The sequence below is a fragment of the Kingella sp. SNUBH-2017 genome, from assembly GCF_028680565.1.
GTDB lineage: Bacteria > Pseudomonadota > Gammaproteobacteria > Burkholderiales > Neisseriaceae > Kingella_D > Kingella_D pumchi.
Genome location: NZ_JAPHVK010000013.1, coordinates 1 through 56449, shown reverse-complemented (window position 1 = coordinate 56449; position 56449 = coordinate 1). Strand labels below are relative to the sequence as shown.

54 protein-coding genes and 2 tRNA genes (1 of these 56 cut by a window edge) are annotated in these 56449 nt (G+C 58.3%); 29 read left to right on the top strand and 27 right to left on the bottom strand.

Annotated elements, in window-relative coordinates:
* From OP500_RS09905 to gmk, 4 genes are all read right to left on the bottom strand, one after another.
* On the bottom strand, positions 1-732 hold the 5' portion of the coding sequence (locus OP500_RS09905; protein WP_238744770.1) for an aromatic amino acid transporter. It extends 519 nt beyond the left edge of the window; the window shows 732 of its 1251 coding nt (coding positions 1-732); its start codon is at positions 730-732; its stop codon lies beyond the left edge, outside the window.
* A 109-nt stretch (positions 733-841) separates the two neighbouring features.
* Positions 842-3004 carry a RelA/SpoT family protein gene (locus OP500_RS09900; protein WP_238744772.1) on the bottom strand — a complete coding sequence of 721 codons (2163 nt, stop codon included), beginning with the start codon at positions 3002-3004 and terminating at the stop codon, positions 842-844.
* Between the two features lie 9 nt (positions 3005-3013).
* Positions 3014-3220, bottom strand: a complete 207-nt coding sequence (rpoZ, locus tag OP500_RS09895) for a DNA-directed RNA polymerase subunit omega (RefSeq protein ID WP_238744773.1) — start codon at positions 3218-3220, stop codon at positions 3014-3016.
* An 83-nt stretch (positions 3221-3303) separates the two neighbouring features.
* Positions 3304-3921, bottom strand: coding sequence for a guanylate kinase (gene gmk / locus OP500_RS09890; protein ID WP_238744775.1), 618 nt, complete (start codon positions 3919-3921; stop codon positions 3304-3306).
* Between the two features lie 194 nt (positions 3922-4115).
* Between gmk and OP500_RS09885 the strand changes: the two genes are divergently transcribed.
* Positions 4116-5747, top strand: a complete 1632-nt coding sequence (locus OP500_RS09885) for a CTP synthase (protein WP_238744777.1) — start codon at positions 4116-4118, stop codon at positions 5745-5747.
* Between the two features lie 468 nt (positions 5748-6215).
* Positions 6216-6962, top strand: a complete 747-nt coding sequence (locus tag OP500_RS09880; RefSeq protein ID WP_238744779.1) for an SIMPL domain-containing protein — start codon at positions 6216-6218, stop codon at positions 6960-6962.
* A gap of 95 nt (positions 6963-7057) precedes the next feature.
* Here the strand turns inward: OP500_RS09880 and coaBC are convergent, their stop codons facing one another.
* From coaBC to OP500_RS09820, 12 genes are all read right to left on the bottom strand, one after another.
* Complete coding sequence (coaBC, locus tag OP500_RS09875) at positions 7058-8356, bottom strand: bifunctional phosphopantothenoylcysteine decarboxylase/phosphopantothenate--cysteine ligase CoaBC (RefSeq protein ID WP_274070835.1); 1299 nt, start codon at positions 8354-8356, stop codon at positions 7058-7060.
* A 66-nt stretch (positions 8357-8422) separates the two neighbouring features.
* Positions 8423-9427, bottom strand: a complete 1005-nt coding sequence (locus OP500_RS09870; RefSeq protein WP_274070834.1) for a 2Fe-2S iron-sulfur cluster-binding protein — start codon at positions 9425-9427, stop codon at positions 8423-8425.
* 136 nt (positions 9428-9563) lie between these two features.
* Positions 9564-10286 (bottom strand): class I SAM-dependent methyltransferase, encoded by a 723-nt coding sequence (locus OP500_RS09865; protein WP_238744977.1) that lies wholly within the window; start codon positions 10284-10286, stop codon positions 9564-9566.
* A gap of 243 nt (positions 10287-10529) precedes the next feature.
* The gene (locus tag OP500_RS09860; RefSeq protein WP_274070833.1) at positions 10530-12029 is read right to left on the bottom strand and encodes a YifB family Mg chelatase-like AAA ATPase; all 1500 of its coding nucleotides are present in this window, start codon (positions 12027-12029) and stop codon (positions 10530-10532) included.
* Between the two features lie 108 nt (positions 12030-12137).
* A complete protein-coding gene (locus OP500_RS09855; RefSeq protein ID WP_274070832.1) occupies positions 12138-12626 on the bottom strand; it encodes a type IV pilin protein in 489 nt (162 codons plus the stop codon).
* The gene (locus OP500_RS09850; protein WP_274070831.1) at positions 12619-13218 is read right to left on the bottom strand and encodes a pilus assembly PilX family protein; all 600 of its coding nucleotides are present in this window, start codon (positions 13216-13218) and stop codon (positions 12619-12621) included. The genes OP500_RS09855 and OP500_RS09850 overlap by 8 nt, the downstream gene beginning before the upstream one ends.
* A 17-nt stretch (positions 13219-13235) precedes the next feature.
* Positions 13236-14330, bottom strand: a complete 1095-nt coding sequence (locus OP500_RS09845) for a PilW family protein (protein ID WP_274070830.1) — start codon at positions 14328-14330, stop codon at positions 13236-13238.
* Between the two features lie 41 nt (positions 14331-14371).
* Positions 14372-14968 (bottom strand): type IV pilus modification protein PilV, encoded by a 597-nt coding sequence (pilV, locus tag OP500_RS09840; protein ID WP_274070829.1) that lies wholly within the window; start codon positions 14966-14968, stop codon positions 14372-14374.
* Between the two features lie 70 nt (positions 14969-15038).
* Entirely contained in the window at positions 15039-15710 is a 672-nt protein-coding gene (locus OP500_RS09835) for a GspH/FimT family pseudopilin (protein ID WP_238744795.1), read from the bottom strand.
* Positions 15711-15756: 46 nt separating this feature from the next.
* Positions 15757-17166: a replicative DNA helicase gene (gene dnaB / locus OP500_RS09830; protein ID WP_274070850.1), complete on the bottom strand. Its 1410-nt coding sequence runs from the start codon at positions 17164-17166 to the stop codon at positions 15757-15759.
* A 137-nt stretch (positions 17167-17303) separates the two neighbouring features.
* Positions 17304-17834: an inorganic diphosphatase gene (locus tag OP500_RS09825; protein ID WP_274070828.1), complete on the bottom strand. Its 531-nt coding sequence runs from the start codon at positions 17832-17834 to the stop codon at positions 17304-17306.
* A gap of 294 nt (positions 17835-18128) precedes the next feature.
* The gene (locus OP500_RS09820; RefSeq protein WP_274070827.1) at positions 18129-20300 is read right to left on the bottom strand and encodes a heavy metal translocating P-type ATPase; all 2172 of its coding nucleotides are present in this window, start codon (positions 20298-20300) and stop codon (positions 18129-18131) included.
* An 86-nt stretch (positions 20301-20386) separates the two neighbouring features.
* Here OP500_RS09820 and OP500_RS09815 point away from each other — a divergent pair, with 86 nt between their 5' ends.
* Positions 20387-20812: a Cu(I)-responsive transcriptional regulator gene (locus OP500_RS09815; RefSeq protein WP_274070826.1), complete on the top strand. Its 426-nt coding sequence runs from the start codon at positions 20387-20389 to the stop codon at positions 20810-20812.
* Between the two features lie 251 nt (positions 20813-21063).
* Positions 21064-22800, top strand: coding sequence for an apolipoprotein N-acyltransferase (gene lnt, locus OP500_RS09810; protein ID WP_274070849.1), 1737 nt, complete (start codon positions 21064-21066; stop codon positions 22798-22800).
* Between the two features lie 210 nt (positions 22801-23010).
* On the opposite strand, the gene OP500_RS09805 is transcribed toward lnt, so the two are convergent.
* Positions 23011-23439 carry an EamA family transporter gene (locus OP500_RS09805; protein WP_238744805.1) on the bottom strand — a complete coding sequence of 143 codons (429 nt, stop codon included), beginning with the start codon at positions 23437-23439 and terminating at the stop codon, positions 23011-23013.
* Between the two features lie 334 nt (positions 23440-23773).
* Between OP500_RS09805 and ilvC the strand changes: the two genes are divergently transcribed.
* From ilvC to OP500_RS09740, 13 genes are all read left to right on the top strand, one after another.
* A complete protein-coding gene (gene ilvC, locus OP500_RS09800; protein ID WP_238744807.1) occupies positions 23774-24787 on the top strand; it encodes a ketol-acid reductoisomerase in 1014 nt (337 codons plus the stop codon).
* Positions 24788-24931: 144 nt separating this feature from the next.
* Positions 24932-25360, top strand: a complete 429-nt coding sequence (locus tag OP500_RS09795; RefSeq protein WP_274070825.1) for a SirB2 family protein — start codon at positions 24932-24934, stop codon at positions 25358-25360.
* A gap of 66 nt (positions 25361-25426) precedes the next feature.
* Entirely contained in the window at positions 25427-25747 is a 321-nt protein-coding gene (locus OP500_RS09790) for a cupin (RefSeq protein WP_274070848.1), read from the top strand.
* A 135-nt stretch (positions 25748-25882) separates the two neighbouring features.
* Positions 25883-26296: a nuclear transport factor 2 family protein gene (locus OP500_RS09785; protein ID WP_274070824.1), complete on the top strand. Its 414-nt coding sequence runs from the start codon at positions 25883-25885 to the stop codon at positions 26294-26296.
* 145 nt (positions 26297-26441) lie between these two features.
* Positions 26442-26885, top strand: a complete 444-nt coding sequence (locus OP500_RS09780) for a methyltransferase family protein (protein WP_274070823.1) — start codon at positions 26442-26444, stop codon at positions 26883-26885.
* Positions 26886-26993: 108 nt separating this feature from the next.
* Positions 26994-28511, top strand: a complete 1518-nt coding sequence (locus OP500_RS09775) for a polyamine aminopropyltransferase (protein WP_274070847.1) — start codon at positions 26994-26996, stop codon at positions 28509-28511.
* 91 nt (positions 28512-28602) lie between these two features.
* Positions 28603-28986: an aspartate 1-decarboxylase gene (panD, locus tag OP500_RS09770; protein WP_274070822.1), complete on the top strand. Its 384-nt coding sequence runs from the start codon at positions 28603-28605 to the stop codon at positions 28984-28986.
* An 88-nt stretch (positions 28987-29074) separates the two neighbouring features.
* The gene (locus tag OP500_RS09765) at positions 29075-29599 is read left to right on the top strand and encodes a hypothetical protein (RefSeq protein ID WP_274070821.1); all 525 of its coding nucleotides are present in this window, start codon (positions 29075-29077) and stop codon (positions 29597-29599) included.
* A 72-nt stretch (positions 29600-29671) separates the two neighbouring features.
* Positions 29672-30397, top strand: a complete 726-nt coding sequence (locus OP500_RS09760; RefSeq protein WP_274070820.1) for an SDR family oxidoreductase — start codon at positions 29672-29674, stop codon at positions 30395-30397.
* Between the two features lie 10 nt (positions 30398-30407).
* Positions 30408-30650: a hypothetical protein gene (locus tag OP500_RS09755; RefSeq protein ID WP_274070819.1), complete on the top strand. Its 243-nt coding sequence runs from the start codon at positions 30408-30410 to the stop codon at positions 30648-30650.
* Entirely contained in the window at positions 30647-30856 is a 210-nt protein-coding gene (locus OP500_RS09750) for a DUF6636 domain-containing protein (RefSeq protein WP_274070818.1), read from the top strand. Before OP500_RS09755 ends, OP500_RS09750 begins: the two co-directional genes overlap by 4 nt.
* Positions 30857-30953: 97 nt before the next feature.
* Positions 30954-32429, top strand: coding sequence for an anthranilate synthase component I (gene trpE, locus OP500_RS09745; RefSeq protein ID WP_238744823.1), 1476 nt, complete (start codon positions 30954-30956; stop codon positions 32427-32429).
* A gap of 11 nt (positions 32430-32440) precedes the next feature.
* Positions 32441-33058, top strand: a complete 618-nt coding sequence (locus OP500_RS09740; protein ID WP_238744825.1) for a pseudouridine synthase — start codon at positions 32441-32443, stop codon at positions 33056-33058.
* Between the two features lie 259 nt (positions 33059-33317).
* Here the strand turns inward: OP500_RS09740 and odhB are convergent, their stop codons facing one another.
* From odhB to OP500_RS09720, 4 genes are all read right to left on the bottom strand, one after another.
* On the bottom strand, positions 33318-34493 hold the full coding sequence (gene odhB, locus OP500_RS09735; protein ID WP_238744827.1) for a 2-oxoglutarate dehydrogenase complex dihydrolipoyllysine-residue succinyltransferase: 1176 nt from the start codon (positions 34491-34493) through the stop codon (positions 33318-33320).
* A gap of 93 nt (positions 34494-34586) precedes the next feature.
* Positions 34587-37418, bottom strand: coding sequence for a 2-oxoglutarate dehydrogenase E1 component (locus OP500_RS09730; RefSeq protein WP_238744985.1), 2832 nt, complete (start codon positions 37416-37418; stop codon positions 34587-34589).
* Between the two features lie 228 nt (positions 37419-37646).
* Positions 37647-38603 carry a phosphatidate cytidylyltransferase gene (locus tag OP500_RS09725; protein WP_238744828.1) on the bottom strand — a complete coding sequence of 319 codons (957 nt, stop codon included), beginning with the start codon at positions 38601-38603 and terminating at the stop codon, positions 37647-37649.
* A complete protein-coding gene (locus OP500_RS09720) occupies positions 38600-39304 on the bottom strand; it encodes a lysophospholipid acyltransferase family protein (protein ID WP_274070817.1) in 705 nt (234 codons plus the stop codon). Before OP500_RS09720 ends, OP500_RS09725 begins: the two co-directional genes overlap by 4 nt.
* A gap of 168 nt (positions 39305-39472) precedes the next feature.
* On the opposite strand from OP500_RS09720, the gene OP500_RS09715 reads away from it, so the two are divergent.
* The 7 genes from OP500_RS09715 (at position 39473) to OP500_RS09685 (ending at position 47346) form a co-directional block, all read left to right on the top strand.
* A complete protein-coding gene (locus OP500_RS09715; protein ID WP_238744830.1) occupies positions 39473-39874 on the top strand; it encodes an RNA-binding S4 domain-containing protein in 402 nt (133 codons plus the stop codon).
* Positions 39875-40038: 164 nt separating this feature from the next.
* Entirely contained in the window at positions 40039-40800 is a 762-nt protein-coding gene (locus tag OP500_RS09710) for a sulfite exporter TauE/SafE family protein (protein WP_238744832.1), read from the top strand.
* A 224-nt stretch (positions 40801-41024) separates the two neighbouring features.
* Positions 41025-44990: a phosphoribosylformylglycinamidine synthase gene (gene purL, locus OP500_RS09705; protein ID WP_238744834.1), complete on the top strand. Its 3966-nt coding sequence runs from the start codon at positions 41025-41027 to the stop codon at positions 44988-44990.
* Positions 44991-45080: 90 nt separating this feature from the next.
* Positions 45081-45449: a sel1 repeat family protein gene (locus OP500_RS09700; protein ID WP_238744835.1), complete on the top strand. Its 369-nt coding sequence runs from the start codon at positions 45081-45083 to the stop codon at positions 45447-45449.
* Between the two features lie 108 nt (positions 45450-45557).
* On the top strand, positions 45558-45911 hold the full coding sequence (locus OP500_RS09695) for a hypothetical protein (protein ID WP_274070816.1): 354 nt from the start codon (positions 45558-45560) through the stop codon (positions 45909-45911).
* Positions 45912-46003: 92 nt separating this feature from the next.
* Complete coding sequence (locus OP500_RS09690; RefSeq protein ID WP_274070815.1) at positions 46004-46657, top strand: IS1595 family transposase; 654 nt, start codon at positions 46004-46006, stop codon at positions 46655-46657.
* A gap of 182 nt (positions 46658-46839) precedes the next feature.
* Entirely contained in the window at positions 46840-47346 is a 507-nt protein-coding gene (locus tag OP500_RS09685; protein WP_238744838.1) for a hypothetical protein, read from the top strand.
* Between the two features lie 116 nt (positions 47347-47462).
* Here the strand turns inward: OP500_RS09685 and OP500_RS09680 are convergent, their stop codons facing one another.
* Positions 47463-48401, bottom strand: coding sequence for a D-2-hydroxyacid dehydrogenase (locus tag OP500_RS09680; RefSeq protein WP_238744987.1), 939 nt, complete (start codon positions 48399-48401; stop codon positions 47463-47465).
* A gap of 205 nt (positions 48402-48606) precedes the next feature.
* Positions 48607-51054, bottom strand: coding sequence for a ribonuclease R (rnr, locus tag OP500_RS09675; RefSeq protein WP_274070814.1), 2448 nt, complete (start codon positions 51052-51054; stop codon positions 48607-48609).
* Between the two features lie 79 nt (positions 51055-51133).
* Here rnr and OP500_RS09670 point away from each other — a divergent pair.
* Both OP500_RS09670 and OP500_RS09665 read left to right on the top strand, forming a co-directional pair.
* Positions 51134-51220: transfer RNA gene (locus tag OP500_RS09670), tRNA-Leu, on the top strand.
* Between the two features lie 46 nt (positions 51221-51266).
* Positions 51267-51353: transfer RNA gene (locus OP500_RS09665), tRNA-Leu, on the top strand.
* Positions 51354-51524: 171 nt separating this feature from the next.
* Here the strand turns inward: OP500_RS09665 and OP500_RS09660 are convergent.
* From OP500_RS09660 to OP500_RS09650, 3 genes are all read right to left on the bottom strand, one after another.
* On the bottom strand, positions 51525-52211 hold the full coding sequence (locus tag OP500_RS09660) for a hypothetical protein (RefSeq protein WP_274070813.1): 687 nt from the start codon (positions 52209-52211) through the stop codon (positions 51525-51527).
* Between the two features lie 129 nt (positions 52212-52340).
* Positions 52341-52733: a hypothetical protein gene (locus OP500_RS09655; protein WP_274070812.1), complete on the bottom strand. Its 393-nt coding sequence runs from the start codon at positions 52731-52733 to the stop codon at positions 52341-52343.
* A 91-nt stretch (positions 52734-52824) separates the two neighbouring features.
* Entirely contained in the window at positions 52825-53244 is a 420-nt protein-coding gene (locus tag OP500_RS09650) for a hypothetical protein (protein ID WP_274070811.1), read from the bottom strand.
* Positions 53245-53434: 190 nt separating this feature from the next.
* Here OP500_RS09650 and cmk point away from each other — a divergent pair, with 190 nt between their 5' ends.
* The 3 genes from cmk (at position 53435) to OP500_RS09635 (ending at position 56197) form a co-directional block, all read left to right on the top strand.
* A complete protein-coding gene (cmk, locus tag OP500_RS09645) occupies positions 53435-54085 on the top strand; it encodes a (d)CMP kinase (RefSeq protein ID WP_238744843.1) in 651 nt (216 codons plus the stop codon).
* Between the two features lie 126 nt (positions 54086-54211).
* Positions 54212-55882, top strand: coding sequence for a 30S ribosomal protein S1 (gene rpsA, locus OP500_RS09640; protein WP_274070810.1), 1671 nt, complete (start codon positions 54212-54214; stop codon positions 55880-55882).
* 9 nt (positions 55883-55891) lie between these two features.
* On the top strand, positions 55892-56197 hold the full coding sequence (locus OP500_RS09635; RefSeq protein ID WP_238744846.1) for an integration host factor subunit beta: 306 nt from the start codon (positions 55892-55894) through the stop codon (positions 56195-56197).
* A 64-nt stretch (positions 56198-56261) separates the two neighbouring features.
* Here OP500_RS09635 and OP500_RS09630 read toward each other — a convergent pair.
* A partial coding sequence (locus OP500_RS09630; RefSeq protein ID WP_274070809.1) for a hypothetical protein occupies positions 56262-56449 on the bottom strand: 188 nt, incomplete at its 5' end.

Sequence of the window (56449 nt, the reverse complement as noted above, 5' to 3'; positions counted from 1 at the left end):
CTGCCACAGCGCATAAACCACCAGCGCGATCAGGGTGCCGCCCCACAATGCGCGCGACACTTTGCGCGCGTCGCCGCGAAAATATTTCAGCAGGCTGGAAACGTTACCGTGAAAGCCGAAAGAAGCCAGGCACACCGGCAGCGCGGCGCCGACGAATATCCAGTAGGAAGTATCGGCGGGAGCCGCCGAATCGAGCAGCACCGGCAGTTTTGCCGAACCGATCAGGCCGCCGGTTGCCCAGATAAACGACAGCACCAGGCCGCCGATCAGAATCGAAGTGAAGCGATCCACCAGCCGCGCCGACCACCACACGCAGCCGGCAAATACCAGCGCAAACAGCAGCTGCCCCATCCACAGCGGCGCGCCGTCGGGCGAAGGTGCCGGCAGCAGGCCGCCGAGCGCGCCGGCGGTCAGGCCGCCGCCGGCGGTGATGTAGGCATAGGTCAGCAGATACAGCACAAAGGCCACCGACAGGCCGTTAACGATATTCCACGGCCGACCGAGCAGGTCTTTGACCATGGTGTCGAAATTGGCGCCGTGCGGGTAGTGGGTGTTGGCTTCGAGAATCATCAGCCCGGACGTGAGCATGGAAAACCAGGTATAGAGCAGCACCAAAAGCGAGCCGGCAAACCAGATGCCGGAAGTGGCGGTGGGGTTGGCCAGCATGCCGGCGCCGATAACGGTGCCGGCGATAATCATGGCGCCGCCGAACAGCGAGGGTTGTTTGTTCATAAGGTCTTTCGTCGGACGAAAAGGAAAAAGGGTTTTCAGGCTGCTTTCGCGCTTTCAGGCTGCCTGCAGGAAACAAGCAGCCTGAAAGTAAAACCGAAAGGCGGCGGGGCTATTCGCGCACGACTTTGCGTACCTGCGGAATCTGGTGCAGGTTTTCGGTAATCTGCTGCAGGTGTTTCAAATCGCGCACATTGAGCTGGAAGCGGAATTCGGCAAAACCTTCGCTGCCGGGCTGGGCGCTGGTGAGGGTATCGACCGAGGCGATGTTGCCGCCGCTGTCGGAAATGGCGGAAGTGATGGCGGCCAGCAGGGCGTGGGTATCGACGGAAGAGACGGTTACCACGGTATCGTACAGGCGGTGGCCGACGGCGATGTCCGCCCAATCGGCATCCAGCTGGTGCTCGGGATCGGTTTTCAAAAGCAGCGGGCAGGTGTCGCGGTGGACGAACATGCCCTGGTCTTTGACGATTACGGCGCGCACGTTGTCGCCCGGAATCGGCATGCAGCATTTGCCCAGATGGGCGCGGCTGGTTTCGTTGCCGAAGATTTTGACGGTGCCGAGTTTGACTTCGCCGCCCAGATGGCGGCCGGCCAGCGCCGCCACTTCCATCGCCACCGATACCGGCTGGGTGCGGCCGAGACCGATGTCGTACAGGATGTCGTCGAATCGGATTTGGCGCGCCTGCAGATCTTCAAGGTATTTTTCCATCAGCTCGTCCGATTCGGCGATGCGGCGCGGCAGCAGGCTGGAAAGGGCGCTGGCCAGCAGGCGCTCGCCCAGGGCGACGGCATCTTCGCGGCTGGTGTTTTTGATGTAGCTGCGGATGGCGCTGCGGGCGCGGCTGGATGCGGCGAACGACAGCCACGCCGGGCTGGGCTTGCCGTGATCGGAAGTGATGATTTCGACGGTGTCGCCGGTTTTAAGCACGGTGCGCAGCGGCACCGGGGTTTTATTGACGCGGGCGCCGACGCAGCGGTTGCCGATGTCGGTATGCACGGCGTAGGCAAAATCAATCGGAGTGGCGCCGCGCGGCAGGGTGAAAATCTTGCCTTTGGGCGTGAAGATATAGACTTCGTTGGGAAACAGATCGACTTTGACGTGCTCAAGAAACTCAATGGCGTTGTCGCTGCGGGTTTGTAGATCGAGAATGCTCTGCAGCCATTGGTTGGTGCGCAGCGAGGCTTCGTCTTCCTTGCCTTCGCCGGCTTTGTAGGCCCAATGGCTGGCCACGCCCGATTCGGCGATGCGGTGCATTTCGCGGGTACGGATCTGCACTTCTATCGGCAGGCCGTAAGGGCCGGTGAGCGTGGTGTGCAGGCTTTTGTAGCCGTTGCTTTTGGGGATGGCGATGTAGTCTTTGATTTTGCCCGGCCGCGGTTTGTACAGGCTGTGCAGCGCGCCCAGCGCGGTATAGCAGGCGGAGACGCTGTTGACGATTACGCGAAAGCCGTAGATATCCAGCACTTCTTCAAAGCGCAGGTGTTTGGACACCATTTTCTGGTGGATGTTGTAGAGGTTTTTCTCGCGCCCCTGAATCTGCGCTTCGATATTGGCGCCGGTCAGCAGCAGGCTGAATTCGCGCAGCACGCGTTCGATGACGTCGTGCCCGCTTTTTTTGAATTCGGCCATCGCCCTTTGCAGCACGCGGTAGCGCGAAGGGTGCATGGCCTGGAAAGACAGGTCCTGCAGCTCGCGGTAAACATGATTCAGCCCCAGCCGGTTGGCGATGGGGGCGTACACTTCCAGCGTTTCGGTGGCGATGCGGTGGCGGCTTTGCGCGTTTTTGGCGCCGAGGGTGCGCATATTGTGCAGGCGGTCGGCGAGTTTGACGATAATCACCCGCACGTCGCGGGTCATCGCCAGAATCAGTTTGCGGAAACTCTCGGCCTGGTGTTCGGCCTGGCTGTCGTATTCGAGTTTGTCGAGTTTGGATAAGCCGTCCACCATCTCGGCAACGGTATCGCCGAAGCCTTCGGCAATCTGCGCCTTGCCGGTCGGCGTGTCTTCCAGCACGTCGTGCATCAGGCCGGCGCACAGGGTTTGCAGATCCATGCGCCAGCCGGCCAGCTCGGCGGTTACGCTGATGGGGTGGGTGATATAGGGCTCGCCGCTCTGCCGCTTTTGCGAACCGTGGGCGCGAAAGGCGAAAGCGCAGGCTTTTTCCAGCACCTGCAGGTCTTCCGCACTCAGGTAGTCGGCTTTGCGAAACAGCATCTCGCGCACGGGGGCGGTGATGCTGTCGTAATCGGCAAGGGGCGGCGGAACGCTCATAAAGCCCCCTCAGCGGCCGCGGTTGAGAATTTCTTCGCCCACTTGGCCGGCGGCGATTTCGCGTAGCGCGGTTACGGTGGCTTTGTTGTTGCGGACATCGTCAACCAGCGGGTCGGTACCGTTTTCCAGTTGGCGGGCGCGGCGGGCGGCGATCAGGGTCAGGTCGAAATGGTTGGGGATTTTGGTGATGCAGTCTTCTACGGTAATGCGTGCCATATGCGCTCTTTCGGGTGTCGGTAAGTGATAAAAACGTTTTCAGGCTGCCCTCAGGCAGCCTGAAACAAGGGAACGGCCAAATTTTAAGTATTTTGCAATATTTTTTCAATTGCTTTACGTTGCCGCCGCAGACTGCAGCGCTGGGCGCGGACAATCGCCAGCAGCTCGGCTTCGGCCTGATCGAGATCGTGGTTAATGACCGCGTAATCGAAAGACAGCGCTTCCTGAATTTCCTCGGCGGCCAAACCCAGCCGGCGCTCGATGACTTCGGCGCTGTCGGTGCCGCGCCCGCGCAGGCGCTCGGCCAGCACCGCCAGCGACGGCGGCAGGATAAAAATGCCCACCGCTTCGGGCAGCGCCCGGCGCACTTGGGCGGCGCCCTGCACGTCGATTTCCAAAATCACGTCGTAGCCGGCCTCGCTCATCTGCCGCACCGATTCGATGCCGGTGCCGTAGAAATTGCCGAACACTTCGGCGTGTTCGAGAAAAGCGCCCTGCCCGATCAGTTCGACAAACTCTTCGCGGCTGACGAAATAATAGTGGCAGCCGTGCTCTTCGCCCTCGCGCGGGGCGCGGGTGGTGTGCGACACCGATACGCGGATTTGCGGCTGCGCGGCGGTCAGGCGCGATACCAGCGTGGTTTTACCGGTGCCCGATGCGGCGGAAACAATAAAAATATTGCCGGGTTCGACTGCGTTCATACTTGGCTCCGATTGCGGATAAGGGGAAGGCGCCGATTATGCCACAGCCGGCAGGGCAATGCTTTCAGGCTGCCTGAAAAGCGCCGGTTCAAAGCAGCCTGAAAGCCGTTTGGCCGCCGTTTCAGGCTGCCTGCCGCTCTTGCTTTTCAAACGGTTTACGGTAAAATCGCGCTTTCCGACACAGGCAGCACACCATGACAAAATTTATCTTTGTAACCGGCGGCGTCGTCTCTTCATTAGGAAAAGGCATCGCCGCCGCTTCTATTGCCACCATTCTCGAATCGCGCGGGCTGGATGTAACCATGCTCAAGCTCGATCCCTATATCAACGTCGATCCCGGCACCATGAGCCCCTTCCAGCACGGCGAAGTGTTCGTAACCGACGACGGCGCGGAAACCGACCTTGATTTGGGGCATTACGAACGCTTCATCAACGCCACCATGAGCCGCCGCAACAGCTTCTCCACCGGCCAGGTGTACGAAAGCGTAATCGCCAAAGAACGGCGCGGCGACTATCTGGGCGGCACAGTGCAGGTGATCCCGCACATCACCGACGAAATCAAACGCCGCATCCACGAAGGCGCAGCGGGCAAAGACGTGGCGATTGTGGAAATCGGCGGCACGGTGGGCGACATCGAGTCGCTGCCGTTTTTGGAAGCCATCCGCCAGATGCGCAGCCAACTCGGCCGCAGCAACACCCTGTTTGTCCACCTTTCCTACGTTCCCTACATCGCCGCCGCCGGCGAAATCAAAACCAAGCCCACCCAGCACTCGGTGAAAGAGCTGCGCGAAATCGGCATCCAGCCCGACGTGCTGATCTGCCGCATGGATCGCCCGCTGCCCGAAGAAGAGCGGCGCAAAATCGCCCTGTTTTGCAATGTCGAAGAACGCGCGGTGGTCGGCAGCTACGATGCCGCGAGCATTTACGAAATCCCCGAAATGCTGCACAGCCAGGGCATCGACAACATCATCACCGAGCAGCTTCAGCTTAACGTGCGCCAGGCCGATCTGACCGACTGGAAAAAAATTGTTTACGCGATCAAAAACCCGCAGCACACCGTGCGCCTGGCGATGGTCGGCAAATACGTCGATCTCACCGAGTCCTACAAATCACTCACCGAAGCGCTCAAACACGCCGGCATCCACACCAATACCGACGTGCAAATCACCTATATCGACAGTGAAAGCATCGAACGGGACGGCACCGGCTGCCTGCAGGGCTTCGATGCCGTACTGGTGCCCGGCGGCTTCGGCGTGCGCGGCGTGGAAGGCAAAATCGCCGCCGCCCGCTACGCCCGCGAGCACAAAGTCCCCTATCTGGGCATCTGCCTGGGCATGCAGATTGCCCTGATCGAATACGCCCGCGACAAAGCCGGTCTGGCCAAAGCCAATTCCACCGAGTTTGATTTGAAAACCGAAGCGCCGGTGATCGCCCTGATCGACGAATGGCAGACCGCCGACGGCAGCGTGGAAACCCGCGACGAAAACGCCGATTTGGGCGGCACCATGCGGCTGGGTGCGCAGGAAGTCGAACTCAAAGCCGGCAGCCTCGCCGCCAAAATCTACGGCGCCGGAGAAATCCGCGAACGCCACCGCCACCGCTACGAAGTCAACAACCGCTACCTGCCGCAGCTCGAAGCAGCCGGTTTGGTGATCGGCGGCGTCTCCGCCGGACGCGAGCGGCTGGTGGAAACCATCGAACTGCCGCAAAACGTGCATCCGTGGTTCTTCGCCTGCCAGTTCCACCCCGAGTTCACTTCCACCCCGCGCAAAGGCCACCCGCTGTTTGCCGCCTACATCAAGGCCGCGCTGGCAAACAAAGCCTGATGCGGACGATATCCAAAGCAGCCTGAAAAGCGTTTCAGGCTGCTTTTTGTATCTCTGATTGCTGCACGACAGCAACAGGCAGCCTGAAAAACCAATCGGCAAAGTATTTTCAGGCTGCCTGCCGGCTTGCCCGCAATACCCGTTCAGGCAAACTGCCGCTTAAGCCCACCAAGATTCCCGCCGGCATGAGAATGACGCCATTGGGGAAAACTCGCTGCTGCAAAAAGCAGCCTGAAAATCTTTCAGGCTGCTTTTTGTCTCTCTGACTGCCGCATGGAAGAAACAGGCAGCCTGAAAGGCTTGCCAAACGGTTTCAGGCTGCCTGATGCCGCATCGGGCAGCCTGAAACCATATCCCGCCGCCGCAAACGGCGCTACAATCGGCATCAGGCCATCGGCAGCCTGAAAAAGCCGCTGTATCTTTCAGGCTGCTTTGCCGCCCGATTGTTGCCATAGTCAGGAGAATACGATGTCCGACCGCAAACCTTCCTTCGGCCTGCCGGCCGTAATTCTGTCGCTCGGCCTGCTGGCCGCCGCTTTCGTGCTCGGCTACCAGTTTAAAAACCTGCGCCAGCCGGGCGTGATTACCGTGAAAGGGCTGGCCGAAGCCCGCCACCACGCCACCGTCGGCACCTGGCAGGTGGGCGTGAAAATCTGGGGCGGCAGCTACGCCGATGCCCGCACCAAGAGCGACAGCAAAATCAAGCGCGTCAAAGACTTTTTGCAGAGCCACGGCTTTGATGCCGCGTCCTTCCAAAGCGAAGACACCGACATCAGCGTCCACACCGATTACTACACCGACGCGCAGGGCGAGCGCCATAGCCGCGAAAACGGCTACGATGCCAAACGCACCATCGTCATTTCCACCAAGGATTTGGACAAACTCAAAACCGCGCTGGCCGCCATTCAGGATTTGCGCGCCGAAGACGACAGCGTGAATTTTGAAAATCCGAAATACTATTTGGAAAATCTGGAAAGCATCAAACGCGATCTGATCGCCAAAGCCACCCAAGACGCGCAGGTGCGCGCCGAAGAATTCGCCAAAACCGGCAACGCCAAAGTCGGCGCCATGCAGTCGGCCTCGCAGGGCTCGTTCGACATCCAGTCGCCCAACCCTTCTTCGGAAGATAACAGCGACTACGGCGGCAGCTACGACACCAGCACCGTCGAGAAAAACGTGCGGCTGGTGGTGACCATCCAATACGGCATCGAGTAAGCAGCCTGAAAGCATTTGGATTCTGACGTAAACGCACAAAAAAGCAGCCTGAAAACCGCTTCAAACGGTTTTCAGGCTGCTTTTGGTTGGGCTGATCAATCGGTTTGCGCCGGCATTTCTTCGGTTTCTGCGGGCGTATCTTGGTCGGCCTGGTCTTGGTTTTTGCCTTCGTCTTTTTCAGCAGCAGCTGCGGCATGGCGCGGGCGCTGCATCAGCAGCGTGGCCAGACGGGCAACGATGGCGCGGGCGGCCTGCTCTTTGCTGCTTTCGAGTATTTCGGCTTCTTTTTCGTTGTCCAGCAGCACGATTTTGTTGCTGTCCTTGCCCAGCGCGTCGCTGACCAGATTGGCCACCATCAGCGGCACGCCTTTTTTCTCGCGTTTGGCGCGGGCGTTTTCCAGCAGGTTTTCGCTTTCGGCGGCAAAGCCGACGCAGAACACCTGCGAATTGGGGCGCTTGGCAACCGCCTGCAGGATATCGGGGTTTTCAGCCAATTCGATGGCGGGCGGCACGGCGCCGGCGTCTTTTTTCAATTTGTGCTCGGCGGTTTGCGCCGGTTTGTAGTCAGTTACCGCGGCCACCGAGATAAAGACGTCTTGGCCGTGGAGACGGCGGAAAACTGCGTCGTACATCTGCTGGGCGTTTTCCACGGCTTCAACATGGGCCAGGCCGGCGGGCACCGGCACCTGCATGCCTGCGTGCACCAGGCTGACGCGGGCGCCGGCGGCACGGCAGGCGCGCGCCAGGGCAACGCCCATGCGGCCGCTGGAGCGGTTGGTTAGCCCGCGCACGGGGTCGATGGCTTCGTAGCAGGCGCCGGCGGTAATCAGCACGTTTTTGCCCGCCAGCGGCTTGGCCGACCACAAATCGGGCAGCCATTCGGCGATTTCGGCGGCTTCGAGCATCCGTCCTTCGCCGGTTTCGCCGCAGGCCTGCTCGCCCTCGGCCGGCCCCATCAGCTGCACGCCGAATTCCTGCAGGCGGGCGATGTTGCGGCGGTTGGCGGGGTTGTTCCACATCTCTACATTCATCGCCGGCGCTAGCACCAGCGGGCAGCTGCGGGCGGCGGCCATTTCGGTGAGCAGGTTGTCGGCCAGGCCGTTGGCGATTTTGGCGATGGTGTTGGCGCTGGCGGGGGCAACCAGCATCAGATCGGCGGCGCGCACGGCACGGATGTGCGCCATGCCGTCGCCTTCCTGCAGAGCGGCATCAGTCAGCACCGGCCGGCCGCTGAGTGCCTGCAGGGTCTGCACGCCGACAAAGCGGGCGGCGGAAGCGGTCATCACCACCTGCACCTGATGGCCTTGTTTGGACAGCAGGCGTACCAGCTCGCAGGCTTTGTAGGCGGCGACGCTGCCGCTGATGCCGAGCAGGATGTGTTTGCCGTGTTTCATCTCGGTTCCTTTGCAAAAATGGGCGGCAGCGGCTTTCAGGCTGCCTGACGGATTGGTCGGAAGGGTTTAAACATGGGCGGTAAAGGCGTCGCTGTAAAACGCCTTGTCGGCCAGGCCGGCGGCTATAAAGCGCTGCTTGGCTTCGCGGATCATCGCCGGCGAGCCGCAGGCGTAGGCTTCAAAGGCGGACAGCTCGGGATAATCGTGCAGCGCCTGCTCTTGGATATAGCCCTGCGCGCCCTGCCATTGGCTGTCGGCTCGGGAGAGCACCGGCGTGTAGGACGCGGCGGGCAGTCTGGCCAGCAATTCCTGCAGCGCGCTTTCGTCGTACAAGCCATCGCGGCCGCGGGCGCCGAAATACAGATGGACGGGGCGGGTGCTGGCGGTGTCGGCCAGGCGGTGCAGGATGCTTTTGACCGGCGCCAGACCGGTGCCGGTGGCCAGCAGCAGCAGCGGCGCGCTGCTCTCTTCGTTTAGGGTAAACGAGCCCAAGGGGCCGCGCAGGCGGATAATCGACCCGCTTTTCAGGCTGCCTGAAAACAGCTGCGGCGAAAACATGCCGCCGGCCTGATGGCGGATGTGGAATTCGAGCGTGCCTTTGCTATCGGGCGAGCTGGCGATGGAATAGTAGCGGCCGCCGTCTTTGGTCAGGATTTCCATATACTGGCCCGCGTAAAAGCAAAAGGGCGGCGCTTTGGGCAGCGCCACGCTCATCACGGCAACGTCGCCGCGGATATCGACCTTGTCGATGCGCGCCGGCAGGGTGCGGATGTCGATGGCTTTGGTGCCGGCGTAGGACGGCATATCGACTTCCACCGCGCTTTGCGCCTGGCTGCAGCACAAAAGAATCATGCCCGAAGCGAGCTCTTCTTCGGTCAGTACATAGTCGTCGTACTCGGCGCTTTTGCGCACGCTGCCTGAAAGCAGGCGGGCGGCGCAGGAGCCGCAAACGCCGCTTTGGCAGGAATGCGGCAGATTGATGCCCTGGCGGATGGCGGCGGCCAGAATGGTTTCGTCTTCCGCTGCGTCAAAGGCGGTCTGGCTGGGGGATACGTTGATGGGGTGTTGCATGTTTGTGTTCGGTTTCGGTGTTGTTTTTGCTTTGTTGCGGACTTTCAGGCAGCCTGAAGCAGCCTGAAAAAGGGTTTGGCGCGGTGGGCGTCCGGCGGATGCGCAGATGCGCAGATGCGGGAATGTTTTCCGGCTTTCAGGCTGCCTGCAGGGCGGCAAAGGGCAGATAGACGTCAAAACGCGTCGATTTGCCGCTGTAGCAGTAATCCGGCCGGCAGCCCGCCAGCTCTTCGCCCAAGCGCGGACGTTTCACCACCACGCGCTTGCGGGCGGTGCGGCGGGCGCAGTCAAGCAGCGCGGCATCGTCGGCGGCTGCGGCGCTGCCGACCAGCTCGTGAAAATACGCCATCTCTTTTTTAACCGCCGCACTCTTGCGCCGCTCGGGATACATGGGATCGAGATAAACGACATCGGGTGCGCTTTCCCCTGCCGCCAGCAATTCGGGCATTAGGGCAACGGCATCGCCCGCATACAGGCGGATGCGGGCAGCGGTTTCGGTGGTTTCGGGCAAGTTTTGCGCGCGGGCAAGGCCGTCGGTCAGCAGCAGGGCAACCGACGGATGGCGCTCGAATACCCGCACTTGCAGCCCCAAACCGGCAAGCACAAAGGCATCGCGCCCCAGCCCGCCGGTGGCATCCCACACCAGCGGTTTGGCGGTGTGGTTGACGGCTTTAGCAATCAGTTCGCCGCCACCTTTATGCTGCCGGTACTGGGCAGCACCGGCGGCAAAATCCACCCGCACCCGCCCTTTTTCGCCGGCTTTGCACAGCGCCAAACCGTCGCTATCCTGCCACAGATACAGCCCTTCGCGCGGAATTTCCGCTGCCGGATAGAGAAAATCCGGCAGCGGATCGGGCATGGGGGCGGCAGGGTCGCGGCAAATGGGAAGCATGGCAGGCAGCCTGAAAGGCGCTTAACGGGCAAAACAGCGTTTTCAGGCTGCCTGAAAGGCTGTTTTACAAAAAAATACAAATTTTAAAACAAGCGGATTCTACTGGCTGAAGCGAACCGGCGCAAGAATGGTGCAGGCATAAAAAACCGGCTGCGCTTTGCAAATACCATTAACGCAAACAGCATTTTCAGGCTGCCTGAAACGGCTGTTTTACATACTGCGGCGGAAGCTGACGGCCTTGAGAATATGGCCGCGCTCTACCTTATCGTCTGCCGCCAAATCGGCCAACGTGCGGGCGATGCGCAAAATCCGGTGGAAACTGCGGGCGGAAAGCGAGAGTTTCTCCACCAAATTGCCCAGCGTTTCTTTTGCCTGATCGCTGATTTGCGCCTGTTGATCCAAATCGGTCGGCGACAGCGCAACATTGAGTTTGCCTTGGCGGCGGTATTGGCGCTCACGGGCGGCCACTACCCTTTCCAGCACGGCGGCACTGCTCTCTCCGGCCTGCGCCTGCAGCAAATCGGCACTGCTCAAGGCTGGTACTTCCATGATTAAGTCCATGCGATCGAGCAGCGGACCGGAAATCTTGCTGCGGTAGCGGGCAATGCTGTCGGGCGTGCAGGTGCAAGGTTTAACCGGATGGCCGTAATAGCCGCACGGGCAGGGATTCATCGCGGCAACCAGTTGGAAATCGGCTGGAAAAGTAACGTGCATTGCAGCACGGGAAATATGGATTTCGCCGCTCTCCAACGGCTCGCGCAGGGCTTCAAGGGTTTTGCGGTCGAATTCGGGCAGTTCGTCCAAGAACAGCACGCCTTTATTGGCCAAAGAAATGGCACCCGGCCGCACATTGACGCCCATGCCGCCGCCTACCAGCGCCACCAGGCTGGCAGAATGGTGCGGCGCCAAAAACGGGCGTCCGCTGCTTGGATTATGGGCATAACGCGGCAGCAGCGATTGCAGTTTCCACACTTCGATTTGTTCGGCATCGGTTAGCGGCGGCAAAATCGAAGGCAGCCGTTGAGCGAGCATGGATTTACCGGTACCCGGCGGCCCCATCAACAGCAGGCTGTGCCCGCCGGCCGCCGAGATTTCCAAAGCCAGGCGGGCGGTATGCTGCCCTTTCACATCTTTCAGATCCGGCAATGAAACCTGCTGCGCTGGTTTTGGCACCGCACAATCTGCCGGCTGTATCACATTGATACCATTTAAATGCGCCGCCACTTCCGCCAAACTGTTCGCTCCATATACTTCTACTTCGCTGACAACCGCAGCCTGAAGCGCCGTTTCTGCCGGCAAAATAAAACTGCGCCCCACCTGATTCGCCTGCCATGCCATCGACAGACCGCCACGTATCGGACGCAGTAAACCTGACAGCGCCAGCTCTCCCGCCAATTCGTATTTGGGTAGCGCATCCGGCACCACCAAACCCGATGCGGCCAAAATACCGATTGCAATCGGCAAATCAAAACGTCCGGACTCCTTGGGCAAATCCGCCGGCGCCAAGTTAACGGTAATCTTCTTAGCCGGGAACTCAAAGCCGCTTTGAATAATCGCCGCACGCACCCGGTCTCTGCTCTCTTTCACTTCAGTATCGGGCAAACCGACAATATTAAATTGCGGCAAACCGTTGGCCAGATGCACCTCCACTTCCACCAAGGGCGCATCCATCCCACAAAGCGCACGGCTGCCCACCACAGCAAACGACATTAGTCATCTCCCAAGAGTTTCTACAACGGCCGCAATCATACAAAAAGCAGAACATTAATGCATTAATGTTCTGCTGAATAATGGCTTATTTAGATGAAAATTTCAGATTTAAAATGGTTCACACTGGCGATTCCTTGCTGTTTGAATAGCACTTGTCACTACACTCTTAGGGCATTTGAACACATAACCATACCGATCCATCCACAGACCAAATTTATAATTGGGGTTTTTCGGAACCGCCTGCAAAACAATAGAAAAAATCTTACTATTTGACCCACCTTCTCCGACAACTGTACCCTTAAGCTCATATTTTTCCGCCAAGCCTTTAGGCGCATTTTTCGTCATACGGTTTAAAAAGTCATTATAGTCAGTAGATTTTTTATAACTACTTGGAGATGAAACTTTTTCTTTTGCCAAAGTCTGACGTATAGAAATCATTTCCTGCTTGGCGGTAGCCATATTAGTTTTCTCAATAGATGCCTGATATGACGGAAAAGCTATCGCTGCCAACACACCAAGAATAACGATAACAACCATCATCTCTACTAAGGTAAAGCCTTTACCTACAGAAAAGGATAAATGACCGCTATTATTCATTATACAACTCCACATAGCTTTGAAGCGTTACGATAGTATCCGAATTCTCACCCTTTGCTCTTGAGGTTATCCGGAAGTAATCATGCAAGGAACCATCTTCCGCTTTCTTTTGCCCCATATATTCGATAATGGTTTGGGTATTAGATCCTTTTGCTGTAATACTGCGATTCCCTTTATCCCCTTTGTCTAATACTGTATTAGGAGTAGTACAAGGCTTACTCATCGATCCTGTTCCGCAGCGTTGGATTGCTTCCACAGTAACCCTTCCGTTGCCATCATATCTGAACAAACGATCACTCTCCGTAGATTCAGGATAATGGGTATTTGTTACCGGCCTGCACAATCCGTCAGTACAATTTGCATAAAATGTCATTACTTTTTTAGCTTCAGCATTCGCTTTTATCATTGATTCTGCATTTCTTAAGCCATCTTCTGCAGAGGATAAAGCAAATTTCCTATCCGCATCATTAGAACTGGATCGTGATTCAGAGGATGAGGATTGAACTGTTACCATCACCAATAAGGCAATAACTATCAGCACAACAACCACAATAAAAAGTGAAAAACCCTGCTGTTTTTTACGGTTAGGCATCATCGTTATTTACCTCATCAAATTAAACTATTAATACAAGAATTACCACTTCTGACTGTCGCATTAATTATAAAGTCCTCAGTCCGTGCTTGGCTACCTGACAAGTCATTATCATAAGTCAAACTAATCCGAATGATTGCAGGCAAAGTTTTTTGCGACAAATCATCAGAAAAATCATAAGAATGCTTTAATGTAAAAATATTAGAAGCTGCTGCCGGGCTTGATGCCGCAACACAGTTTTTAAGGTACCCAAAATTTACCGTCATTTGCGAGACACCTTCACTAAGCAGTTGAGGCCCTTGCCATGTTCCGTCTGATCCTAACTCATACCGCAGCAGGCTGGACTGACCATTAACCGTACCCACAAAATAAGCAGAAGTATATAACCGGCTTACCGAAAGATTAGTTGCCGCGTTTAGATTTGAAGAATCTATTTCCGGAATATCCACACCCTTACTTAAATTAACAATATCACCGTTAACGCCTGTTGGTTTCACAACAACAGCATTCTGGCAGCTGCTTAAAACCAATTGTCCTTTATTGGCAATTGCCTGAGAAACATCAGCATCGCTAGCATAGGATCTGTCCAGCTGTAAAGCATCCAGTCCCTTAACACCACTAACGGACGCGTACCCTTTGCCATAAGTAAACAACAAAATGGGGCTATTTATAGTAATATTATTTGCGCCAAAAGCTGTTAATGCATTAGTCGATTGGTTTTGAGGGATAATACGCACCCCATAGCCACCATTCTCGCCATCATCTAAAATATTACTATAAAAACCCGATCCTCCGCTTCTAAAAGGGCCATTCACCCCAACCTCAGCAAGAGGAAATCTCTCACTAGAAGCCACGGTAGTACTAAAACAACCAAACGCACCAGCGCCACGGGCATCACGAGTGAGCATGCTTGAAGCGTTTCTAAGATTTCTTTGAAAATCAACCCGCTGCTCTGCCGAATCATTAAGCTTTCTAGTAATAAAATAAGTTCCCGTTGCGGCCATAATCACAATCACGGCCAAAGCGCTCGCCACCAAAAACTCAATTAAAGTAAAACCATGCACTTGGCCTTTATGGCTATTCAAACGCTTGCTTAATAAATAACGGTTCATTTTTATTCTTTCTTAAAGTAATGATATTCTTAAATTAAGTTTTAATCTGTTACGCGCAGGACATAGCTAAACGATACAGATGAATTATTTTTATCTTCACTTTTCATCGTCCAAGCAACTTTAATTGCCATACCCGAACCACTAGAATTACAATTCCAATTACTTACCTTACCATTATTACCTATACTGGGTTCTTTTGGCTGCTCAATATCAGGACAAACTTTCCACTCATAGCCGGAAATATTATTCATTTTACTATCTAATGCATTATTAAAATCTGCTAAATGCCATTTGGCCAAATTCCCATTGCTGACATTACCCTGCCAAGCTGCTTGTCCACTCCCTTTAAATGAAGAAGAATCTTCCTCATAAGCCTTATAAGTTTTAATCAGTTTCCCACCACTTCTTTCAAGACCGCTCGGATTTGCCTGCATGCCTTCCATTAGGGATTCGGCTGCTTGAGCAACAATGGTTCGGTTCTCTGCTTCTGAGACGCTAGAAACCGATCTCAGTTGCGCCGCCATTAAGGCCAAGATACCGAAAGTAAGCAGAAACACCGATACAATTACTTCTAACAATGTAGATCCACGATTCTTATTTTTTAATCCATTAAGAATATACAAATTATTTTTTCTCATAATGACCACCTGTCTGCGCGCTACGCGCAATTATTAAATCAGCCTGTTTAAATAACTTATCGCTAATCTTTTAATTACAAAGACGTTTGCTACTGGCACCGTTTTTTTCAAAAGTTTCTTTTTGCGAGCTTCCGCACAAAAATACATTCCCGTTGGGACCTACAATAACTCTACGCTCATTGCCTTGGCTACTGGCCTTAGAAACCATAATTTTTAAAAAATCCTTACCGACCAAAATGTTACTCGGATCATCGTTCCTATTTGCTTTGATCCCAAACATACCGCTTGGCATATAAACAAACTCTTTCACATTTACTCGTCCACACTGGGAAGAATTCAAAGGACATGCCTCCATATCCAATACTAAATTTAAATTGCCATTGCCATTAATCGTAACGGTACGGACAACCAAATCATCTCCGCCTGCATCATATTTACCGTTTCTATTCTTATCTGCATAAGCCATCATGCCGCTATTTGCATTGCCATTGGCATCGCACACTCCAGAGTGCCTGCCATCAGAACGGACAGTTACTCCACAAATTAAAACAGGCACGCCCAACCGGATAGATTCGGATTTGGCAAAACGAAATAGGTTGGCAACCTGTTCGGTACGATTCAATGTTTGGCTATTGGCAATAAAACGACTCATGCTCGGCATGGCAATGGCAGCCATAATACCGAGAATAGCTATCGTAACCAACAGCTCAATTAGGGTAAAACCGTTAATTTTCTTATTCATTCTTATCTACCTGAAATCAATATGCAGAGAAAATAGATTTTAAAATTTAATTGGCATCCTGCCCCAAATCGGGAACATAAGCAGTATTTTCAAATTTAGTGAACTGCCCCAGGAAAGTAAGGAACACCCTGCCTGTAGGACCGTTGCGGTGCTTGCCGATAATACATTCGGCAAGCCCTTTGTATTGGCTTTGCTCCTTGGTGTAATACTCATCGCGGAACATAAACATGATCAAATCAGCATCTTGCTCAATGGCGCCGGACTCGCGCAAATCGGACATCATTGGTCGTTTGTCGGTTCGCTGCTCGACCGAGCGTGAAAGTTGCGACAAGGCAATTACCGGCACCCGCAATTCCTTGGCAAGTGCTTTTAAAGATCGGGAGATTTCTCCTAATTCCGAAGCACGATTATCACTACGTCCTGAACCTGACATCAACTGCAGATAGTCAATCACAATCAAGCCCAAGCTGCCGTTGAATTTCCTTGCCAAGCGGCGAGCGCGGGCGCGTAATTCCAGAGCGGTTAATCCGGGCGTTTCGTCGATATATACCGGCGCATCCGACAATCTTGCGACTGCTTCATTCAAGCGCGCCCAATGCTCATCTTCCAAATTACCGGTACGCAATACGCTTTGATCCACCCTACCGACCGAACCGAGCATTCTCATAACCAGCTGGGCGGCGCCCATTTCCATTGAGAATACCGCAACCGGCACTTTGTGGTGAATGGCGACATGCTCGGCAATATTGATGGCAAAAGCCGTTTTACCCATCGACGGGCGACCAGCAACAATAATCAAATCGCCATCTTGCAAGCCGGAAGTCATTTTGTCCAAATCGGCAAAACCGGTGGCCAAGCCGGTTACTTCTTCGGGATTATCGCGCTGATAGAGCTTGTCGATGCGTTCGATATTCTCCTTCAGCAGCACCGGCATTTCCAAAAAGCCCTGCTTGGATTTTGCCGTGCTTTCAGCAATTTGGAACACCTTATTTTCTGCCTCGTCCAAAAGCTGCTCGGCTGTACGGCCTTCGGTATTATAGGCATTCCTAGCAATATCCGTTCCAACTTCCGCCAATTGGCGGATAACGGAGCGCTCGCGCACAATTTCCGCATAACGCTGGATATTGGCAGCGGACGGCGTATTCTGCGCCAAAGTAACCAAATAGTTGAAACCGCCGGCCGCTTCCAAATCGTCGTTCCGCTCCAATTCCTCCTGAACGGTAATGATGTCGGCCGGACGGCTGGCGTTAATCAGCAGCTCGATTGCCTGAAAAATCAAACGGTGTTCGCGGCGGTAGAAGTCGCCCTCGCTGATTAGGTCAGCGATTTTGTCCCAAGCGGCATTTTCCAGCAGCAGGCCGCCGAGTAGGGACTGCTCCGCTTCAACCGAATGGGGTGGAACATTCAGGGCTTGGACTTCGCCGCCCTCGTCGCCGGATGGCGGCAGGTATTCGATATTTTCCAAACGATACTCGATAAAACTAACGTTTCTCGGCACCTCGCCGATGCTTCGATTTGTTTTTCAGGCTGCCTTAAAGTGATTGCAACACAAAACAGGCAGCCTGAAAACCGGTTTTCAATAAAAATCAGGATTTAGCGCTTTTTCCAGCGTTCTTGGGATTCGCGCACCACCGCTTTGGCTTCTTCAATATCGCCCCAGTGTTCGACTTTGGTGGTGCCGGCCTTTTTCAAATCTTTGTAATGGTTAAAATGGAACTCGATTTGCTTAATCAGCTGCGCAGGCAAATCCTGTAAAGTTTTGACGGCATTGCCGGTATGGCGGTCATCAGCGGGAACCACCACGATTTTGTCGTCCACTTCGCCGTCATCGACAAACTTCATCACGCCGATGATGCGTGCTTCCAAGAAAATGCCGGTGGGCAGCGGGCTGTCGGTGATGATCAGCGCATCCAGTTCGTCGCCGTCTTCGTCTAGCGTTTGCGGGATAAAGCCGTAATTAGTCGGTTTGGCAAACAACTGCGGCTCGACCCGATCCAGCTGCATCACCGCCAGCTTGCGGTTCCATTCGATTTTATGGTTCGAACCCTGCGGGATTTCGACTACTACGTTGATGATGCCGCCGTCCACGTCGCCGGCGTCGAGAATCTGATTGAAGTCTGCCATTTGCTTTAACCTTTGTTTGCGAAAGCGGCGATTATACCCAAAGCCGCCACTCTTGTCCTGCCGCACGGCGGGCTGTTTTTTCCCAGATCAATGTTTTCAAACGAAAAACCGCAAAATCCTTTTGTTAAGACGCAACAAAACCGCACAACCGTTTCCGGCTGCGCGGTATTTTTTGCGTTTTGTGCCGCTGGGATTGGTTTTCAGGCTGCCTTACGGTGTTTTGTTGCATTTAAAGCAGCCTGAAAAGATTTCAGGCTGCTTTTTTTCAGGCTGCCGTTTAACAGACGCGCCGGGTTAACAGACGCGTCGGGCAAAATGCTTCAAGCGCAGCGCATTGCCCAGCACCGTAACCGAGCTGAGCGCCATCGCCGCTCCGGCGATCACCGGACTGAGCAGGCCGAAGGCTGCCAGCGGAATCGCCAGCACATTGTAGAAAAAAGCGAAAAACAGATTCTGCCGAATGGTTTTCAGCGTGGCGCGCGCCACCAAGAGCGCATCGGCAAGCTGGCCGACCGAGCCGTTCATCAGCAGCGCATCGGCGCTGTGTTCGGCGACATCGGTGCCGCCTTTGAGCGCGAAACCGACATCTGCCGCCGCCAACGCGGGCGCGTCGTTGATGCCGTCGCCGGCCATTGCCACCACCCTGCCCTGTGCCATCAGCTGCCGTACCGCTTCCGCTTTGTCCCGCGGCGACATCGCACCCTGCGCCGCAGCCAAACCGAGTTCTGTTGCGATTTGCGCCACCGCTGCCGGCCGGTCGCCGCTCATCATCCGCACTTCGATGCCGACCGCCTGCAAACGTGCCACCGCCGCCGCGCTGTCCGGCCGCAGGGTATCGGCAAACGCCACCGCGCCCAGCGCCTTGCCGTCTGCCGAAACGGCGGCCACGCTGGCAATCTGCCAGATGCCCTCCAGATTTTCAGGCAGCCTGAAACCGCAAAATTCGGGTTTGCCCACGCGAACCCGGCCGATACCGGCCACATCCGCCTCCAAGCCGGCACCGGCTTCGCTGTAGGGTGCCGACGCCGGCGGCGGGCTGATGCCGCGCTCGGTTGCGGCAGCCAGCAACGCCTGCGCCAAAGGATGGCGCGAATGCTGCTCGATCGCCGAAGCAGCCTGAAACAACAGCGTTTCGTCCACGCCCTCGGCCAACCACAGCGCGGCAATTTGCGGCCGGCCGGCGGTGAGCGTGCCGGTTTTATCGAGCACCACGGTATCGACGCGGCCGGCGCGTTCCATCACCGCCGCGTTTTTAAACCACACGCCGCGTCCGATTGCCGCGCCCATGCCCGCCATAATCGCGGCCGGCGTGGCCAGACCCAACGCGCAGGGGCAGGCCACCACCAGCACCGCCACCGCATGCACCAGCGCAGTAACCGGGCTGCCGCTGAACAGCCAGGTAAGCGCGAAAGTCAGCAGCGCCAGCGCCAGCACGACGGGCACAAACACCGCCGCCACTTTGTCGGCCAGCCGCGCAATCGGCGCTTTGCTGCCCTGCGCTTCCGACAAAGCACGCATCATATCGCCCAGCAGCGTATCGCCGCCGAGCGCTTCGGCGCGGTATTCGACGCTGCCGGAAAGCAAAGCGCCCGCCAGCACGCGGCTGCCGGCAGTTTTGCGCTGCGGCTCGCTCTCGCCGGTCAGATGGCTCTCGTCCGCCCACGCCTCGCCCGCCAGCACCACGCCGTCGGCAGCGATGCGGCCGCCGTCGGTGCAGCGCAGCACGTCGCCGGCTTTCACAGCAGACAAGGGCTGCAGCTGCCAAGTTCCGTCTGCGGCACGCACTTCGGTTTCGGCGGGCGTCAGCCGCAACAGCAAACCCAAGCTGTTCAGGCTGCCGCGCTTGGTGCGCTCTTCCAGATACTTGCCCAGCGACACAAAAGCCACCACCATCACGCCGGCTTCGAAATACACCGCCTCATGGCCGCCGCCGGCCAGCACCATGCCCAGCGAATACAGGTAAATCGCCGCCGTACCCACCGACACCAGCACGTCCATATTCGCCAGCCCGCCGCGCACGCTGGCCCACGCGCTGCGGTAAAACGGCAGCGCCAGCCACAGCTGAACCGCACTTGCCGCGGCAAGCTGGTACCACAAGGGCGGCATCAGCGCATGGCTGCCCGCCAGCATTCCCAGCATACCGACCACAAACGGCAGCGCCAAAACCAGCAGCAGCCACAGCCGCCAATGGCTTTTCAGGCTGCCCGCGCCGGCAGCGGCGTCTTCGCCGTTTTCAGGCTGCCCTTTTTGCGGCGGCAGCGCGGTAAAGCCCGCTTTGGCAACCGCCTCGGCCAAGATTGCGGCGTCGGCAATCTCGGCATCGAAGCGGATTTGCGCTTCCTCGCTGGCGAAATTCACCGTTGCCTCATGCACAAAATCTTTTTTGTTCAAAACCTTTTCCAAGCGCGCCGCGCACGCCTGGCAGGTCATACCCTCAATGCGGAAAGTGATGCGCCCTTCGGCCATAATGCTTCTCCTAATGCTGTTTGTGGTGCCGGAAATCCGGTTATCAGGCATACTCTAAACCCTAACACCGAGTAAAGGTCAAGCCCATGAACATCAGCCAGGCCGCCCGCGCCACCGGTTTGAGCGCCAAACAAATCCGCGACTACGAAAAAGCCGGCCTGCTGCCGCCGGCCGAACGCGCCGCCAACGGCTACCGCCGCTACGGCAGCGGCGATTTGGCGCGGCTCAACTTTATCCGCCACGCCCGCGAAGTCGGCTTTTCGCTGCCGCAGACTGCCGAACTGCTGGCGCTGAACGACGATAGCGGCCGCAGCAGCCGCACCGTCAAAGCACTGACCGCCGCGCACATCGCCGAACTCGACGCCCAAATCCGCCGCCTAAACGCCATGCGCGCCACCCTGCAGCGCTGGCACGACGCCTGCCGCGGCGACGAATGCCCGCAATGCAGCATACTCGACGGCCTGCTCGGGCAGCCTGAAAGCAGCGGCGAAACCGAAGCGGCGGCGGATTAAGGCAGCCTGAAACATCCAAAGGCCGTTTGAAAAGCAGCCTGAAAGCCAAAAGCAGCCTGAAAAACCGCGCAGCGTGGCAAAGCCGCCAGTTTCGTCCGTCCTATCCGGCCGCTATCTTGACGCTGCGGCAGCGAGTACCGACAATTCCGCACCGCCCGAACCGAGCCGAATCCTTACAGGCTGCGGGCGCTTTCCCCCATGCCGCACCGCTGCCTGAACACCACAGGCAGCCTGAAAGACGAATAATCACCATGACCGACCATCCTTCCCCCCTTGAACGCCACTGGCAGAAGCCGTGGCTGTATTTTCTGCTGCTCACCGCGCTGGCCGCCACCACGCCGCTGGCTTTCGCGCCCTATTACCATTTCTGGCTGATGCCGCTGCTGCTGGCGGTGTTGTTCCGCCTGACCGAGCTCAAGCCGCAGCGGCGCGTTTCTTCGGGCTACTGGTTCGGGCTGGTGGCCTACGGCAGCCAGTTTTGGTGGATACACACGTCGATGCACGACATCGGCGGCATGCCGGAAATCTACGCCGTGCCGCTCACCCTGCTGCTGCCGGCCTTTCTCGCGCTGTATCCGGCCGCAGTATTTTGGCTGCTGGAAAAATACCGTCTGCCGCGCTGGGCGCAAACCGGCATCGTGCTGCCGCTGCTGTGGACGCTGGCGGAATTTGCCCGCGAACGGGTGCTGACCGGCTTCGGCTGGGGCGCGGTCGGCTATTCGCAAATCGCCGATGCCAGCCCGCTGGCCGGTTTCGCACCGGTGGGCGGCATCCATTTGGTGACGCTGGCCACCGTGCTGCTGGCCGGCTGGCTGGTGCTGGCAGTGAACAACTGCATTTTGCGCCAGCGGCTGCTGTTTGCCGCCGCCGCGCTGGCGCTGCTCTCCAGCGGCCATGTGCTGCGCGGCATCGGCTTTACCCGCGGCGAAGGGCAGCCGGTCAGCGTCGGCCTGGTGCAGGGCAATATCGAGCAGCAGTTTAAGTTCGACCCCGACCGCCTGGCGGAAACCTACCGCCGCTACTACGAGCTGGTTTCTTCCAGCCGCGCGCAGATTGTCGTGCTGCCCGAAACCGCCTTTCCGCAGTTTCTCAGCCAGCTCGAACCCGGCCTGATCGAAGTGTTCGCCGAAGCGGCCAAGCGCAACGGCAGCGCGCTGGCGCTGGGCGTGCCGGTGCTAACCGACGACGGCCAAAACTACCTGAACGCCGCCATCAACCTGCAGGACTACGATTCCGAGCATCCCGACCGTTTCCAGCTTTACGCCAAAAACCATCTGGTGCCCTTTGGCGAATACAAGCCGCTGCCGGCGATCAGCGAGCCGGTGTACCGCTTTATCGATATGCCGCTGGGCGACTTCCAACGCGGCGGTGCGGCGCAAAAACCCTTTGATATGGCCGGTCAGAAAGTCGCCTTCAACATCTGCTACGAAGACGGCTTTGGCGACGAGCTGATCGAATCCGCCCGCCACTCCACCCTTCTGGCCAACATCAGCAACCTGGCCTGGTTCGGCGGCTCCAACGCCATGTGGCAGCAGCTGCAGCAGTCGCAGGCGCGCGCCTTGGAACTCGGCCGCTACATGATCCGCGCCACCAATACCGGCGCCACCGCCATCGTTTCGCCGCAGGGTCAGGTCATCAAACTCAGCCGCCCGCAAACCGCCACCGTACTCGAAGGCTATGTGCAGGGCATGCACGGCGAAACGCCCTATATGAAAACAGGCGGCTCGCTGCCCCTGATCGGCAGCGCCGCCCTGCTGGCGCTGGCGCTGCTGTTTGTCCGCCCCAAAGCGCAGACAAGCGGCAGCCCGGATAAAGCGGATGCGGACAAACCGGCTGCAGATGGAACGGGAGCAAAAGAAGCCGAACCGGAAAAGCCCGAATCGGAAAAGCCCGAATCGGAAAAGCCCGAATCGGAAAAGCCCGAATCGGAAAAACCCGAATCGGAAAAACCCGAATCGGAAAAACCCGAATCGGAAAAACCGCACTAAAACAGTTTTCAGGCTGCCTTAGCTCAAGGCAGCCTGAAACTTTTATCGCCCCCCGATTCCCGCGCCGGCGGAAATTTTCTTGGCGTGCAAACGACGCTTGAAAAACGCTTGCCAATACCGTTGCGCCGCCCATCCAATCAAACAGGCAGCCTGAAAACGAAAAAACGGCTTTCAGGCTGCCTGAAAGCCGTTTTGCCGCTGTAAAAACCGTCAGCGCTTGATTGCCAGCACCAGCACGCCGGCGCCGACCAGCGCGATGCCCAGCCATTCGCGCCCGTCCGGCCGCTCACCGAGAAAGACAAAGGCGAACAGCGCCACCAGCACCACGCTCATTTTGTCGATCGGCGCCACCTGCGAAGCATTGCCCATCTGCAGCGCCTTGAAATACGCCAGCCACGATGCGCCGGTGGCCAGGCCGGAAAGCACCAGAAACAGCCATTGGCGCCCGCCCACCGCCGTCAGCGGCTGCCATTTGTGAGCGTAGGTAAGAAAGGCCGCCAGCGCCAGCAGGATCACGATGGTGCGGATAAAGGTGGCGAAATCCGAGTCGATGCCCTGCAGCCCGAGTTTGGCGAATACCGCCGTCAGCGCCGCGAATACTGCCGAAGCCAGCGCCCAATATACCCATGCCTGCTGCATGTTTTGCTCCTTTGTCTATTGAAAGCCGCTATTCTGCCACAAAGCGCGCTTTCTGCCTGCCTAAGCGTGGCGCAAAGCCGCTTTCAGGCTGCCTGAAACGGCAAAATTAGTGTATATTCGCGCCCGTTGCGCCTTTGCCGGATTTGCCGCGCCAGAAGCGCCGCAGCGCAGCCCGCTCCCCATCTTAAGCGGGCTGCAGGCCGGATAGATTAAGGGCGCCGCCGCATCAGGGCGGCGCCGCTACCGGCAAGGCAGGGGCAATGTCTGTTTTATCCGCTTTATCCGCAGTATTTTTTGCGGCAGATGCCGCCGTTTCTACCATAAAGGATTCCCCATGAAAGTGTATTACGACAAAGACGCCGACCTCTCCCTGATCAAAGGCAAAACCGTTGCCATCATCGGCTACGGCTCGCAAGGCCACGCCCACGCCGCCAACCTGAAAGACTCCGGCGTAAACGTGGTGATCGGCCTGCGCCAAGGCGGCTCATGGAAAAAAGCCGAAGCCGCCGGCTTTGAAGTATTGTCCGTGGCCGATGCCACCAAAAAAGCCGATGTGGTGATGATTCTGCTGCCCGACGAAAACCAGCCCGTGGTTTACAAAAACGAAATCGCGCCCAATCTGAAACAGGGCGCCACTTTGGCCTTTGCCCACGGCTTTAACGTGCACTACAACCAAATCGTGCCGCGCGAAGATTTGGACGTCATCATGGTTGCCCCCAAAGGCCCCGGCCACACCGTGCGCAGTGAATTTCTCAAAGGCGGCGGCGTGCCCTCGCTGATTGCCGTTTACCAAGACAAATCCGGCAAAGCCCGCGACATCGCCCTTTCTTACGCCGCAGCCAACGGCGGCACCAAAGGCGGCGTGATTGAAACCAACTTCCGCGAAGAAACCGAAACCGACCTCTTCGGCGAACAGGCCGTATTGTGCGGCGGCGCGGTCGAGCTGGTGAAATGCGGTTTCGAAACCCTGGTGGAAGCCGGCTACGCCCCCGAAATGGCCTACTTCGAGTGCCTGCACGAATTGAAACTCATCGTTGATTTGATGTACGAAGGCGGCATCGCCAACATGAACTACTCGATTTCCAACAACGCCGAATACGGCGAATACGTTACCGGCCCCGAAGTCATCACCGCCGCCACCAAAGAAGCGATGAAAAAAGCGCTCTACCGCATCCAAAGCGGCGAATACGCCAAAATGTTCATCCAGGAAGGCGCGGCCAACTACCCGAGCATGACCGCCCGCCGCCGCTTAAACGCCGATCACCAAATCGAAAAAGTCGGCGCCCAGCTGCGCGGCATGATGCCGTGGATCGCCAAAAACAAACTGGTCGATCAGGAGAAAAACTAAACCCGTCCCGCCCGATCGGCAGTAAAGCGCAAAGGCAGCCTGAAAACTTTTTCAGGCTGCCTTTTTAGCGGCAGATACGGTAAAATCCGCCGCTTTGCGGCCGAGCGCCGCAGCAGACCGCACCAAAAGGAAGGACAGCAGCCCATGGGCGAACTTGCCGAATTTTATCTGGACACCAAACAACTCCACCACGTCATCATCATCATCAGCCTGAGCCTGTTCAACCTGCGCTTCTGGCTGAAAATCTGGCGCCCCGACAAACCGCTCAACGTCTGGCTGCGCTACATCCCCCATATCAACGACACCCTACTGCTGTTTACCGGCATGATGCTGATGGCGATCACCGCCGCATCGCCCTTCGGCAACGCCCGCTGGCTGGCCTACAAGCTGCTATTGGTGGTGGTGTACGTGGTACTCGGCTTTGTCTGCACCAAAAACCCGCCGCGCAGCCTGAAATCCAATCTCGCCTATATTGCCGCCACCGCCACCGTGCTGGTGATTATCTGGCTGGCCCACTGCAAACTCGCCAACGGCTGCTCGCTTTTCGCCGGCTGGTACTGGCATTGGAAATAACCAAGCCCAAGGCAGCCTGAAAACTTTTCAGGCTGCCTTTTGTCTCGCCCCAAACCCAACCCGACCATGAACCAACGCATCATCACCGCCGCCGATTTCACCGCCGATCGCCCGTGGGGCGCGCTTAACATCGCCGCCTTTGCCGGCAACACCACCGTCCGCCTGCATTGGAGCGACCAGCCCTACCGCTGGCATACCAACGACGGCGAAGAAGTGTTTGCCGTATTGGACGGCGCCGTTGAAATGCGCTGGCGCGAACACGGCAGCGAACACCGCGCCCGCCTGAACGCCGGCGACATCTTCCACGCACAAAACGGCTGCGAACACGTCGCCCACCCCATCGGCGAAGCGCGGATGCTGGTTATCGAAAAAGCCGGCAGCATCTGAAAGCAGCCTGAAACCCGAAAGCAGCCTGAAACCCGAAAGCAGCCTGAAACCCGAAAGCAGCCTGAAACCCGAAAACAGCCTGAAACCCGAAAGCAGCCTGAAACCCGAAAACAGCCTGAAAACGAAAGGAAGCGCATGAAACCCGCCCACCATATCTACGAACAATGGCACCAGGCCGCCAAAAACCGCGACACCGCCGCCCTGATTGCCCTTTATGCCGACGATGCCGAGCTGGAATCGCCGCTGGTGCCGGTGATACTCGGGCGCGACAGCGGCGTGCTGCACGGCCGCGCCGAAATCCTCGCCTTTCTCGAAGAAGGCAGCCGCCGCCGGCCAAACGAGCTGGTGCGCTGGTACCGCGACGGCCGCTATCTGGCCGCCGGCAGGCTGCTGGTATGGGAATACCCGCGCCAAACGCCCGACGGCAGCCAAGTCGATATTCTCGAACTGATGGAGCTGGACGACGACGGCAAAATCCGCCGCCACCGCATCTACTGGGGCTGGTTCGGCACCCAGATGCTGATTGCCTCGGCGCTGGCCAAAGCGTGAATCCGGTTTTCAGACTGCCTTTACCCACAGCGCCCCGCGCAGCTTTTCAGGCAGCCTGAAAACCCGGATGACGGCAGCTTTGCCCAAACGGTATTTTTAACGCGCAGCTTTTCAGGCTGCCTTTTCCCATTCGCCAACAAACACTATGGAACTGAAAATCCCCCCGCCCGTATGGATGCTGGCGGTGGCCGCACTGATGAAAGCCGCCGCCCTGCTGCCTGCCGCCGGTTTTGCCGGTGCCGCTTGGGCAGCCTGGCCGGTGGCGCTGGCCGGCGTGGCGGTGATTGTTGCCGGCGGCATCGCCTTTCGCCGCCACGGCACCACCGTTAATCCGCACACCCCGCACAACAGCAGCCGCGTGGTTACCGACGGCATCTACCGCTACAGCCGCAACCCGATGTATCTGGGCATGGCGCTGCTGCTGGCGGCGTGGGCGCTGTGGCTGGGCAATGCCGCCGCCTGGCTTGGTATTGTTCTGTTTGTTGCGCTAATCAACCGCTATCAGATCCGGCCGGAAGAGCGCATCCTCGCCGCCAAATTCGGCGACGACTACCACAGCTACTGCCGCCGCACCCGCCGCTGGCTGTAAAACCGTTTCAGGCTGCCTGACGCCTGTTTTTCCGTCTTTTCCCCGCCCGCAGTTTTTTCAGGCTGCCCTGCTGCAGGCAGCCTGAAAACCGCCCGCCCCTTTGCCATGATCAAACCGCACCGCGCCCTGATTGTTTCCGTATTTATCGCCGCCAGCTGCGGCCTCGCCTATGAATTGGTGATGGCGGCGCTGGCCAGCTATCTGCTGGGCGACAGCATCGTGCAGTATTCGCTGGTGATCGGGCTGTATCTGTTTGCGATGGGCATCGGCGCCCATCTGACGCGCTACATCAAAGAAGACGACGCGCTGGCGCGCTTTATCGAAATCGAGCTGCTGGTGGGGCTGTGCGGCGGGCTGTCGGCGCTGTTTTTGTTTGTCGCCTTCGGGTTGGCGGCGGCGCCGTTCCGCACGCTTTTATATGCGCTGGTGTTGGTGGTGGGCACGGTGGTGGGCATGGAAATTCCGCTGGTGATGCGGGTGCTGAACCGCGATAACGCCGACTTTAAAGAGCTGGTGTCCAAAGTGCTGACTTTCGACTATCTGGGTGCGCTGGCGGTGTCGCTGCTGTTTCCGCTGCTGCTGGCGCCGCGGCTGGGCATGGCGCGCTCGGCGCTGCTGTTCGGCATTCTCAACGCCGCGGTGGCGCTGCTGACCGCCCGCGTGTTTCGTTCCGTTCTCGGCCGCCGCTATCTGCGCCTGAACCTGCGCGGCTGGCTGGTGCTGTTGGTGCTGGGCGCGTTTTTCGCCGCCGCCGAGCGCATCGCTTCTTTTGCCGAAGAGAAGTATTTCGGCGATCCGGTGGTGTACCGCCGCCACACGCCCTACCAGCGGCTGGTGCTGACCAAATGGCAGGACGACATCCGCCTGTATCTCAACGGCAACCTGCAGTTTTCCTCGCGCGACGAAGCCCGCTACCACGAAGCGCTGGTGCTGCCGGCGATGCAGAGTGCGCCGCGCCGCGGACAGGTGCTGATACTCGGTGGCGGCGACGGGCTGGCGGCGCGCGAAGTGCTCAAATATCCCGATGTGCAGCGGGTGGTGCTGGTGGACTTGGATGCCGAGATGACCGAAGTTTTCCGCCGCTCGGCCGAACTCACCCGCCTAAACGGCAATTCGCTCGCCCATCCCAAGCTGAAGATTATCAATGCCGATGCCGCGCAATGGCTCGAAAACGCCACCGACAGCTTCGATGTGGCGATTATCGACCTGCCCGACCCTTCCAATTTCGCCCTCGGCAAGCTCTATTCGGTGCCGATGTACCGCATGCTCGCGCGCCGCCTGAATCCCGGTGCGCGGGTAGTCGTCCAGTCCACCTCGCCCTATTTTGCCCCCAATGCCTATTGGTCGGTGGTGGCGACGCTGGAAGCGGCCGGTTTTGCCACCGCGCCCTATCACGCCTATGTGCCTTCCTTCGGCGAATGGGGCTTTGTACTCGCCGCCCGCGAAGGCAGCCTGAAAGCGCCCGAGCGCTTCGACGTGCCCACCCGCTACCTCACCCCCACCGAAGCTGCAGCGATGTTCCGCTTTCCGCCCGATATGGCGCGGCGGCCGGTAAAGGCCAACTATCTCAACAATCAGGCGTTGGTGGCCTATTTTGCCGAAGACTGGGCGCGCTTTTCGCGCTGAACCGGCTTTCAGGCTGCCTGCAAGCGTGGTCGAAACCGCCAGCCAAATTTAGTACAATGCGCCGTTTTTTCCATTAGAAAGCACACACACCATGTTCCGCACCCTGCTCGGCGGCAAGATCCACCGCGCCACCGTTACCGAAGCCAATCTCAACTACGTCGGCAGCGTTACCGTCGATTTGGATCTGCTGGATGCCGCCGGCATTCTCGTTAATGAAAAAGTCCAAATCGTCAATAACAACAACGGCGCGCGGCTGGAAACCTACACCATCGCCGGCGAACGCGGCAGCGGCACCGTCTGCCTCAACGGCGCCGCCGCGCGGCTGGTGCAGCCGGGCGACGTGGTGATTATCATGTCCTACGTGATGCTTTCCGAGCCGGAAACCGCCGCCCACCGCCCGAAAGTGGTGCTGGTGGACGCTCAAAACAAAATCCGCGACATTATCGACTACGAAGCCGCCCATACCGTTTTGTAACGGCTTTCAGGTTGCCTTTGAGCGCATCGCCAAAGCAGCCTGAACAGCCAAAACAGCGCAACCCGACCCGCCCGCTCGGAAAGCCCCCATGCCCAAACTGCCCCGCCCCGCCCTGCTGATCCTTGCCGCCGCCCTGATAGGCACCGCCCCAAGCGCCGCCGCCACCGGTTTTTACGCAGGCATTGGCTGCCTGCATACCTACAGCAAAGACGGCACCGACGCCTACCGCTGCGCCATCGAAACCGTCTCGCTCGAGCAGGCCTACTACTATTTCCAAACCGGCTACGTCAGCACCAACGTTCCCGAGAGCGACTACAACCCCGTCTTGCACGGCAACAACTCGTCTGTCCCGCGCGACATCTACCTGCCCTCAATCCTGCCGAAAGCCGACAGCAGCAGCGATATCGCCCGCCCCGACGGACAATGCGCCGCTACGCGCCACCGCTACCGCTTCATCCGCCACGGTGCGGACAGCGTCAGCGTCATCAGCAGCACCGAAGGCTGCGGCAGCAGCCGCAGCTTTGAAACCCACTTCGAAAAACAAGGCAGTCTCGTACGCATCAGCCACACTGTCAGTCGGCCTGAAAAGCCGTCCGAGCCACTGCCCCGATAAACGCAAGGCAGCCTGAAAAGCCGTTTTCCCGTTTTCAGGCTGCCTTTGTCCCAAACATAAAAAACCGCATTTATGAATCCCAACCAACACACCGTCCTGATTACCGGCGGCGCAACCGGCATCGGCTTTGCGCTGGCCAAAAAATTCCACGCCGCCGGCAACCGCGTGATTCTGGCCGGCCGACGCGAAGACGTGCTGCGCCAGGCCGCCGTGCAGCTTTCAGGCTGCCTGATTGCCGTTGCCGATGTTGCCCAAGCCGCCGACCGCGAACGGCTGGTGCGCGATTTTCCCGACGTAAATATCCTGGTGAACAACGCCGGCGTGCAATACACCCAGCCCTTTGATACCCAAACCGCCGACGACATCGCCCGCGAAATCGACACCAATCTCACCGCCCCCGCCCAGCTCACGCTCGCCTTTTTGCCCGTTTTGAAATCCCGCCGCGAAGCCGCCGTGATCAATGTTTCGTCTGGCTTGGCGATTGTGCCCAAGGAAAGCTGCGCCGTGTATTGCGCCACCAAAGCCGCGCTGCACAGCCTGAGCCAAACTCTGCGCTGGCAGCTGGAAAACACACCCGTGCGCGTGTTTGAAATCATGCCGCCGATGGTCGCCACGCCGATGTCGCAAGGCAAGGGACACGCCCATCTGAAAATCTCGCCCGACGAATTGGCAGACGAATTCTGGCGCGCTTTTTTACGCAACCGCTACCAAATCATGGGCGGCAAAACCAAGCTGCTCTACTGGATCAACCGCATCTCCAACACGCTGGCGCAACGCGTGATGCGCAAAGGACTGTGAAAGGACAAACATGAAACGCCAAATCCTGATTCTGGCCGCCGCCCTGGCCACTGCCTGCCCCGCCGCCTATGCGGCGAAAGCCTTTGATGCGCCTGGCGGCGGCATCACCTGCCTGGGCGACGTCGATATCGGCATCCATCCCGACTACGGCGTGTTTTGCACCGTCGCCGGCCGCACCAATTGGCCCGCTACGAAGACGCTGCCGCGTCCGCTTCCGACACCGCAAACCCGGAATACTGCGAACAGGGCGTGAAATTCATCCTGCGCAAAACAGGCCCCGCCCGCGTTCTCTGCGCCGCCCCCGAACACCCCGACGGCCTGGGCCTGCTTGGTAAAATCAAAGGCGAAACCGTCAGCGGTGACGGCTGGCAGTGCCGCGTGAACCAAAGCGGCATCGTCTGCACCAACCAAAGCGGCCACGGTTTCGACATCAGCCGCGAACGGCAGCGCCTGTTTTAAACCCGCAAAGGCAGCCTGAAAACCGTCTTGTTGTTTTTCAGGCTGCCCCGATGCCCAAGGCAGCCTGAAACCCCGTTTACCATCCGAAAGACACGCCATGATCAGCAAATCCCAATTTCTCGAGCAGGCCGCGCAAGGCTACAACCGCATTCCGCTGGTGCAGGAACTCTTGGCCGACCTTGATACCCCGCTGTCGCTCTATCTCAAACTCGCCAACCGGCCGTTTTCCTACCTGCTCGAATCGGTGGTCGGCGGCGAGCGTTTCGGGCGCTATTCCTTTATCGGCCTGCCCTGCGACACCTATATCAAAGTTTCAGGCTGCCGCAGCGAGCTGTATCAAAACCACCAAATCACCGAAACGCACGACGGCAACCCGCTGGCATTTATCGAAGCGTTCCACGCGCGCTTCAAAACGCCGGAAATCCCCAAGCTGCCGCGCTTTACCGGCGGGCTGGTCGGCTATTTCGGCTACGAGAGCATCTATTATTTCGAACACATCGCCCACCGCTTAAAGCAGCCTGAAAAGGCCGACCCGCTGGGCACGCCCGACATCCTGCTGATGCTGTCGCAAGAGCTGGCGGTGGTGGACAATCTGTCCGGCAAAATCTATCTCATCGTTTACGCCGACCCTGCGCAGGACAACGCCTACGAGCGCGCCCGCGAACGGCTGGAAAACCTGCGCGAACAGCTGCGCCAAAGCGTCGCCATCCCGCTGTCGCTGGGCAGCCTGAAAACCGAACCGCAGCACCGCACCGGCGAAGCACGTTACAAAGAATACGTGCGCCGCGTGCGCGACTATATTCTCGACGGCGACTGCATGCAGGTCGTCCCCAGCCAGCGCATGAGCCTGCCCTTTGCCGACAAACCGCTGTCGCTCTACCGCGCCCTGCGCACGCTCAACCCCTCGCCCTATATGTTCTACTACGATTTCGGCGATTTCCATATCGTCGGCTCGTCGCCCGAAATCCTGGTGCGCCGCGAGCGCAACCAAGTCATCGTGCGGCCGATTGCCGGCACCCGCCTGCGCGGCGCCACCCCCGAAGAAGACGCGCAAAACGAGCGCGAACTTCTGGCCGACGAAAAAGAAATTGCCGAACACGTGATGCTGATCGATCTCGGCCGCAACGACGTCGGCCGCATCAGCCGCACCGGCAGCGTGCGCGTAACCGACAAAATGGTTATCGAAAAATACTCGCACGTGATGCACATCGTCTCCAACGTCGAAGGCAGCCTGAAAGACGGCGTGAACAATATGGATATTCTCGCCGCCACCTTCCCTGCCGGCACGCTCTCGGGCGCGCCCAAAGTACGCGCGCTGGAAATCATTGAAGAGTTGGAGCCGGAAAAACGCAATATCTACGGCGGCGCCGTCGGCTGCTGGGGCTTTAACAACGATATGGACCTGGCCATCGCCATCCGCACCGCCGTCATCAAAGACGGCACGCTCTACGTGCAAAGCGGCGGCGGCATCGTCGCCGACTCGCAGGAAGAAGCCGAATGGCAGGAAACCCAAAACAAAGCCCGCGCCGTACTGCGCGCCGCGCAGATGGTGCAGGAAGGGCTGGACAAATAAGCTGCAGCACCATGAACCGCCAACGCCCCCGCCGCCCTGCCCCGCCGCGCCGCCTCAACGAAACGCCGCGCGAGCAAGAGCTGATCGCGCTGAACAAGCCCTACGGCTACATCTGCCAGTTTTCGCCGCACGAAAAGCACCGCAGCCTGAAAGAGCTGCTGCCGCTGTCCGGCTACTACACCGCCGGCCGGCTCGACACCGACAGCGAAGGCCTGCTGCTCTTGACCAACAACGGCCGCCTGCAGGCCGAAATCGCCGACCCGCGCCACAAAACCGTCAAAACCTACTGGGCGCAGCTCGAAGGCAGCCCCGACGACGCCAAGCTCGCGCTGTTGCAGCAGCCGATGGACTTGGGCGGCTTCACCACCCGCCCCGCCCAAATCCGCCTGCCCGATGAAAACGAAACCGCCCTGCTGTGGCCGCGCAACCCGCCGATCCGCGAGCGCAAAAGCGTGCCCGACTTCTGGCTGGAAATCCGCATCAGCGAAGGCAAAAACCGCCAGGTACGCCGCATGTGCGCCCAAGCCGGCTACCCCTGCCTGCGCCTGGTCCGCACCGCCATCGGCAGCCTGAATCTGTTTGATTTGGGCTTGGAACCCGGCCAATGGCGCTACTGCCGCCGGCCTTAAGGCGCCGCAGACAAAAAGCAGCCTAAAAACCCTTTTCCGGTTTTCAGGCTGCTTTCATATGTACTGCAGCCGTAGGGTGCGCCCCGCGCACCATCACAACACCCGCCGGCGTTTGAAACACACACCACAGGCAGTCTGAAAGCCTTTCAGACTGCCTGCAGAGGCAAAATATCCGCCCTACCCGAAGTCCAAACCGATAAAAAAGCAGCCTGAAAACCGTGAAATCCGGTTTTCAGGCTGCCTGCGTATGCGCTGCGGATTAGAGATCGAGCAGCAGGCGTGCCGGGTCTTCCAGCAGGTCTTTGATGGTTACCAGGGTCAGCACGGCTTCGCGGCCGTCGATGATGCGGTGGTCGTAAGACAGCGCCAGATACATCATCGGACGCACGACAACCTGGCCGTTTTCCACCACGGCGCGCTCTTTGGTGGCGTGCATACCCAAGATAGCAGACTGCGGCGGGTTGATGATCGGAGTGGACATCATCGAGCCGAAGGTGCCGCCGTTGGTGATGCTGAAGGTGCCGCCGGTCAGATCTTCGATGGCGATTTTGCCGTCTTTGGCTTTCACGGCGTAATCGACGATGGCCCGTTCAATGTCGGCAATGCTCATTTGGTCGGCGTCGCGCAGAATCGGCACGACGAGACCGCGCGGGCTGCCGATGGCGATGCCGATGTCGAAGTAACCGTGGTACACGATGTCGCTGCCGTCAACGGAAGCGTTCACCACGGGGAATTTTTTCAGCGCGGCAACGGCGGCTTTGACAAAGAAGGACATGAAGCCGAGTTTGACGCCGTGTTCTTTTTCGAATTTTTCTTTGTATTTGGCGCGCAAATCCATCACCGGTTTCATGTTCACTTCGTTGAAGGTGGTGAGGATGGCGTTGTCGGCCTGGGATTGCAGCAGGCGCTCGGCCACGCGGGCGCGCAGGCGGCTCATCGGCACACGCTGCTCGGGGCGGGCGCCGGCGGGCAGCGGAGCGGCGGCTTTGGCGGCGGCCGGTGCGTTCTGCACGTCTTCTTTCAGCACGCGGCCGTCGCGGCCGGAGCCTTGCACGCTGTTTACGTCCACGCCTTTTTCGGCGGCCAGTTTGGCGGCGGCAGGCATGGCCACGCCGGCTTGGGCATTGGAAGCGGGGGCAGCGGCCGGTGCGGCAGGAGCGGCTTGGGCAGCAGGCGCCTCAGTGGCGGCGGCAGCGGCTTCGGTGTCGATTTTTGCCAGAAGCTGCTGGCTGGTTACGGTTTCGCCGTCTTGAACGATGATTTCAACCAGCACGCCGGCTTGAGGCGCGGGCACTTCCAAAACCACTTTGTCGGTTTCGATTTCCACCAGGGTCTCGTCGCGGCCAACGCTTTCGCCCACTTTTTTATGCCAAGTGAGCAAAGTGCCTTCGGAAATACTTTCGGCAAATACGGGAACGTTTACTTCTACAATCATGTTTGACTCCAAATCGGTTTTCGGGCAGGCAGCCTGAAACTTTCAGGCTGCCTGTTCGCTTATTGCGGCACCGGGCGGTGCCGGGGGTTTGTGTTAAAAGGTAAGGGCGTCTTCCACCAGCTGTTTGAGCTGGGCGGCGTGCAGGCTGCCGTAGCCGACGGCGGGAGAAGAGCTGGTGGGGCGGGAGGCAACAGACAGCTTCTGCCCCTCTTGCAGCAGGCGCTCCAAGCGGTGGCGGATTTGGTACCACGCGCCCTGGTTTTTCGGCTCTTCCTGCGCCCACATGATTTCCGCGCCGGGATATTTCACCAATTCGGCGGCAGCTTCCTCGTAAGGCATCGGGTAGAGCTGCTCCAAACGCAGGATCGCGACTTTGTCGTTCAAACCGCGCTCTTCGCGGCCTTGCGCCAGATCGTAATACACCTGGCCGGCGCAGAGGATAACGCGTTTCACGCTGCCGTTGTCTTTGCGCTCAGCGGTGTCGCCAATAACCGGACGGAAGGTATTGCCTCCAAGGAAATTCTCCAGCGGGCTGGTGGCGTCTTTGAAGCGCAGCAGGCGTTTGGACATGAAGATAACCAGCGGTTTGCGGTAGCTGCGCAATACCTGGCGGCGCAGGATGTGGAACATCTGCGAGGCTTCGGAGGGCATGATGATCTGCATGTTTTTCTCGGAACACAGCTGCAGCCAGCGCTCGACACGGCCGGAGGAGTGTTCGGGGCCTTGGCCGTCGTAACCGTGCGGCAGGATGGTGGTCAGGCCGCACATGCGCCCCCATTTGGTTTCGCCGGAAGAGAGGAACTGGTCGATGGTTACTTGGGCGCCGTTGGCAAAATCGCCGAACTGGGCTTCCCAAATCACCAGTTTTTCGGGGGCGGAGCAGGCATAGCCGTATTCGAACGCCATAACGGCTTCTTCGTTCAGAATCGAATCGAATACGTTGAACGGAGCCTGGTTCTCGGCCATGTGCTGCAGCGGAACATAGTTGCCGCTGTGCGCTTCGCTGCGGTTTTTGTCGTGCAGCACGGCATGGCGGTGCGAGAAGGTACCGCGGCCGGAGTCTTCGCCGGAAATACGCACGCCGGTGCCGTTGGTAACCATTGCGGCATAGGCCAGCGTTTCGGCCATGCCCCAGTCGAAGGGCTGCTCGCCTGCAGCCATGGCGCGGCGGCCGTCCAGCACGCGCTTGGCGGTGGCATGCAGTTCGAAATCGGCCGGAACGGCGGTAAACTTCTCGGCCAAGCGTTCGATGTCGGCGCGGGAAAGACCGCTTTCTACTTTTTCGCGCCAGTCCTGGCCTTTGTATTTGCTCCAATCTACGCGGTGTTTGCTGGCGTAGTCGGTCAGGCGGGTTTGTTCGACGTGTTCGCCTTTGTCCAAAGCGCTGCGGTAGGCTTGGATGTAGCCTTCGGCTTCTTCGGTGCTGACCACACCTTCGGCAGCCAGTTTTTCGGCGTAGATGGCGCGTGCGCCGGGATGCTGGGCGACGGCTTTGTACATCAGCGGCTGGGTCAGGGTCGGGTCGTCGCCCTCGTTGTGGCCGAGTTTGCGGTAGCAGACTACGTCGATTACCACATCTTTTTTGAACAGGCGGCGATACTCCAAGGCAGCCTGAACAACGTAGCACACAGCTTCCGGATCATCGCCGTTCACATGGAATACCGGCGCTTCGACCATTTTGGCGATGTCGGTGCAGTAAACGGTGGAGCGGGTGTCGCGGGTGTCGGAAGTGGTAAAGCCGATCTGGTTGTTGATAACCAGGTGGATGGTGCCGCCGGTGGTGTAGCCGCGGGTTTTCGACATATTGAAAGTTGCCTGGTTCACGCCCAAGCCGATAAAGGCGGAGTCGCCGTGAATCAGCACCGGCAGAACCTGGGCGCGGCCGTCGCTGCCGCGGCGGCGTTGTTTGGCGCGGGTGGAGCCTTCAACCACGGGATTGACGATTTCCAGATGCGAGGGGTTGAACGCCAGCGTAACGTGCATCGCGCCGTTGGGGGTGGCGATGTCGGAACTGAAGCCCATGTGGTATTTCACGTCGCCGCTGGGCAGGCTGATGGGCGCGCGGCCTTCAAATTCGGCGAACAGGTCGGCGGGTTTTTTGCCCAAGGTATTGACCAGCACGTTCAGGCGGCCGCGGTGCGCCATACCGATGATGACTTCTTCCACGCCGTCTTTGCCGGCATTCTGGATCAGGTAGTTCAGGCCGACAATCGCGCTTTCGCCGCCTTCCACGCCGAAGCGTTTCTGGCCGACATATTTGGTGTGCAGGTAGCGTTCCAGCGTTTCGACGGAGGTAATCTGCTTCAGGATGTAGCGTTTTTCCTCTTTGCTGAAGCTGGGGGTGGATTGGTTGCGTTCGAAATAGTTGCGAACCCAGTGGCGCTCCTCGCGGTTGTTGATGTGCATGTATTCCACACCAATGTGGCCGCAGTAGGTTTTTTTCAGCCGGGACAGGATGTCGGCCAGCGTGAGCTTGGTCTCGCCGCCTCCGAAATCGCGGCTGCCAACGCTGAATTTAACCGCCATATCGGTGCTGTCCAACCCGTGTTCTTCGGGGGAGAGGCCTTCGGTATGGCGGGGTTTTTTCAGTTTCAGCGGATCCAGATCGGCGGCGCCGGAACCCTGGATGCGGTAGGCGGACATCAGGCGCAGCACGCCGATTTGTTTCTGCAGCATGCTTTCGTCGATGCTGCCGGCTGCGGCTGCGGTGGCACGGTTTTTGGCCAGATTGGCGAAAGATTCCTGAATCGGACGGTGGGCGACATCGCGCGCCACTGCGCCCGGCTGGGCGGCCAATTCGCGGAAATACTGCTGCCAATGCTCATCAACCGAATTGGGATCGCTCAAAAAGCTCTCGTACAATTCCTCGATGTAGGGGGCATTGGAGCCGAACAGATAAGAAAAATTGAGTTTTTCGTCCATGATGGCTGAACCTCTGCTTTGCGGTCATCGTTATTCAAAATGGCTGGAAGATGTCGGCCGCGGCGCGGCCAAACGGCACCTATTGTACTCTTTCCTGTAATCCTTTGTAAGGGCTTGGCAGCCTGAAAAACGCTTTGGGCGCCGGCATAATTTTTCAGGCTGCCAAACGGACGGCCAAACCGGCTTTCAGGCAGCCTGAAAGCCGGTTTGGCTGTGCTTGCGGCACGGGTTTTACGTCCAGAAATAGCGCACCAGATGAAAAAACACCGGCGCGGCAAAACAGATGCTGTCCACCCGATCGAGCATGCCGCCGTGGCCGCGGATCATCCGCCCCCAGTCTTTCACGCCGAAACTGCGTTTGATCGCCGACATCACCAGTCCGCCGAAAAAGCCCATCAGGCAGATAAGCAAACCGAGCAAGGCAGCCTGAAACGGCGAAAACGGGGTAATCCAATACAGCGCCGCCGCCAGCAGCGTGGCGCAGCTGATGCCGCCGACGGTGCCGGCCACGGTTTTGTTGGGCGACAGGCTAGGCATGATGCGGCGGCGACCGAAGAGTTTGCCCCACACATACTGCAGCACATCGCTGGCCTGCACCACGGCGATCATAAACACCAGCAGCAGGATGTTGCTGCCGCTGAAGCCTTGGATTTCCAGCGTCATCAGCGCCGGCACGTGCGACAGGCAGTAGATGGTGATCATCGCGCCCCATTGGATTTTGGCGGTACGCTCGAAGAAGTTGCCGGCATCGCCCGACAGGCTAGCGATAATCGGCAGAATCAAAAAGGCGTACACCGGAATCAGAATGGTAAACATGCTGTACCAGTCGATCAGCACAAACCAGTATTGCAGCGGCAGCAGCACGTAAAAGCAGGCGACCATCGCGTTGTAGTCGCTGCGGCGGCGATACACCAGCGTCATAAATTCGCGCAGGGCGGCGAAGGAAATCAGCAGAAACAAAACGATGGTGCCCCAATAGCCGAACCAAAAGGCAAACAACAATACGATGGTCATTACCCACCACGAATAAATGCGGGCGTTCAGATTGCTGATGGTAGGATTGTGGCTGTCGCTGGCAAAACGGCGCTCGAGAATCTGGCCGATCAGGCCGGCCACCGCCAGCGTGGCGAAAATGCCCAAAAACACAATGCCTGCCTGCACGGGCAGGGTAGCGGGATGCGGATTCATGCGGATTCCTTTGCGGTGGCGGCGGCACGGTTTTCAGGCTGCCGGTAGGCCTGGCGTTTGCCGGCGGGCGCCAAATCCAGCAGCGCGTTGCGGGTGCGTTCGAGAAAGGCTTCTTTGTCTTCGCCCGGCAAAAGCTGCATTTCCTCGCCGATGTTCACTTCGCACACCAGCGGCACCGGCAGCAGCTTGCCTTTGGGCAGCACACGGTTGATGTTGTCGATCCAAATCGGGATAAAGCCGACATCCGGATTTTCCCGCGCCAGATGGTAGATGCCGCTTTTAAAGGGCAGCAGCAGCACGTCGTCGTCGGTATTGCGCGTGCCTTCGGGGAAGATAATCAGCGACGAGCCTTGATCCAGCGCCGCGCCCATCTGCGCGGTAATCGCCTTGGGGTCGCTGCCGTTGCGCATAATCAGCAGGCCGTTGAAAACATTGTTGATGATAAAACGCTTGAAGCGGTTGGTGAGCCAGTAGTCCGCCCCCGCCACCGGCCGCGCCAGCCGGCGCCAGCGCTTGGGCAGCGAAATCCACACCATCACAAAGTCGCCGTGGCTGCCGTGGTTGGCGAAATACACTTTTTTCTCCGGCGTAAAATCCAAAGCGCCCTCAAACTTCGGCCGGATGCCGGTGATGAAGGCGACGAAAAAATACAGGCCGTGGTCAATCAGCCAAGCCAGACAACGGTTTATCAGCGTGCGCATGGTTTCGGTTCTTGCGGGTGGTTTGGGGCAGCGCGGATTGTAGCCTATTTGCGCGCAAACCGTACTGCGCCGCGTCAAACGGCACCGGCGCAAATAGGCTACAATCCGCCGCAGCGTTTTTTGGTTTCAGGCTGCTTTGGCGCAGCATTATTCTTAAAGGACAACATCATGGCAGCATCTTCCGACACCCCCGCCATGCGGCTCGACAAATGGCTGTGGGCGGCACGCTTTTTCAAAACCCGCGCGCTGGCGCAAAAGCACATCGAGCTCGGCCGCGTGCAGGTAAACGGCAGCAAAGTCAAAAACAGCAAAAACATCGCCGCCGGCGACGTTATCGATCTCACGCTCAATTCCCTGCCCTACCGCATCACCGTGGCCGCGCTCAACCACCAGCGCCGCCCCGCGCCCGAAGCGCGCCTGCTTTACCGCGAAGACGAAGCCGTCGCCCAAGCGCGCGAAGCGCAGAAGCTGCTCGACCAGGCTGCCCGCGTCAGCGCCGCCTACCCCGACGGCCGCCCCACCAAACGCGACCGCCGCCAGATCGACAAACTCAAACGCGGCGACTGGTAAACCCGCCGCCATCCCCCCCCCAAAAAGGCAGCCTGAAAACTTTTCAGGCTGCCTTTTCGGCTTCAAACAGCCGTTCTAAACCATATAGACAAACAGTCTAATTTTGTCGCGCCGCCGCACTTATACTGCCGCCCTTTACAAAAACACACACAGGAACGCACATCATGGATTGGACGCCCAACGACTGGATCATCGTTTTCTTTTTCGTAACCGGCGCCCTGCTGCACGGCATCACCGGCTTCGGCTATCCCATTGTCGGCACCGCCGTGATTGCCGGTTTTTACCCGCTCAAAACCGCCGTTGCCATGGTGGTGCTGCCCTGCCTGGTGATCAACATCATGATGCTGCGCACCGGCGAAGGCTTCAAACACAACCTCATCACATACGGCCGCGCCTTTTTCCCGCTGTTTGCCAGCAGCTTTATCGGCGGCCTGATCGGCATCGGCCTGCTGCTCTTTCTGCCCGAAGGCAGCCTGAAAATCTTCCTGTGCATCACCCTACTGTTTTACGTTTTTACCCAATACAGCCGTTTCCGCATCCGCTTTAAAACCGACCGCAAAACCATGGCCGTGTTCGGTTTCGTGGCCGGCATCGTCGGCGGCGCCACCAACGCCATCGTCGCCTTTCTGATGATTTATCTCTTGGGCACCGACCGCAACAAAACCGAAATGGTGATGGTGAACAACATCAGCATCCTGATTACCAAACTGATCCAAATCGTGCTGCTGTTTCCCGTGATTTCCGCGTTCGACCGCAAAAGCTGGCTGCTGCTGTCCAGCGTGATTGTGGTGTCGCTCGGATTTATGTATGTCGGCAACCACATCCGCCACCGCCTACCGCAGCGCATCTTCAACCACGCCATCGCCGCCATGCTGCTCGCCCTCGGCCTGTACGCCGGCTATCAGGGCGTGGCGATGTCGGGCTGAACCAAACCGGCAGACGGCTGCAGGCAGCCTGAAAAGTTTTCAGGCTGCCTGCAGCCGTTTTTCCGCCGTTCCAAATCCCAAAGCAGCCTGAAACCGCGATTCCGAACCCAAAAGCAGCCTGAAAACCCCATTGGCGGCGGCGAAAAAGCGGCACGGCCGGCAGGCGTTTTGCGTATAATCGCGCCTTCTTTTTTCCTGTCTTTTTTCCGAGAGAAAATCCACCCATGTCCGTCGTCCTCCCCCTGCGCGGCACCCGCGCCCTTTCCGATTTCCGTGTTGAAAAACTGCTGCAAAAGGCCGCTGCGCTGGGTTTGCCTGCGGCTCAGTTGTCCAGCGAATTTTGGTATTTTGCCGCGTCCGACGCGCCTTTGGCGGCGGATGATGCAGCGAAGCTCGAAGCCTTGGTTGACGCGCAAAGCGTGGCCGCGCCGGAGGTTTCAGACGGCCTCAATCTCTTTTTGGTTACGCCGCGTTTGGGCACGGTGTCGCCGTGGGCGTCGAAAGCCACCGACATCGCGCACAACTGCGGCCTCTCGCAAATTACCCGCATCGAGCGCGGCATGGCGGTGTGGGTGTCAGGCCGTCTGAACGACGACGAAAAACGCGCGTGGGCGTCGCTGCTGCACGACCGCATGACCGAGTCGGTATTGCCCGATTTTCAGGCTGCCGAAAAGCTGTTTGCCCATCCCGAGGCGCAGACTTTTTCTACGGTAAACGTATTGGGCGGCGGCCGCGATGCGCTGGTCAAAGCCAATACCGAGCTGGGCTTGGCGCTCTCGCCCGACGAGATTGATTATCTGGTGGAAAACTATCGCGCGTTAAACCGCAATCCGTCGGACGTGGAACTGATGATGTTTGCGCAGGCGAACTCGGAGCATTGCCGCCACAAGATTTTCAACGCCGATTTTGTGTTAAACGGGCAGGCGCAGGAGAAATCCTTGTTCCGCATGATCCGCGACACCCACGAGGCGCATCCCGAGGGCACGGTGGTGGCCTATAAAGACAATGCGTCGATTATCGAGGGCGCGAAAATCAAGCGTTTTTATCCGCACGCGGCGGAAAATCAGGGCTACCGTTTCGCCGAAGAAGACACGCACATTCTGATGAAAGTGGAAACCCACAACCATCCCACCGCCATCGCCCCCTTTGCGGGCGCGGCCACCGGCGCGGGCGGCGAAATCCGCGACGAGGGCGCAACCGGTCGCGGCGCGCGGCCGAAAGCGGGTTTGACCGGCTTTACCGTGTCCAACCTCAATATCCCGGGCTTTGCGCAGCCGTGGGAGCAGCCCTACGGCAAGCCCGGCCATCTGGCTTCCGCGCTGGATATTATGATCGACGGCCCCATCGGCGGCGCGGCGTTTAACAACGAATTCGGCCGCCCGAATTTGCTGGGCTATTTCCGCACCTTCGAGCAGGAGTTTGACGGCCAAATGCGCGGCTACCACAAGCCGATTATGATTGCCGGCGGCTTGGGCAATATCCAAGCGCAGCAGACGCATAAAAACGAAATCCCCGAAGGCGCGTTGTTAATCCAACTCGGCGGCCCGGGGATGCTGATTGGCTTGGGCGGCGGCGCGGCATCTTCGATGGACACCGGCAGCAACGATTCCAGCTTGGATTTCAACTCGGTACAGCGCGGCAACCCCGAAATCGAACGCCGCGCGCAGGAAGTGATCGACCGCTGCTGGCAGCTGGGCGACGCCAATCCGATTATCGCCATTCACGACGTAGGCGCGGGCGGCTTGTCCAACGCCTTCCCCGAATTGGTGAACGACGCAGGGCGCGGCGCGGTGTTTAAGCTGCGCGACGTGCCGCTGGAAGAACACGGCTTAACCCCGCTGCAAATCTGGTGCAACGAAGCGCAGGAGCGTTATGTGTTGTCCGTGTTGCCGGAAAATCTCGACACCTTCTCTGCTCTGTGCGAGCGCGAACGCTGTCCGTTTGCCGTAGTCGGTACGGCTACCGACGACGGCCACTTGCAGGTGCGCGACGATTTGTACGGCGACAATCCCGTCGATCTGCCGCTCAACGTATTGCTCGGAAAACCGCCCAAAACCACCCGCCGCGATGAGACCGTAAGGCCGTCTGAAAAAGCATTTTCAGGCAGCCAAATCGACCTGAAAGAAGCCGCCTACCGCGTGTTGCGCCTGCCTGCCGTGGCCGCTAAAAACTTCCTGATTACCATCGGCGATCGCAGCGTCGGCGGCCTGACCGCCCGCGACCAGATGGTCGGCCGCTACCAAACGCCGGTGGCCGACTGCGCCGTAACCATGATGGGCTTCGATACCTATCGCGGCGAAGCGATGGCAATGGGCGAAAAACCCGCCGTTGCCCTGTTTGACGCACCCGCCTCGGGCAGAATGTGCATCGGCGAAGCCATCACCAATCTGGCGGCGGTGAACATCGGCGACATCGGCAACATCAAACTCTCCGCCAACTGGATGGCCGCCTGCGGCAACGCGGGCGAAGACGAAAAACTCTACCGCACCGTGCAGGCCGTATCCGAAACCTGCCAAGACTTGGGCATCAGCATTCCCGTGGGCAAAGACTCGCTGTCGATGAAAACCGTGTGGCAGGAAAACGGCGAACAAAAATCCGTAACTTCGCCGCTATCGCTGGTGATTACCGGCTTCGCGCCGGTGGCCGACGTACGCAAAACCGTTACCCCCGAATTGAAAAACGTGGCCGACAGCGTATTGCTGTTTGTCGATTTGGGCTTTGGCAAAGCACGCATGGGCGGCTCGGCGCTGGCGCAGGTGTACAACGAAACCGGCGGCGAAGCGCCCGACATCAATATAGGCCGTCTGAAAGCGTTTTACGATGTGATGCAGAAGCTGGTGGCCGAAGACAAACTGTTGGCCTACCACGACCGCAGCGACGGCGGCCTGTTTGCTACGTTAGCGGAAATGGCGTTTGCGGCACGTTGCGGCTTGGATATAGATTTAAATTTATTGCTTGCACAAACATTTATTACCAACCATACCGCTCTGTCTCAATCATTGCGGACTGAAGAGGTAAAAGCGTTGGCTGAATGGCAAGAAACCATTGCCCGCACATTATTTAATGAAGAGTTGGGTGCTGTTATCCAAGTTAGGAAACAAGATGTTGCCGATATTATCAATTTATTCTATCAACAACAGCTTCATCACAATGTCTTTGAAATCGGTACGTTAACTGATGAGAACACGTTAATCATCCGCGACGGGCAAACGCACCTTATTTCTGACAACCTAATCAAACTGCAACAAACCTGGCAGGAAACCAGCCACGCCATCCAACGCCTGCGCGACAACCCCGCCTGCGCCGACAGCGAGTTCGCCCTGATTGGCGACAACGACCGCAGCGCATTGTTTGCCGACGTGAAATTTGACGTGAACGAAGACATCGCCGCGCCTTTCGTCAACAGCGGCGCGAAACCTAAAATCGCCATCCTGCGCGAACAGGGCGTAAACGGGCAAATCGAAATGGCAGCCGCCTTCACCCGCGCAGGATTCGATGCCTACGACGTGCATATGTCCGACCTGATGGCAGGCCGCGTCCACCTTGCCGACTTCCAAATGCTCGCCGCCTGCGGCGGCTTCAGCTACGGCGACGTACTCGGCGCGGGCGAAGGCTGGGCGAAAACCATCCTGTTCCACCCCGCGCTGCGCGAGCAGTTTGCCGCCTTCTTTGCGCGCCAAGACACCCTCGCGCTGGGCGTGTGCAACGGCTGCCAAATGATGAGCAACCTCGCCGAAATCATCCCCGGCAGCCAAGGCTGGCCGAAGTTCAAACGCAACCGCAGCGAGCAGTTTGAAGCCCGTTTGAGCATGGTCGAAGTGGCCAAATCGCCCTCGCTGATTCTGGCCGAAATGCAGGGCAGCCGCCTGCCCGTGGTCGTCAGCCACGGCGAAGGCCGCGCCGATTTCGCCCACTTAGGACGCGACGGCAATTCGGTGTCAGACGGCCTTGCCATTGCCCTGCAATACATCGACGGCACCGGCGCCGTAACCCAAACCTACCCGCTCAACCCCAACGGCTCGCCGCAGGGCATCGCCGGCGTGACCAACGCCGACGGCCGCATCACCATCATGATGCCCCACCCCGAACGCGTGTACCAAACCGCGCAAATGAGCTGGCAGCCTGAAAACTGGGGCGAATTGAGCGGCTGGTACCGAATGTTCGCCGCCGCGCGTAAGGCGTTGGGTTAAACCTGCACAAAAGGCCGCCCGAAAGGATTTCAGACGGCCTTTTTATTCGGAGACCAGAAAATAAAAAAATTCCTTATCGCCGCAGCCGTTTTGCTGCCGCTTTTTGCCCGCGCCGAAGAAGCGTTCGACCCCAAAGCCTACCAGCAGCTCGCCGCAGCATGCGGCCAAAACGATCTCGACAGCTGCGTTAAATTTGCCGTGTGGACGCAGGAGCATACGAACACCCCCGCCGATGCCTGCGCACCGCTGAAAAAAGCCTGCGACGGCGGCAATATGAAAGGCTGCTATGCCTTGGCCAATCTTTATCTCGACCCCCGCAGCGGCTTGGGCGCAAACAAAGACAAAGCGCGCGCACTGTACTGGAAAGCCTGCGACATCGGCCACGAACTTTCCTGCCTGATTTCGGCCCACCTGAGATATAAAGAGAACAAGCAAAGCCAGCCCGTTTTGCCGCAATAACGGCGTTTGGAAAAAGGCCGAAAGGCAGCCTGAAAAACCGCGAAACCGGTTTTCAGGCTGCCTTAAAATCCGTCCGCGCATCTTGCGTACAGCAAAAAAGGAAGCCCCATGCCGCCCACCCGCCTTGCCTTTATCAAAGGATTTTGCAGCGCCGTTATGCTGATTTCGCTGCTTGCCCTGCTGCTGATTCCGCAATACGGCAACTATATGCAGCGCAGCGAAATCAGGCAGATTATCGCCACCGCCGAGCCCCTGCAAAACGCTGTTGCCGACAAACTGAAAAACAAGCAGCCGCCCGTCGGCATCCCGCCGCATCCCCAAGCCGCAACCCGTATCAGCGCGGACGGCTGGATTCTGCTGACCACGCCGCGATACGGACGGCAGATTCTTCTGATTCCCAGCCGCCAAGCCAACGGCGAAATCGCATGGGAGCAGCATTTTGAACACGGTGAATTGCGGTAAAGGTTTTCAGGCTGCTTTGGCCGTTACCGCCCAAGCAGCCTGAAAAAAGCAAAGGGGCTGTACTAGATAAGCAGTCATGTTAGACTGCAAAAATGAAAATAACCCATTGTAAAATAAAAAAGAGTATTCAAAAGAAACTGCTACAGTTTTTTGTACTCGAAGTTACCGCCCGTTCAGCCGCCGATTTGTTGGGCATCCACCCCAATTCGGCAGTGCTGTTTTACCGCAAGATTCGCGAAGTCATCAGCCATCATCTCTCGTTGGAAGCCGATACGGTTTTTAACGGCTCAATTGAGTTGGACGAGAGCTATTTCGGCGGACACCGCAAAGGCAAACGCGGACGCGGTGCGGCGGGAAAGGTGGCAGTTTTCGGTATTCTCAAACGCGGCGGCAAGGTTTATACCGTGGTTGTCGAGAACGCCAAAAGAGAAACTTTAATGCCTGTTATCACAAAGAAAATTATGCCTGACAGCATTGTCTATACGGATTGTTTGAGCAGCTATGATGTGTTGGATGTAAGCGGATTTACCCATCACCGTATCAACTACAGCAAGCTGTTTGCCGACAGACAAAACCACATCAACGGCATTGAAAACTTTTGGAATCAGGCAAAACGCGTACTGCGCAAATACAATGGAATCGACCGTAAATCTTTCCCGTTGTTCTTGAAAGAATGCGAGTTCCGTTTTAACTTTGGCGCACCTTCCGAGCAGCTTAAAGTGCTGCGCCGGTGGTGTGGAATTTAGGGCTTATCTAGTACAGCCCCAAAGCAAAAGTTCCCGTAGGCCGGATTTGCGCATCCGACAACGAAGCATTAAAACCGCAAAGGCCGTCTGAAAAGCCATGCAGAGCGCCCCTTGCGGAACAATATCGAGTACAGGTGCCAGCCTGTTGCCCCCGTTCCATTAACCGTTTTAAAGGAAAAGACATGAAAAAAACCGCATTAACCGCCGCCCTGCTGCTGCTTGCCGCCTGCGGGCAAAGCAATGTGGAGCGGGAAACTGCGCCCGCGTCCGCAGCTACGCCTGCTGCTACGTCTGCGCCCGCTGCAAGCGCCGCAGCCACAGCCGCGCCGCAATGGCAAATCGTTGGCGAAGTGAACAGCCGTTTCCGCTATCTTTATGTGCTGGTGCCCGCCGGCAGCGGCGATGCCGAACTGGTAACGCTGGCGCAGGATATCCACCGCAGCGAGCCGGATGCCTGGCTGTGGCTGGTGGACAGCGACGAGAAAGTGGCCGACGGCGTGAAAGCGGGGCAGACGGGCGATATGTCGGCGTTTCCGAAAGAATGGATGGAGCGGCATATCGTTGCCAACTCGGTGCTGGTGCTTCATCCCGACGGCCGCCATGTGTGGACGCTGTACGGCGGCAGCGGCCGCGAACGCGAAATCGCCACGCTGCCGTGTATCGACGGCAAGGGTTCGTGCCGCGACTGAGCCGTCTCGGTTTGCGCCACGCCAACACACTTTAGGGCAAAACCAAAGCAGCCTGAAAACCGCCGATCCGGTTTTCAGGCTGCTTTTTTATGCGCCCAAGTCCTGCGCGGCCGGCGCTACAGCAGATTTTGCGGGCGGCCGGCGGCAAAGGCGTTGATATTGGCTTCGAGCATCTGCGTCAGGTTTTCGACGGTTTCCGCCGCCGCCCATGCCACATGCGGGGTAACGATCAGATTGGGCAGTTGCGAGAGCAGCGGGTTGCCTTCTGAGGGCGGCTCTTGGCTCAGCACATCAAAGCCGGCGCCGCCGAGCATGCCGTATTTGAGTGCGGCGAGCACCGCCTGCTCGTCGGCCAGGCCGCCGCGGCCGACATTGACCAGCACCGCCTGCGGCTTCATCTGCCGCAGTTCGTTCTCGCCGATCATATGGCGGGTGGAATCGTTGAGCGGGCAGTGCAGCGAAACGGCGTCGGCCTGCGACAAGGCAGCCTGAAAGGCGGTATAGCCCGGGCGTACGGCGGCGGCGTCTTTGCGCTCGCCCCACAGCACGTTCATGCCGAAGGCTTCGGCATAGCCGGCGAGCCGGCGGCCGATACTGCCGCGACCGAAGATGGCAAGGGTTTTGCCGTTGAGATTGCGTATCGGCGCGCCGAAATGGCAGAAATGGGCGGCTTGGCGCCAGGCGCCGGCGGCAACGTCGCGGCGGTAGGCGGGCAGGTTGCGCATCAGGGCGAGCAGCAGCATAAAGGCGTGTTCGGCAACGCTATCGCTGCCGTAATCGCGCACGTTGCAGACGGCAACGCCGGCGGCGCGCGCGGCGGCCAAATCGACGTTGTCGTAGCCGGTGGCCGCCAACGCCACCAGTTTCAGCTGCGGATTGGCGGCAAAGTGTTCGGCGCGGATGGCGACTTTGTTGGTAATCACGATATCGGCGCCGGCCAGCCGCGCGGCAGTCTGATCGGGCGCGGTGTGCGGGTGGTTTTGCAGCGTGTGCGGGAAATCAAAACGCAGCGGCCGCGCGGGCAGCGTGCCGCTGTCGAGAAAAACGATATTCACGGGTTCTCCTTTGGGATGGGCAAGGCAGCCTGAAAACGGTGGGGACGGGGTTTCAGGCTGCCTTTGGGGTTTTTGGTAAATGTAGCTCGGGATGGGAGCCAAGGAACCGTAAAGCAGCCTGAAAGCTGGGTCTAGACCCAGCCTACGCTTCTTGCTGCAAAGGCAGCCTGAAAACCGTGCAGACGGGCTTTCAGGCTGCCCTAGGTTATTTGCGTTTGCGCGTTTTGGGCGCGGCGGCTTTTTTGGTGGGCTTGGCAGCTGGTTTGGCAACAGATTGGACGGCAGGCTTGGCGGCGGCGGGTTTGCCTTTGGCCGGGGCTTTGGGGGTTTTGCCGCGTTTGCCGTTAGCCGGTTTTTCAGGCTGCTTTTTGCTGCGTTTGGCGGGCGTTTTGGGGCTTTCAGGCTGCCTTTTGTTTTTGCCGGTTTTGGCGGATTTGGCAGTGCCGTCGGCGCTGCGTTTTTTGCGCTTGCCGCTGTAGCCGCCGCTGACCAAGGTAAGGTCGATGCGGCTGGTTTCCAAATCGGCACGGACGACGCGGACGGTTACGCTGTCGCCCATATCGAAGCGGATGCCGCTGCGCTCGCCGACCATCGCCATGATGTCGCGGCGGTAGTTGAAGTAGTCTTCGCCCAGGTCGCTGACGTGCACCATGCCTTCGGTGTGGATGTTGTCGAGGGTAACGAAGATGCCGAAGGTGCTCATGCCGGAGATGCGGCCGGTGAAGGTTTCGCCGACTTTGTCGCGCATGTAGTAGGTTTTGAGCCAGTTTTCGACATCGCGGCTGGCTTCGTCGGCGCGGCGCTCGCAGAAGGAGGCGTGGGCGCCGAGCGAGGGCCAGGAGTCTTCGCGGTAGTTTTTGCCGGCGAGCACGGCTTTGATGGCGCGGTGGACGGCCAGGTCGGGATAGCGGCGGATGGGGGAGGTGAAGTGGGTGTAGTGCTCGTAGGCAAGGCCAAAGTGGCCTTGGTTTTGCGCTTCGTACACGGCCTGCTGCATCGAGCGCAGCAGCATGGTTTGCAACAGTTCGCGGTCGTCGCGGCCTTCGAATTGGGCGGCCAGTTCAGCGTAGTGCTTGGGTGTGGGGTTGTCGCCGCCGCCCAACTGCAGGCCGGTCAGGGCGAGCTGTTCGTGCAGCACGGCGAGTTTTTCGGCGGTGGGGCCGGCGTGGTTGCGGTACAGGCCGGGGTGTTTGTGCGCCAGCAGGAAGTCGGCGGCGCAGACGTTGGCGGCGAGCATGCACTCTTCGATGAGCTTGTGGGCATCGTTGCGGTGCACGGGTTCGATGCGCTCGATTTTGCCGTGATCGTCAAACAGCATCTGGGTTTCGGTGGTCTCGAATTCCATGGCGCCGCGTTTGAGCCGTTTTTTGTGCAGAACTTGATACAGGGCGTAGAGCGTATCGAGATTTTTGCGGTGGGGGTTGTCGGCGCCGCTCTCGAGCCAGTCCCACACTTGGTTGTAGGTCAGGCGGCCGTGGGAGCGCATCACGGCGGGGTAGAAGCGGTAGGACTTGACGTTGCCGGCGTAGGTGATGGTCATGTCGCACACCATGCACAGGCGCTCGACGTCGGGATTGAGCGAGCAGATGCCGTTGGACAGGCTTTCAGGCAGCATGGGGATGACGCGGCGGGGGAAATAAACGCTGGTGGCGCGTTCGCGGGCGTCGCTGTCGATGGCGTCGTGCGGGCGCACATAGTGGCTGACGTCGGCAATGGCGACGATAAGGCGGTAGTTGCGCCCGTGTTTTTCGGCGTAAACGGCGTCATCGAAATCGCGCGAGCTTTCGCCGTCGATGGTGACCAGCGGCAGATCGCGCAAGTCTTCGCGGCCTTTGCGGTCGGCGGGGCGCACTTTTTCGGGGATTTTGGCGGCAGCCTGAACGCAGTTTTCGGAAAACTCGTGCGGCAGGTGGTGTTTGCGCACGGCGATTTCGATTTCCATGCCGCTGTCGGCATAGTCGCCCAGCACTTCGGTTACCCGCGCCACGGCGGGGCGGTGGTTGGTGGGATAGCTTTCGATCGCCGCCACAATCACCTGGCCGGATTCGGGCTTGAATTCGGCCACCGATTCGGGCTCGAGAATAATCGGCTGGTGCAATCGGCGGTCTTCCGCTTCCAGCACCGCCACGCCGCGGTCGAGATAAAAACGGCCGACGACGTCGGTTTGCGCGCGCTCGATAATGTCCAGCACCTGCCCTTCGCGGCGCCCGCGCCGGTCGCGGCCGCCGGTGGGGCGCACGGTTACCAAATCGCCGTGCATCAGCCCGCGCAGCTGGCGCTCGTAAAGTACGAAATCGCCGCCGCCGTCGTTGGTGAGCGGCACGGCAAAACCCAAGTCGTCCTTATGCACTTCGACGCGGCATTTGACGATTTCCAGTTTGTCGGCCACGCACACCAGGTTGCGCCGGTTGATCAGCACCTGGCCGTCGCGCGCCATCGCCTTGATGCGGCGCTCGAAAAACTCGAATTCTTCGTCGCTGATCGACAGCTGTTCGGCCAGCGCGGAAATTTTCTGCGGCACGCCCGCATCGTCCAGCAGGCGGATAATCCATTCGCGGCTGGGCAGCGGATGTTCGTATTTCTGCTGCTCGCGCTTTAAAAACGGGTCTTTTTCTCTAAGATTCAATAAATTTGTTTTTTTCTTGGTTTTCATGATTGACAATTTTCAAAGGGTTTATATAATGCCGCCTTTCGCTTGCGGCACTTTAACCCAAGCGCAATACAAATGCAAAGCCCAGGTGGCGGAATTGGTAGACGCGCCAGCTTCAGGTGCTGGTATCCTCACGGGTGTGGAAGTTCGAGTCTTCTCCTGGGCACCAAAACGCAGCGCAAGCTGCTTTTACTTTGCATTCACAATCTAGCTTTGCCCAGGTGGCGGAATTGGTAGACGCGCCAGCTTCAGGTGCTGGTATCCTCACGGGTGTGGAAGTTCGAGTCTTCTCCTGGGCACCAAATTCAAACCGGTTTGATGATTTCAAACCGGTTTTTCCGTTTCAGGCTGCCTGAAAGGCAATCGGGCATCACCCGGCAGCCGGTGTTCCCCCCCTTTTTCTCCCCGCCGATAATTTTCAGGCTGCCTTTCAAAGGAAAAAGGCAGCCTGAAAACTTCTTATGGCGGCAATCCTAGGCCTGCGCCGCTGCCAGCCAGTCGGCGGGAACGATCAAACGCAGATGCTGCGCATCCAGCTGCCCGCTGCCGAACACTTCCGCCCACGCAGCCACGCATTTCTCGGCGGCATCGGTATCGGCCAGCCCCCAGATTTTTACCCCAGCCCCTTCGGCCGGCAGATGCTCTTTCAGCGCGGCAAACGGCGTGCTGCCGTCTTCCGGCAGCGCGAAGGAAACGAAATCGCAGCCGGCCGCCCAAGCGGTTTGCGCCACATGAAGCAGCTGTTCTTCGGTTTGATACTGCTTGACCATTACCGTCAGCCGCTTTTGGCCGGAGCGGCACAGCTCGGCCACCGTTGCCAGCATATGGCGGCTTTGGGCGGCAGCATCGCTGTCGAAGCCGGCGGCATCGGCCAGCACCAGCACGATGCCGTCGGCACCGAAGGCCAGCGCGGTAGCGGTATCGGCCACTGCCGACACCGGCTCGGCACCGTCGGGATTCAGCACGGCAGCAATGGTTACGCCTTTACTTTTGGGCAGCGCCATCCGCGCGGCGCCCAAGCGATTGGCGGCCACCAGCACCGCGGCGGCGGGCGGCTCGGCGGCCAGGGCGGCGGCACAGCCCTGTTCGGCAGCGGCATCGTTTTCTGCATTCAGTAGGTCGATTTCCAGCAGATGGCGGAAATTGGTCGGGGAATCCATAACTTCGTCCTTTATTGATTGGTTTGTTGTCGCCGGTATTGTTTTCGGCTTTCAGGCTGCTTTTGTCTCCAATGTGGAGAGAGCTTCAATGCCGGCCATGAATCGTTGAGCAGGATTATCTTTTCGGGGCTACGGTGTGCGAGGGTTCCTAGCGCTAAAGACCTCACCGGGTGCCTCCTCAAGAGGAACCAGCCGCTCACCGGCGGGGAAGGGGAGCTCGTATGTGGGCATTGTGGCGGCAATATCCCCGAAGTTGTCTTCTGTGATCGTGATGCCGCGGACCGAAGCCTCCACCAGGCGCACCCGTACCCATACGGCCGGCTCCACCTCGTAAGCGTAAGCCTCTGCCAGGTAGCGAAGGCCAAGGTTATCTAGGTGCGCCTCGGCACCCAGCCAGTCGGTCGCCTCGCTTTCTCTGCCGAGCAGGTCGATAGCTATGAAATCCTCACCGCGAGGTGTTATCCACCCCAGCAGCTCGCGGTCTTCGCGGCGGTGCTCAAACCAGTCTTCGGGTATTTCCATGTTCCCAGTCTAGCAAAAAGGCAGCGGGCAGTTATAAAGCTCTACAAAGCGTAGGAAAAACGGTTTCAGGCAGCCTGAAACCGTCTGGCGCTTATTCCTGCTCGGCTTGTTCGGCCGGCATCGGCATTTCGCTCATTTTGTCGCGGTTCAAATCCAATTCTGCTTCATAGGAAATGCCGCCGGTCCATTTTTCTTTGATGCGGATATCCATTTCCTGCGGGCCGCGGCGAAACTCCAATGTGGCTTTGCTCGGGCTGACTTTGGCTTTTACGGTGCGAAAACCGTTGTTTTCGGCATTGCTGCGCGCTTCGTCGGCCAAATCGCGGATCCGGCCGCGGCGCAGGAAGTATTCGACTTTGAATTTGTCTTCGCCGATGCGGCGCGATTTGACAATCTGGCCGCCGTGCGGGCGGAGAATCAGGCGCGGCACGGGGTCGAAATCGCGTGCTTCAAGCATGGCGGGTGCTGCCAGCAGGGCGGCGGCGGAGAAAGCGGCGAGCAGTTTTTTCATTGTTTTTCCTAAAAGCGGTATGGATTGAAAACAGAGCGAATCTTAATCAAAGCGCAACCATTCGGGCAAGTTTGGCGGCGCGGCGAGCGGGGTTTTGTTGCGCCGGCCGGCACAAGGCAGCCTGAAAGCGGCGGATACGCCTTGTGATAGAATCGCACCCTTTTCCACTTGCTCGCACAGGAAAAACCAAATGCAAAAAGTGATTGCCATCGACGGCCCCAGCGCATCGGGCAAAGGCACCATTGCCGCACGGGTGGCGCAGGAATTGGGCTGGGCGTATCTTGATTCGGGCGCGCTCTACCGGCTGACCGCGCTGTATGCGCAGCGGCAGGGCGTGTCGTGGTCGGACGAAGCGGCGTTGGCCGAGCTGGCCGCCGCCTTGCCTGTACGCTTTGCCGGCGGCACCGTCTTTTTGGCGGACGAAAACGTCGGCAGCGCCATCCGCAGCGAAGAAATCGGCATGGGCGCATCCGCCGTGGCTGCCTTGCCGGCTGTCCGCGCCGCCCTGCTGCAGCGCCAGCGCGACTTTCTTACCGAGCAGGGTCTGGTGGCCGACGGCCGCGACATGGCTTCGGTGGTGTTCCCGCAGGCGCGGCTGAAAATCTTTCTGACCGCCGCCGCCGAAGTGCGCGCCTGCCGCCGCGCCAAGCAGCTCGGTTTGCCGTGCGAAGGCTTGGAATACCAGCGCATCGTTGCCGACATCCAAGCGCGCGATCTGGCCGACAGCCGCCGCACCAGCGCCCCGCTGCGCCAAGAGCCCGATGCGAAGCTGCTCGACACTTCCGATTTGAGCATAGACGAAACGGTAAAAAAAGTGCTTGATTGGTATCGCGAAAGCTGATTACACGCTATAATCGCGCATTTTTTCAGGCAGCCTGAAAAACCCAACCCCGCGCCCGCCTGCCAAGGAGGCCGGCGTTTCCAACCCCAACCCCGCATCCCTTGGCGGTGCAAAGAAAGCAAACTCATGGAAAATTTTGCCCAGTTACTGGAAGAATACTCAGCCAGCCAGGAAATGACCCACGGTGAAGTCATCACCGCAGAAGTCGTTGACATTACGGATAAATTCGTAATCGTAAACGCCGGTCTGAAATCCGAATCGCTGATTGATCTGGCCGAATTCAAAAACCCGCAAGGCGAGTTGGAAGTCAAAGTCGGCGATTTCGTTACCGTGACCATCGAATCGGTGGAAAACGGCTTTGGCGAAACCAAACTTTCCCGCGAAAAAGCCAAGCGCGCGGCCGACTGGATCACTTTGGAAGAAGCGATGGAAGACGGCCAAATCCTGTCCGGCGTGGTCGGCGGCAAAGTCAAAGGTGGCCTGACCGTAATGGTCAACAGCATCCGCGCCTTCCTGCCCGGCTCTCTCTTGGACGTGCGTCCGGTGAAAGACACTTCCTACTTTGAAGGCAAAGAAATCGAATTCAAAGTCATCAAACTGGATAAAAAACGCAATAACGTCGTGGTATCCCGCCGCGCCGTTCTGGAGGAAACCCTCGGCGAAGAGCGCAAAGCCCTGCTGGAAAACCTTAAAGAAGACAGCGTGGTTAAAGGCATCGTCAAAAACATCACCGACTACGGCGCGTTCGTGGATCTGGGCGGTATCGACGGTCTGCTGCACATCACCGACCTGGCATGGCGCCGTGTGAAACACCCCAGCGAAGTGCTGGAAGTCGGCCAAGAAGTGGAAGCCAAAGTGCTGCGCTTTGACCAAGACAAACAACGCGTATCTCTCGGCCTCAAACAGTTGGGCGAAGATCCGTGGGACGGCCTTGCCCGCCGCTACCCGACCGGCACCCGCCTGTTCGGTAAAGTTTCCAACCTGACCGACTACGGCGCATTCGTCGAAATCGAACAGGGCATCGAAGGTTTGGTACACGTTTCCGAAATGGACTGGACCAACAAAAACGTCCACCCGAGCAAAGTCGTACAGCTTGGCGACGAAACCGAAGTGATGATTCTGGACATCGACGAAAACAAACGCCGCATCTCCCTCGGCATGAAACAGTGCCGCCCCAACCCGTGGCAGGAATTTGAAGCCAACTTCAACAAAGGCGACAAAATCCAAGGCGCAGTCAAATCTATTACCGACTTCGGTATTTTCGTCGGCCTGCCCGGCAACATCGACGGTCTGGTGCACCTTTCCGACCTTTCTTGGAGCGAAGCCGGCGAAGAAGCCGTACGCAAATACAAAAAAGGCGAAGAAGTCGAAGCCGTGGTACTGGCCATCGACGTCGAAAAAGAACGCATCTCCCTGGGCATCAAACAGCTCGAAGGCGATCCTTTCGGCAACTTCATCAGCGTGAACGACAAAGGCTCGCTGGTTAAAGGCGAAGTGAAATCCGTTGAAGCCAAAGGCGCCGTTGTCGCCCTGGCCGACGAAGTGGAAGGCTACCTGCCCGCATCCGAATTCGACAGCGAGCGCGTGGAAGACCTGACCACCAAACTCAACGCCGGCGACACCGTCGAAGCCGTAATTCTGACCATCGACCGCAAAAACCGCAGCATCAAACTGTCGGTTAAAGCCAAAGATGCCAAAGAAAACCGCGAAGCCCTCAACAACGTCAACGCAGCCACCACCAACGCCGGTACCACCAGCCTGGGCGACCTGCTCAAAGCGTCTTTGGGCAAACAATAAGGCCGCAACATGACCAAATCGGAATTGATGGCCCGCCTGGCCGAAGTCTTCGTTGCCGAAAACGGCAACCAGCTGCAAAGCAAAGACATCGAATACAGCGTCAAAGTCCTGGTTGACACCATGACCCGCTCGCTGGCCAAAGGGCAACGCATTGAAATCCGCGGTTTCGGCAGTTTCGACCTGAACTACCGTCCGCCGCGCGTCGGCCGCAACCCCAAAACCGGCGAACGTGTGGACGTACCCGCCAAGTACGTTCCCCACTTCAAACCCGGCAAGGAATTGCGCGAGCGCGTAAACCAAGCCGCCGGCCAGTAAAACGGCAAGGCAACCCGGCCGCACACCGTCCCAAACGGTGTGCGGTTTTTGCTGTTCTAAAAAATCAAAAGGCAGCCTGAAAGACAAAAGCAGCCTGAAAGTTAAAGGCAGCCTGAAAGACAAAAGCAGCCTGAAAGTTAAAGGCAGCCTGAAAGTTAAAGGCAGCCTGAAAGTTAAAGGCAGCCTGAAAGTTAAAGGCAGCCTGAAAGTTAAAGGCAGCCTGAAAGTTAAAAAAGCAGCCTGAAAACGAAA

What these genes read in the sequence shown, in the direction of transcription:
- OP500_RS09855 (WP_274070832.1), bottom strand. Translation starts at nt 12,626, where the DNA reads ATGAATAATAGCGGTCATTTATCCTTTTCTGTAGGTAAAGGCTTTACC.
- trpE (WP_238744823.1), top strand. Translation starts at nt 30,954, where the DNA reads ATGATCAGCAAATCCCAATTTCTCGAGCAGGCCGCGCAAGGCTACAAC.
- purL (WP_238744834.1), top strand. Translation starts at nt 41,025, where the DNA reads ATGTCCGTCGTCCTCCCCCTGCGCGGCACCCGCGCCCTTTCCGATTTC.
- ilvC (WP_238744807.1), top strand. Translation starts at nt 23,774, where the DNA reads ATGAAAGTGTATTACGACAAAGACGCCGACCTCTCCCTGATCAAAGGC.
- OP500_RS09635 (WP_238744846.1), top strand. Translation starts at nt 55,892, where the DNA reads ATGACCAAATCGGAATTGATGGCCCGCCTGGCCGAAGTCTTCGTTGCC.
- rpsA (WP_274070810.1), top strand. Translation starts at nt 54,212, where the DNA reads ATGGAAAATTTTGCCCAGTTACTGGAAGAATACTCAGCCAGCCAGGAA.
- OP500_RS09715 (WP_238744830.1), top strand. Translation starts at nt 39,473, where the DNA reads ATGGCAGCATCTTCCGACACCCCCGCCATGCGGCTCGACAAATGGCTG.
- OP500_RS09850 (WP_274070831.1), bottom strand. Translation starts at nt 13,218, where the DNA reads ATGCCTAACCGTAAAAAACAGCAGGGTTTTTCACTTTTTATTGTGGTT.
- OP500_RS09650 (WP_274070811.1), bottom strand. Translation starts at nt 53,244, where the DNA reads ATGAAAAAACTGCTCGCCGCTTTCTCCGCCGCCGCCCTGCTGGCAGCA.
- pilV (WP_274070829.1), bottom strand. Translation starts at nt 14,968, where the DNA reads ATGAGAAAAAATAATTTGTATATTCTTAATGGATTAAAAAATAAGAAT.
- OP500_RS09870 (WP_274070834.1), bottom strand. Translation starts at nt 9,427, where the DNA reads ATGCAACACCCCATCAACGTATCCCCCAGCCAGACCGCCTTTGACGCA.
- OP500_RS09765 (WP_274070821.1), top strand. Translation starts at nt 29,075, where the DNA reads ATGCCCAAACTGCCCCGCCCCGCCCTGCTGATCCTTGCCGCCGCCCTG.
- OP500_RS09725 (WP_238744828.1), bottom strand. Translation starts at nt 38,603, where the DNA reads ATGAATCCGCATCCCGCTACCCTGCCCGTGCAGGCAGGCATTGTGTTT.
- OP500_RS09760 (WP_274070820.1), top strand. Translation starts at nt 29,672, where the DNA reads ATGAATCCCAACCAACACACCGTCCTGATTACCGGCGGCGCAACCGGC.
- OP500_RS09690 (WP_274070815.1), top strand. Translation starts at nt 46,004, where the DNA reads ATGAAAATAACCCATTGTAAAATAAAAAAGAGTATTCAAAAGAAACTG.
- OP500_RS09795 (WP_274070825.1), top strand. Translation starts at nt 24,932, where the DNA reads ATGGGCGAACTTGCCGAATTTTATCTGGACACCAAACAACTCCACCAC.
- OP500_RS09710 (WP_238744832.1), top strand. Translation starts at nt 40,039, where the DNA reads ATGGATTGGACGCCCAACGACTGGATCATCGTTTTCTTTTTCGTAACC.
- rpoZ (WP_238744773.1), bottom strand. Translation starts at nt 3,220, where the DNA reads ATGGCACGCATTACCGTAGAAGACTGCATCACCAAAATCCCCAACCAT.
- OP500_RS09885 (WP_238744777.1), top strand. Translation starts at nt 4,116, where the DNA reads ATGACAAAATTTATCTTTGTAACCGGCGGCGTCGTCTCTTCATTAGGA.
- OP500_RS09835 (WP_238744795.1), bottom strand. Translation starts at nt 15,710, where the DNA reads ATGAATAAGAAAATTAACGGTTTTACCCTAATTGAGCTGTTGGTTACG.
- OP500_RS09815 (WP_274070826.1), top strand. Translation starts at nt 20,387, where the DNA reads ATGAACATCAGCCAGGCCGCCCGCGCCACCGGTTTGAGCGCCAAACAA.
- OP500_RS09860 (WP_274070833.1), bottom strand. Translation starts at nt 12,029, where the DNA reads ATGTCGTTTGCTGTGGTGGGCAGCCGTGCGCTTTGTGGGATGGATGCG.
- OP500_RS09780 (WP_274070823.1), top strand. Translation starts at nt 26,442, where the DNA reads ATGGAACTGAAAATCCCCCCGCCCGTATGGATGCTGGCGGTGGCCGCA.
- coaBC (WP_274070835.1), bottom strand. Translation starts at nt 8,356, where the DNA reads ATGAAACACGGCAAACACATCCTGCTCGGCATCAGCGGCAGCGTCGCC.
- gmk (WP_238744775.1), bottom strand. Translation starts at nt 3,921, where the DNA reads ATGAACGCAGTCGAACCCGGCAATATTTTTATTGTTTCCGCCGCATCG.
- rnr (WP_274070814.1), bottom strand. Translation starts at nt 51,054, where the DNA reads ATGAAAACCAAGAAAAAAACAAATTTATTGAATCTTAGAGAAAAAGAC.
- cmk (WP_238744843.1), top strand. Translation starts at nt 53,435, where the DNA reads ATGCAAAAAGTGATTGCCATCGACGGCCCCAGCGCATCGGGCAAAGGC.
- OP500_RS09845 (WP_274070830.1), bottom strand. Translation starts at nt 14,330, where the DNA reads ATGAACCGTTATTTATTAAGCAAGCGTTTGAATAGCCATAAAGGCCAA.
- OP500_RS09695 (WP_274070816.1), top strand. Translation starts at nt 45,558, where the DNA reads ATGCCGCCCACCCGCCTTGCCTTTATCAAAGGATTTTGCAGCGCCGTT.
- OP500_RS09805 (WP_238744805.1), bottom strand. Translation starts at nt 23,439, where the DNA reads ATGCAGCAGGCATGGGTATATTGGGCGCTGGCTTCGGCAGTATTCGCG.
- odhB (WP_238744827.1), bottom strand. Translation starts at nt 34,493, where the DNA reads ATGATTGTAGAAGTAAACGTTCCCGTATTTGCCGAAAGTATTTCCGAA.
- OP500_RS09785 (WP_274070824.1), top strand. Translation starts at nt 25,883, where the DNA reads ATGAAACCCGCCCACCATATCTACGAACAATGGCACCAGGCCGCCAAA.
- OP500_RS09865 (WP_238744977.1), bottom strand. Translation starts at nt 10,286, where the DNA reads ATGCCCGATCCGCTGCCGGATTTTCTCTATCCGGCAGCGGAAATTCCG.
- OP500_RS09720 (WP_274070817.1), bottom strand. Translation starts at nt 39,304, where the DNA reads ATGCGCACGCTGATAAACCGTTGTCTGGCTTGGCTGATTGACCACGGC.
- OP500_RS09825 (WP_274070828.1), bottom strand. Translation starts at nt 17,834, where the DNA reads ATGGCAGACTTCAATCAGATTCTCGACGCCGGCGACGTGGACGGCGGC.
- OP500_RS09880 (WP_238744779.1), top strand. Translation starts at nt 6,216, where the DNA reads ATGTCCGACCGCAAACCTTCCTTCGGCCTGCCGGCCGTAATTCTGTCG.
- OP500_RS09660 (WP_274070813.1), bottom strand. Translation starts at nt 52,211, where the DNA reads ATGGATTCCCCGACCAATTTCCGCCATCTGCTGGAAATCGACCTACTG.
- OP500_RS09790 (WP_274070848.1), top strand. Translation starts at nt 25,427, where the DNA reads ATGAACCAACGCATCATCACCGCCGCCGATTTCACCGCCGATCGCCCG.
- OP500_RS09900 (WP_238744772.1), bottom strand. Translation starts at nt 3,004, where the DNA reads ATGAGCGTTCCGCCGCCCCTTGCCGATTACGACAGCATCACCGCCCCC.
- OP500_RS09820 (WP_274070827.1), bottom strand. Translation starts at nt 20,300, where the DNA reads ATGGCCGAAGGGCGCATCACTTTCCGCATTGAGGGTATGACCTGCCAG.
- OP500_RS09740 (WP_238744825.1), top strand. Translation starts at nt 32,441, where the DNA reads ATGAACCGCCAACGCCCCCGCCGCCCTGCCCCGCCGCGCCGCCTCAAC.
- OP500_RS09755 (WP_274070819.1), top strand. Translation starts at nt 30,408, where the DNA reads ATGAAACGCCAAATCCTGATTCTGGCCGCCGCCCTGGCCACTGCCTGC.
- OP500_RS09685 (WP_238744838.1), top strand. Translation starts at nt 46,840, where the DNA reads ATGAAAAAAACCGCATTAACCGCCGCCCTGCTGCTGCTTGCCGCCTGC.
- lnt (WP_274070849.1), top strand. Translation starts at nt 21,064, where the DNA reads ATGACCGACCATCCTTCCCCCCTTGAACGCCACTGGCAGAAGCCGTGG.
- panD (WP_274070822.1), top strand. Translation starts at nt 28,603, where the DNA reads ATGTTCCGCACCCTGCTCGGCGGCAAGATCCACCGCGCCACCGTTACC.
- OP500_RS09655 (WP_274070812.1), bottom strand. Translation starts at nt 52,733, where the DNA reads ATGGAAATACCCGAAGACTGGTTTGAGCACCGCCGCGAAGACCGCGAG.